The organism is Massilia sp. 9096, assembly GCF_000745265.1.
Lineage (GTDB): Bacteria > Pseudomonadota > Gammaproteobacteria > Burkholderiales > Burkholderiaceae_D > Telluria.
In genome coordinates, this window is record NZ_JQNN01000001.1 from 1,946,662 (window position 1) to 2,004,025 (window position 57,364).

Genomic DNA, 57,364 nt, shown 5'->3' on the forward strand with positions numbered 1-57,364 from the left:
CCGATTTCACCGGCAGGAACACGGCGAAGGCCTGCGAGGTCGCCTCATACCAGTTGGTCGGGGCCTTGCCCGCATCGATACCCGGCACCATCGGCGCGACGAACGGCGTACTACGCAGTTCTTCGATGAAGATCGCATCCGCCTCGCGCAGCAGGTCGGCGTATTCGCGCTTGACTTCGCCAAGGATGCGCACGCCCAGGCCCGGACCCGGGAACGGGTGACGGTACACCATGTCGTGCGGCAGGCCGAGGGCCACGCCGAGCTTGCGCACCTCGTCCTTGAACAGTTCGCGCAGCGGCTCCAGCAGCTTCAGGTTCAGGGTTTCCGGCAGACCGCCCACGTTGTGGTGGCTCTTGATGGTCTGGCCCTTCTTGCCCTTGCCGGCCGATTCGATCACGTCCGGATAGATCGTGCCCTGGGCCAGCCACTTCGCGCTGGTGAGCTTTTGGGACTCGGCCTGGAACACTTCAACGAACTCGCGGCCGATGATCTTGCGCTTCTGCTCCGGGTCGATCACCCCGGCCAGGTGGCCCATGAACTGGTCGGACGCGTCGATGCGCAGCACCTTCACGCCGAGGTTCTTGGAGAACATGTCCATCACCATCTTGCCTTCGTCCTTGCGCAGCAAGCCGTGGTCGACGAACACGCAGGTCAGCTGGTCGCCGATGGCGCGGTGGATCAGCGCGGCAGCCACGCTCGAGTCGACGCCGCCGGACAGGCCGAGGATGACCTCGTCGGTGCCGACCTGGGCGCGGATCTTCTCGACCGCCTCGGAGATGTAATCCGGCATGTTCCAGTCGCTCTTGCAGCCGCAGATCTCGTGCACGAAGCGGCCGATGATGGCTTCCCCCTGAGTCGTGTGCGTGACTTCCGGGTGGAACTGCAGCGCGTAGAAGCGGCGCTCCTCGTCGGCCATCGCGGCGATCGGGCAGGACGGGGTCGAACCCATCAGCTTGAAGCCTTCCGGCATTTCCAGCACCTTGTCGCCGTGGCTCATCCAGACTTTCAGCATGCCGTGGCCTTCGTCGGTGACGAAGTCGTTGACGCCGTTGAGCAGTCTGGTGTGGCCGCGCGCGCGCACCTCGGCGTAGCCGAATTCGCGTACTTTACCGTTCTCGACCTTGCCGCCCAGCTGGGCCGCCATGGTCTGCATGCCGTAGCAGATGCCGAGCACCGGCACGCCGAGCTCGAACACGGCTTGCGGCGCGCGCGGCGAGTCGCCTTCCAGCGTCGAATTGTGGCTGCCGGACAGGATCACGCCGGACGCGCCGTAGTTGCGCACGAACTCGTCGCCGATGTCGTAGGGGAAGACTTCAGAGAACACGCCGGCGTCGCGCACGCGGCGGGCGATCAGTTGGGTGACCTGGGAACCGAAGTCGAGGATGAGGATCTTGGAGTGCATGTAGTCTTCTGATGGCAAATACGAAAACGCGGCCGTCGTTTCCAGTCGGGCCGCGTTTGGGATTTTTACTCGGTGCGGTAGTTCGGCGCTTCTTTGGTGATCTGCACGTCGTGCACGTGCGATTCGCGCATGCCGGCCGACGTGATCTCGACGAATTCGGCTTTCTCACGCAGTTCTTCGATGCTCGCGCAGCCGCAGTAGCCCATCGACTGGCGCACGCCGCCGACCAGCTGATAGATGATCGCCAGCACGCTGCCCTTGTAGGCGACGCGGCCTTCGATACCTTCAGGCACGAACTTCTCGGCCTTCGACTGCGATTCCTGGAAGTAGCGGTCGGCCGAACCTTCGGCCATCGCGCCCAGCGAACCCATGCCGCGGTAGGATTTGTACGAACGGCCCTGGTACAGGATGACTTCGCCCGGCGCTTCTTCGGTGCCGGCGAACATCGAGCCCATCATGACGGTGTGGGCGCCGGCAGCCAGCGCCTTGGAGATGTCGCCCGAGAAGCGGATGCCGCCGTCGGCGATGCACGGCACGCCGGTGCCGGCCAGCGCCTCGGCCACGTTCGAGATCGCGGTGACTTGCGGCACGCCCACGCCGGCCACGATGCGGGTGGTGCAGATCGAACCCGGGCCGATGCCGACCTTGACCGCGTCGGCGCCGGCTTCGACCAGCGCGCGCGCGGCGGCCGCGGTGGCGATGTTGCCGCCGATGACGTCAACTTGCGGATAGGTGTCCTTGATCCATTTCACGCGGTCCAGGATGCCTTGCGAGTGGCCGTGGGCGGTGTCGACCACCAGCACGTCCACGCCGGCCTTGACCAGCAGCTCCACGCGTTCCTTGTCCTTGTCGCCCACGCCGACGGCGGCGCCGACCAGCAGCTTGCCCTGCGCATCCTTGGACGCGTTCGGGTGCTCGTGCGACTTCAAGATGTCCTTGACCGTGATCAGGCCGCGCAGCTCGAACTCGTCGTTGACGACCAGCACACGCTCCAGGCGGTGCTTGTTCATCAGGCGCTTGGCTTCCTCGGTGCCGGCGTCTTCGCTCACGGTCACCAGCTTTTCGCGCGGGGTCATCTTGGCGCGCGCTTCCGCCTCCAGGTCTTCCTCGAAACGCAGGTCGCGGTTGGTGATGATGCCGACCACCTGCTTGCCTTCGACCACCGGGAAGCCGCTGATGCCGTGCTGCTGCGCCAGCGCCAGGACTTCGCGGATCTTCACGTCCGGCCCGATCGTGATCGGGTCCCTCAGCACGCCGGCTTCATAGCGCTTGACGCGCGCCACTTCGCGAGCCTGGTCGGCAGGACGCAGGTTCTTGTGGATGATGCCGATGCCGCCTTCCTGGGCCATCGCGATCGCGAGCTGGGCTTCGGTCACGGTGTCCATCGCGGCCGAGATCACCGGGATGTTCAGCGAGATGTTGCGGGTCAGCTTGGTGCGCAGCGAGGTATTGGCCGGGAGGATGTTGGAATAGGCCGGGACGAGCAGCACGTCATCGAACGTGAGTGCTTTCTGGAGGAGACGCATAGTTTATTTCCTATAGGCGCAAAAGCGAATTATACAGAAAGTCTTGGCAATCGTCCTATCGACCGCCAAAAATGGCCCGGGCATCGCCGGCCCTCGATTGACAGCCGAACCGAATCGTGGCGAAATCAGGACATTATTCTGTGGAAACAATTAAGGAAATCGTGATCACCGCATCCCCCATGAACCGGCGCGCGCTGCGCCTGGCCTGCGCCGGCGCGCTGATGCTGCTGGCGCAGTTCGCGCCGCAGTTCGCCCACGCGCAGTATTCCTGGATCGACGACAAGGGCAGCCGGGTGTTTTCCGACCGCCCGCCGCCTCCGGGCACGCCGGCCAATCGCATCCTGAAGACGCCGCGCCGCCCTGGCGCCGACGACAATGCGCTGGCGCTTGCCGTCGCGTCCCCTGCCCCGCTTGATGCACCCAAGCAACCGGGCCTGGCCGACCGCGAAGCCGACTATCGCAAGCGCCAGAGCCAGCGCCAGGAAGACGAGAAAAAGGCGCAGGCCGAGGCCGCGCACAAGGCCGACCTGCAACAGATGTGCGCCGATACACGCCAGGCGGAAGCACAGCTGGCCTCGGGCGTGCGCATCAGCCAGATGAGCGCCGACGGCGAGCGCAGCTATATGTCGGACGAGGAACGGGCGCGCCGGCTTGCGCGCACGCGCGAGTCGCTGGCGCAGTGCCGATGATGCCGCGGCGCCATCGATGCGGGGCCGGGGCGGCGTCCGCGAGCGGCGCTGCCGGACTTGCTGCGACGCAGCTTGCGTCGACTGGCCGGCCGGACGTCAAGTACGCCCGAGCTTAGCCGCGCGCTTGCGCCGCGAATCCTTCGGATCGGCCACGAGCGGCCGGTAGATTTCGATGCGGTCGCGCTCGCGTAACACCGTATCGAGCGTCTTCTTCTTGCCGTAGATGCCGACCGGCTGCGTCACCAGGTTGATCTCGGGGAAGCTTTGCAGCACGCCGCTGCGCTCGATCGCCTGGCCGATGGTCGTGCCCGGCTCGACGCGCATCGGATGCAGGAATTCGCGTTGCGGCGTCGCGTACAGCACGTAGACCTGCACTTCAGCGCCGAAGTCAGCCACTGAGTCAGCCACTGGCTCAACCATACACCGCCTCGGCGCGCTTGCAAAAGGAATCGACCATCGTGTTGGCGATCATGCCGAACACCGGTCCGACGATCTGCTCGAGAATGATGTTCGAGAATTCGTATTGCATGTCGAAGTCGATCTTGCAGGCGTCGGCGCGCAGCGCCTTGAAACTCCAGACCGCCTCGAGCATCTTGAAAGGACCGTCGACCAGGTGCATCTTCATCTGGGTCGGACGCTGGTTGTGATTCGACGTGGTGAAGCTCTGCTTGACCCCATGAAAGTTGATCTGCAACGCCGCGACGAGTTTGTCGTCGCTCCTTTCGACCAGTTTCACGCCGCTGCACCAGGGCAGGAATTTTGGATAGTCTTCGACTTTTGCGACGAGGTCGAACATTTGCTCGGCGCTGTAGCCCAAGAAAACTGATTTGTGCACTACTGCCATGTGTCAGCCGTTTGTTATGATGTCGGATACCCTATAGTTTAACCGACGCGCGTATTTTCGCTATTTCATGAGCATTATTGATAATAAGAAAGCCTTTTTCGACTATTTCATCGAGGACCGCTATGAGGCCGGCCTGGTGCTGGAGGGCTGGGAAGTCAAGGCAATCCGGGATGGACGGGTCCAGATCAAGGAGGCCTATGTCGTCGTCCGCAATGGCGAACTGTATCTGTTCGGCGCGCACATCAGCCCATTGAGCACGGTCTCGGGATGGAGTCATCCGGAAGCCCTGCGTACCCGCAAGCTGCTGCTGCACAAGGCGGAAATCGACAAGCTGGTCGGCAAGGTCGAGCGCTCCGGCTACACGCTGGTGCCGCTCAACCTGCACTTCAAGGGCGGCCGCGTGAAATGCGAAGTCGGCCTGGCCAAGGGCAAGAAGCAGCACGACAAGCGCGACACTGAACGCGACCGCGACGCCAAGCGCGAGGTCGAGAAGGCGATGAAGCAGATTCGCCGCTGATACGCCCGCGCGCTAGCGCCCGGCGCGCGTCGCCAGCCAGCACAGGACCGATCCTGCGCACACCATCGCCGCGCCCTGCCAGAACGCGCGCGGCAGGCCCGCGTGCAAGACCTGCGACGCCAGCGCCGACGACAGTACCGGGATGAAGTACGACGCCCCGGCCAGCAGCGTGACGTTCCCGCGCAGGATGCCGACGTTCCAGGCCGCGTAGCCGAAACCCATGGCGCCTGCGGCCAGCACCAGGCAGAGCAGCGCATGCAGGTCCACGTGCAGCGTGCTGCCGCCCTGGGCAAGGTACTTGATCCAGAGCGCTGCGGCGGTGAGCATGAAGAACAGCGTGACGCCGTTCTTGCCGCCGGCGATGCGTGGGGTGATGGTGCAATAGCCGGCCCAGATCAGGGCCCCGGCCAGCGCCAGGCCGTAACTGTGAGGGTTGTCGCGCACGTTCGCCGCCATCGCCGCGCCATCGAACCCGTGCTCCCCGCCCAGGACCCGGCACACGCCTGCCAGCGCCAGCGCGACGCCCGGCGCGATCAGCCAACTGGCCTTCTGGCCGTTGAACAGGATCGCGAACAGCATCGTCAGCGCGGGCCACAAATAGTTCACCATGCCGACTTCGATCGCCTGGCGGTTCGTGTGCGCATGGCCGATCGACAGCGACAGGCAGATTTCGTAGCTCACGAACAGCACGCTGCCCCACACCAGATAGGCGCGCGGGAAATCGCGCACCTTGCCCAGGCCGACCGTGGCCAGGAGCAGGAGCGCGGCCAGCGTGTACATCGCCGCTGCGCCCCCGGTCGGTCCGAGCGCCTGGCTCACGCTGCGCAGCAGGCCGACGACCGAACTCCACAGCAGCACGGCCGACAGGCCGGTCAGCGTGGCGCGGGCGCGCAGGCTCACGCCACCGCCCTGCCCCGCGCCAGCGCGTAGCCCAGCCGGCATGCCGCGAAGCTTGCCGCCAGGCCGATCGCCACGCCGCAGGCGATCTTGAAGGCGCTGCCGAACAGCAGCGGCGCGACCAGGCCCGAGACCAGCGCGAACGACATCATCTGGATGAAGGACAGCATCGACGAGGCCAGGCCGCGGTTCTCCGGGAACAGGCCGAGCGCGCCGACCTGGATCGCCGGCATCGCCACCGCCAGGCCGAAGGTGTAGACCATCAGCGGCAGCACCGCCCACGGCACCGTGACGTCGCTGCCCGCCCAGGCGGTATAGCCGACGTTCAGCACGCAGGCCAGCAGCATGGTGCCGAAGCCGATCGCGCGCAAGGTCGCCGCCGGCATCTTCGTGGCGCGCTTGCCGCCCCAGGCCGAGCCGATCACCATGCCCGAGATCAGCGGAATGAACATCCAGGCGAACGCGGTCTCGGGCAGGTGCAGGATGTCCATGATGAAGTTGGCCGCCGAGCCGATGTACAGCGAAAGCCCGCCGAAGGCCAGGCCGACCGACAGCGACAGCAGCAGGAACTGCGGATGGCCGAGCACCTTGACGTAGTTGCGCGCGATCGAGCCGGGGTGGAAGGCGTGGCGCTTGTCTACAGGCAGGCTCTCCGGCAGCAGGCGCAGGCAGGTGACCAGCATCAGCGCGCCGAAGATCGCCAGGAACACGAAGGTCGCGCGCCAGCCGAAGCTGACGAACAGCCAGCCGCCCAGGATCGGCGCCACCGCCGGCGCCAGGCCGAAGACCATCATCACGTGCGACATGATGCGCTGGGCGTCGGCCCCGGTGAAGCGGTCCTGCACAATGGCCTGGCCGATCACCGAGCCGGCGCCGGCCGACATGCCCTGCAGCGCGCGGCACAGCAGCAGCCAGCCGAAGGTCGGCGCGCAGGCCGCGCCGGCGGACGCCGCGGTGTAGACCACGAGCGCGACCAGGATCACCGGGCGGCGCCCGAACGAGTCCGACAGGGTCCCGTAGAACAGCATCATGAACGCGAACATGAACAGGAACACGCTCAAGGTCTGCTGGACCGCGACCGGGCCGACCGCGAACGCGCGCCCGATCGCCGGCATCGAGGGAAGATAAGTGTCGATCGCCAGCGCCCCGACCATACCGAGACAGGCCAGGATCACCGTCAGCAGTCGCTGCATGGAGGTCGCCTTTCAGAATCCGAAAGGCGCGATTGTACGGGATTGTCGGCTTGACAGCGCAGCGGCGCTGCGATCACCCCAGGGGTCCGCCTGCCCGCGCGCGCGTGCCTGACGTGCGCGCGGGTGCGGCGAACGGTCGATGATCGGTCGGGCGCTCAGTCGGCCCGGTAAAGCGACATGCCGAAGCGCTCGGTGCGCGGCATCCAGTTGCCCTGGTAGTCGGCGGAGACCAGCACGCGTTCGGCGCGGCCGATCAGGTTCTTGCGCGGCACCAGGCCGATGTAGCGCGAGTCGGCGCTGTTGTCGCGGTTATCGCCCAGCATCAGGTACTGGCCGGACGGCACCGTGACCGGGCCGAAGTTGCGCGCCGCGTTCACCTCCGGCAGCAGCTGGATGTGGCGCGGGCGGCCGTTGATCGACTCGTCGAGCTGCACCGCGCGCAGCGCCGAGCCGCCGACCGAATCGAGCGACTCCTCGACCACGCGGTAATTGGCGCCGCGGCCGTTGATGTAGAGGCGCTCGTTGCGCATCTCGACGGTGTCGCCGGGCAGCGCGACCAGGCGCTTGATCAGCAGCATGCCGTCCTTCGGCGAGTGGAAGGTGACGATGTCGCCGCGCGCCGGCTCGCCCATGTGGGCCACGACGACGTCGGTCAGCGGCACCTTCAGGTCGAACGCCATGCGGTTGACCAGCACCACGTCGCCCTCGAGCAGGTTGGGATGCATCGAGGCCGAGGGGATCGGGTTCCAGTCCGCGACCGCGGTGCGGAACACGCCGAACATCACGAGGAAGGCCAGGAAGCCTTTGTTGTTGCGCACCCAGTTTTTCACCGCACGACTCCCCGCTTGTTGTTGTGTCAAGCAGAGTTATACGCCGTATTGCAGGTGCAATGCTTAACCGAGAATTAAGTGCCTCCGGCGCATGATGCCGGCGCATGGTGCAGGGCTAGCGGTGCGGCGACGCGGGCGGCTTGAGCACGTGGCGGCAAGCCACCGCCAGCGGCGTCGCCAGCGCCAGGGCGGCGACCCAGTCCCACACGCCATCCCCGAGCAGGCCCGCGCCGAGCCCGAACACACTCAGCACGCCGAGCAGGACCGGCATGCCCCACAGCCTGCGCGAGGCGCTCATCGGCTGCCCTCGGCGCTGCCCTCGCGCACGGGCGCCTGCGCGCGCGCCGGTGCAGGCGCCCTGGCCTGCGCCGCACGCCCGCGCCGGATCCACAGGTACAAGCCGCTGCCCAGCACCACGATGGTGGCGACGTCGAGCAGCGCCCACACCAGCTTGAGCGGCGCGCCGCCGTAGTCGCCGAAGTGCAGCGGCTGCGACAGCAGCAGCACGGTCAGGTACCAGGGCAGCGAGCGCTGGTCGGCCACCTGGCTGGTTCGCGCATCGACCAGCACCGGCTTGACCAGGCGTGCGGTCAGCGCGCGGTCGCCGCGCATGTAGACGCCGTAATGGTGCGGGCTGGCGAAACCGGTGCCCGGGAAGGCGATGAAGGCGACCTGCATCCCCGGCTGGGCCGCGCGCGCATTGGCCACGCTGGCCTCCATCGACGCCATCGGCGCCTTCGGGTCGAGCGGCGGCAAGCCGGCATGCGACTTGACCATCGCCGCCACCTCGGTCGACTGCCAGACCTGCAGCAGCACGTCGGCCAGCGTGTTCATCACGCCGGTGGCGCCGACCACCAGCGCCCACGCCAGCGTGACGATGCCGAGCAGGTTGTGCAGGTCGAGCCACTTCAGGCGCGCGGTGCGGCCATGGCGCACGGTGCCGAAGTCGAGCTTGCGCATGAAGGGCGCGTAGAGCACCACGCCGGAGACGATGGCGGTTAACAGCAGCAGCCCCATCGCGCCCAGGAACAGCTTGCCCCACTGCCCGGCGAACAGGTCGACGTGCAGGTGATACAGGAACTGCAGCACGCCGCCGCCTTCGATCGGCGGCTCGCCGACGAACTTCGCGGTGCGCGCGTCGATGCCGATCGAGACGAAATGCGGGTCGTCGATACGGTCGCCCATGGTCAGGAACCACATGTCGGGGTCTTCGGGCTCCTGCGACATGAACATCATGACCTTGCCCGGATAGCGCGCCTTGCCGGCGGCGATGACCTGGTCGAGGCTGGCATGCGGCGGCTTGCCGGACAGTGCAACGGGCAAGGCCGGCGCTTCGATCTCGGCGCCGCTCAGTTCGGCCAGCTCCTCGTGATAGATCAGCGGCAGGCCGGTCAGGCACAGCAGCAGCATGAAGGCGGTGCAAACCAGGCTGCTCCACTTGTGGATCCAGGACCAGCGGCGAAGATTGGCGGGAGACATCGTCAGAGAATGAGGGGACTGCGTGGGGCCGCGTGGCGGTCGAGGTCAGATGTTAATAGTTCTCATTTACGAATGCAAGCGGGGTCGCTATAATGAGAATTATTCTCATCAATACGAAGAAGAAATCCATGAAGAACATTGTCCATCCCCGCACCGCGCTGACCCCGATCGCCGTCGCCGCCCTGCTGCTGGCGGCCGGCGCGGCCCATGCGCAGACCGGCGCGCAAAGCGCCGCGCAGACCGGCGATGATGCAGGCGCGCAGGCGCCGGTGCCGACCGTCGTGGTCAGCGCGTCGGCCGACGCCTCGGCCCAGGGGCTGCCCTCGGCCTACGCCGGCGGCCAGGTCGCGCGCGGCGGCCGCCTGGGGCTGCTGGGCAACGTCGACATCATGGATTCGCCCTTCAACAGCACCAACTACACGATGTCGCTGATCCAGGCGCAGCAGGCCAAGGGCGTGGCCGACGTGCTGGCCAACGACCCCTCGGTGCGCGTCGCGCGCGGCTTCGGCAACTTCCAGGAACTGTACGTCATCCGCGGCTTCCCGGTGAACTCGGACGACATCGCCTACAACGGCCTGTACGGCCTGCTGCCGCGCCAGTTCGTCGCCTCCGAGCTGCTCGAGCGCGTCGAAGTGCTGCGCGGCGCGAACAGCTTCGTGAACGGCGCCGCGCCGGGCGGCGGCAACATCGGCGGCTCGGTCAACCTGGTCCCGAAGCGCGCGCCCAACGCGCCGCTCAACGAGATCACGGTTGGCGTCGACTCGGGCGGCCAGGGTTACGTGGCCGCCGACGTCGCGCGCCGCCTGGGCGAAGGCGAGCGCCTGGGCGTGCGCATCAACGCCGTGCGGCGCGACGGCGACACCGCGGTCGACCGCGAGAAGCGCCAGCTGACCGTGTTCTCGGTCGGCATGGACTACCGCGGCGACAATTACCGCCTGTCGGCCGACGTCGGCCACCAGGACCACCAGCTGACCGACCCGCGTCCGAGCGTGAGCGCGGGCGCAAACCTGCCGATCCCGGCCGCCCCGGACGCCGACAAGAACTTCGGCCAGCCCTGGACGCGCTCGCAGGAACGCGACACCTTCGGCACCGTGCGCGGCGAAATCGACCTGGCCCCGAACGTGGTCGGCTGGGCCGCGTTCGGCATGCGCAGCGGTCACGAATTCAATTCGCTGGCCTCGCCCACGACGACCGACACGGCCGGCGGCACCGCCGCCTACCGCTTCGACAACGTGCGCGACGACATCGACCGCACCGGCGAGATCGGCGTGCGCGGCGAGCTGCGCACCGGCGCCGTCAAGCACACCATCAGCGCCACCGCGTCGACCTTCGAGGGCCGCTCGAAGAACGCCTACGCGCTGTCGGACTTCAGCGGCTTCGCGTCGAACCTGTACCGCCCGCTGGACGCCGCCGCGCCGCCGGCCACCTTCTACACCGGCGGTGCGATGGACAACCCGCTGCTGACCAACAAGGTAATCCTGGGCAGCTATGCGCTGGCCGACACCCTGGCGATGCTGGACGACTCGGTGCGCCTGACCGTCGGCCTGCGCCACCAGATGCTCAAGAATGTCAGCTACGACTACAACAGCGGTGCTGCACAGACCCGCTACGACCGCAGCGCCAACACGCCGGTGGTCGGGATCGTCTACCGTCCGCTCAAGAGCGTCTCGGTGTACGCCAACTACGCCGAAGCGTTGCAGCAGGGCCCGACGGCGGCCGGCACCGAGATCGTCAACCAGGGCCAGATCTTCGAGCCCTACGTCTCGCGCCAGAAGGAAGTCGGTGTCAAGTACGACGGCGGCAAGCTGGGCGGCAGCGTCGCCTTCTTCACCACATCGCAGCCGCTGGGCAACGTACAGGACCGCGTGTTCGGCGTATTCGGCTCGCAAAAGAACCAGGGTATCGAGCTGTCGGTATTCGGCATGCCGATGCATGGACTGCGCGTGCTGGGCGGCCTGACCCTGCTCGAGACCGAACAGCGCGACACCGGCGTCGCGGCCACCGAAGGCAAGGATGCGATCGGCGTGCCGCGCACGCAGCTGAACCTGGGCGTCGACTGGGACGTCCCGGGCATGCCGGGCATGGCGCTGGACGCGCGTACCCTGTACACCTCGCACCAGTACGCCGACGCCGGCAACACCCAGCAGCTGCCGTCCTGGACACGCCTGGACCTGGGCGCCAGCTACACGACCCGCCTGATGGACCGCGACGTCACGCTGCGCGCGCGCGTCGACAACGTCACCGACCGTGCCTACTGGGCCTCGGCCGGCGGCTATCCGGGCTATGGCTACCTGGTGCTGGGCGCGCCGCGCACCTTCGGGCTGACGGCGACGGTCGGCTTCTGAGGCGCGACGGCGTCTTCGGACCGGTCCGGGGCGCAGCGCTTCACGCGCGCGCACCGAGCCGGCGCCCGGCGCTCATCTCTGCGCTTATTTCTGCGCTTATTTCTGTGCCTTGACGATCTGCAGCGCACTCGCGATCAAGCCGCTCATGTCGCCCAGGTCGGCCGGCACGATGATCGAATTGTTGGTCTTGGCCAGCTTGCCGAAGGCGCCGACGTATTCCTCGGCCACGCGCAGATTGACCGCATCCATCCCGCCCGGCGAGGCGATCGCCGCGCCGACCTGGCGCAGGGCCGTCGCGCTGGCGTCGGCCAGGGCCACGATCGCGGCGGCCTCGCCCTGGGCGCGGTTGATCGCCGCCTGCTTCTCGCCTTCCGAGCGCGCGATCGCCGCTTCGCGCTCGCCGCTGGCGATGTTGATCGCTTCCTGGCGCCGGCCCTCCGAGGCGGCGATCAGCGCGCGCTTTTCGCGCTCGGCGGTGATCTGGCGCTGCATCGAATGCAGGATCTCGGCCGGCGGGGTCAGGTCCTTGATCTCGTAGCGCAGCACCTTCACGCCCCAGTTGGCGGCCGACTCGTCGATCGCGTTGACGATCGTCGTGTTGATGTGGTCGCGCTCCTCGAAGGTCTTGTCCAGCTCCATGCGGCCGATCACGCTGCGCAGCGTGGTCTGCGCCAGCTGGGTGATCGCCTGGATGTAGTTGGAAGCGCCGTAGGACGCGCGCATCGCGTCGGTGACCTGGAAGTACAGGATGCCGTCGACCTGCAGCTGGGTATTGTCCTTGGTGATGCAGACCTGCGGCGGCACGTCGAGCGGGATCTCCTTCAGGCTGTGCTTGTAGGCGATGCGGTCGACGAACGGCACCACGATGTTCAGGCCCGGCGCCAGAGTGGCGTGGTACTTCCCTAGCCGCTCGACCACCCAGGCATGCTGCTGCGGCACCACGTTGATGGTCTTGATGACGAACACGATGGCGACGACGAGGATCACCAGCGCGACGGTTCCGAACGAGAATTCCATGACGTCTCCTTGTTGTTACGGCATGCCGAACATCGGCGTGCCGGCGATGGCGCCGCAGCGGCGGACAGCATATAAAGTACCTGCCCGCGCGCGGTCCTCATGAATTGGCCACCACCAGGCGGCTGCCCTGCACTTCGACGATGCGGAAGTCGCCCGGATGCGCGGTCGCACCCTGCCCCAGCTCGACGTCCCACAGCGCGCCGCGGTACATCACGCGCGCGCGGCCGCCGTCCCAGGCCGGCACGGTCACGCGCTGGCCGATGTCGAGGTTGACGTTGCGGTCACGCGCGGCGTCGTGGCGCGCCGGACGGCCCAGGCGCGACCGGTGCAGCAGCCACACGGTGGACGCGCCCACGGCGGCGCCCGCGATGGCCTGCAGCGCCAGGCCGGCGCCGAGCAAGGCGACGATGCCGCCGACGCCCAGGCCGATCGCGATCATCAGCAAATAGAAGGTGCCGCTGAACAGTTCCAGCACCACCAGTACGCCGGCCGCCACCAGCCAGCCCATCCAGTCAGCCATGGTCTCCTCCTTGCGGTATGCCGACAAAAAACCCCCGGCGCCCGGCCGGGCGACGAGGGTGCTGTCGGATGCATGCGGTGAATCATCGTCCCCGGTCGGATGTCTTGTTCTTAGTGTAACGTGTCTGTGCCGCGAGTCAACGCCAGAGCGCCGCCCTGACAGCTTATTTGACCGACTTGCTCGGCATGTTTGCCAAATAGACATATTACTCTAGGGATTTGGATACTTTTTTGATACTATGGGCAATGATTAATTTGTAACTCGTGCTGTCGCACCGCCGCGTTATCTTCCTGGCTTGCCTTTGATGCTGAGTGCCCTGAGCCTTCTTTTCGTCATGATGTCCTTGTCCATCATGATGCTGTTCGTGCTGCATTCACTGTCGCACAGCGATGCCCGCGGTATCCGCGAGTGGACGATCGCCAATGGACTGGCGGCGCTGGCGCTGCCGCTGGTCGCCGCGCGCGGCATCATCCCCGACTGGCTGTCGATCGAAGTCTCCAATCTCCTGCTGATGGGTACCTCGGCCCTGATGCTGGCCGGCTTTCGCCGCCATGCGGGCCTGGGCACGCCGTGGCCGGCGCTAGGCGCAGGCACGGCGGCCGGCTTCGCGCTGGTCGCCGGCTTTCACCTGGTGGTCGACTCGATGGCGATCCGCGTGGTCGTCACCTCCACCTACCATGCGGTGCTTGCGCTGGCGATGGGCGTGACGCTGCGGCGCACGATGGCGAGCGCGCCGCGCCGCTACCCGGTGCGCTTCACGACCTGGTCGGCATTCGCCGTGGCCGCCGGCATGCTGGCGCGCGCCGTGGTCTATGGATTGCGCGCGAGCGGCGTGCTGCGCCTCGACGATTCGCCTTTGACGATCTTCTTCTTCTCGATCGGCACGCTGGCCCTGCCGATGCTGACCCTGGGCGCGGTGATGATGACCAACGCCGGCATCATCGCGCGCGCCACCTATGCCGCCGACCACGACCACCTCACCGGCGCCTGCTCGCGCCGCGCCTTCTTCGCACTGGCCGAACGCGAACGCGCGCGCGCGCAGCGCAGGCGCGGCGCGCTGTCGCTGCTGCTGTTCGACGTCGACCACTTCAAGCGCATCAACGACAGCTACGGCCACGCGACCGGCGACCGCGTGCTGGCCGAGATCGTCCTGCATACGCGCAGCGTGGTGCGCGCGATCGACGTCTGCGGCCGGCTCGGCGGCGAGGAGTTCGCCGTGCTGCTGCCGGATACCGGCGAAGGCATGGCCATGCAGGCGGCCGAACGCCTGCGCGCGGCGCTGGAGCGTGCTTCGCGTGCGGCACCGGGCAGCGCCGGCGTGCCCTACACGGTCAGCATCGGCGTGGCCACGCTGGCGCCGGGCGAGACCGTCGCCGCCATGCTCTCGCGCGCCGACCAGGCGCTGTACGCGGCCAAGGCGGGCGGACGCAATACGGTGGTGGCGGCGCCCTCGGGCGCGGAAAGGCTGCGCGAGGCGTCGGCGGGCTAGGCGCCACGGCCGCCCGCGGCTCAGTGCCGGCTCGGTGGCCGCTGCATGCTCGATCAGTGCCCGCCGAGTGCGTTCGCGGGCGCAGGCGTGCGCGTGGGCGCTGCCGCGCGTGCGGCGCAGCTTTGCGTGCAGCGCTGGTAAGTGCTGTCGCAGCTGCCCAGGCGCTGCTGCTTGCGGTTCTGGTCACCGACGGCGTCGAGCGCGCGCTGCTCGGGACGCGCCACCTCCTCCTGCGCAGTGCGCGCGAACGGATTACGGTGCGGCGTGTCGTTCAAGGTAAAGAGTTCTTCCTTCGTCTGCAAGCGGGCCTGGGCCCGGCATGCGTTCTGCTCGGAAGCGCACATCGATGTGCAGAAGGCGGGGTCGTCGGCCGGCGGCGCGGCGCGGCAGACGTCGAAGGCGGTGACGGCGAGGCAGGCGAACAGTACGGCGAATCGATTCATCGTGACTTCCTGAAGATGGAACACCTGTGCCGCACGCGGGCGGCGAAGTTCTCAAAATCATAAGCTTTCGTGGGCGATCTGGCTATCGCAACGTCCAAAGCGCCGCCGCCGGCGAAACGCTCGACTTCGCCATAAGGAAACAGCCCCCGCTGCCGCTCGGGCAACGGGGGCTGTTCTCACGACCGGCTGGCTTACATCGACGCCAGCTTCTGCCATGTATCGATCACCGAATCCGGATTGAGCGACATCGACTCGATGCCCTGCTCCATCAGCCAGACCGCGAAGTCCGGGTTGTCGGACGGTCCCTGGCCGCAGATGCCGATGTACTTGCCCTGGGCGCGGCAAGCCTTGATCGCCATCGACAGCATGGCTTTGACGGCCGGGTCGCGCTCGTCGAAGTCCTTGGCCAGCAGCTCCATGCCGGAATCGCGGTCCAGGCCGAGCGTGAGCTGGGTCAGGTCGTTCGAACCGATCGAGAAGCCGTCGAAGTATTCCAGGAACTGCTCGGCCAGGATGGCGTTGGACGGCACCTCGCACATCATGATGACGCGCAGGCCGCCTTCGCCGCGCTTCAGGCCATACTTGGCCAGCAGGGCGATGACCTTCTCGGCCTGGCCCAGCGTGCGCACGAACGGGATCATCAGCTCGACGTTGGTCAGGCCCATCTCTTCGCGCACGCGTTTCATCGCCATGCATTCCATCTCGAACGACTCGGCGAAGTCTTCGGCGAGGTAGCGCGCGGCGCCGCGGAAGCCCAGCATCGGATTCTCTTCGTCCGGCTCGTAGCGCGAACCGCCGATCAGCTTCTTGTACTCGTTCGACTTGAAGTCGGACAGGCGCACGATGACGGGCTTGGGCCAGAAGGCGGCGGCGATGGTCGCCACGCCTTCGGCCAGTTTATCGACGTAGAACGCGCGCGGCGAGGCGTGCCCGCGCGCCACCGATTCCACCGCCTTCTTCAGGTCGGCGTCGATGTTCGGGTACTCGAGGATCGCCTTCGGGTGCACGCCGATGTTGTTGTTGATGATGAATTCCAGGCGCGCCAGGCCGACGCCGCCGTTCGGGATCGACTGGAAGTCGAAGGCCAGCTGCGGGTTACCGACGTTCATCATGATCTTGGTCGGGATCTTCGGCAGCTCGCCGCGCGCCACTTCCGACACTTCGGTTTCCAGGATGCCGTCGTAGATCCGGCCCTCGTCGCCTTCGGCGCACGAGACGGTAACAAACGTGCCGTCCTTGAGCGTCTCGGTGGCGTCGCCGCAGCCGACCACGGCCGGCACGCCCAGCTCGCGCGCGATGATCGCCGCGTGGCAGGTGCGCCCGCCGCGGTTGGTCACGATGGCCGAGGCACGCTTCATCACCGGCTCCCAGTTCGGGTCGGTCATGTCGGCGACCAGGACGTCGCCCGGCTGCACGCGTTCCATCTCGCTCGGGTCGTGGATCACGCGCACCGGACCGGCGCCGATCTTCTGGCCGATCGCGCGGCCCGAAGCCAGCACCGTGCCGCTGCCCTTGAGCTTGAAGCGCTGCTGGGCGTCGGTCGGCTTCTGCTGCGATTTGACCGTCTCCGGACGCGCCTGCAGGATGTACAGCTTGCCGTCGCGGCCGTCCTTGCCCCACTCGATATCCATCGGGCGGCCGTAGTGCTTCTCGATGATGACCGCGTACTTGGCCAGCTCGACGACTTCGTCATCGTTCAGCGAGTAGCGGTTGCGCTGCTCGACCGGCACGTCGACGGTGCGCACCGAGCGCCCCGCTTTCGCTTCGGCCGTGAATTCCATCTTGATGAGTTTGGAGCCGATGTTGCGGCGGATGACCGGCTTCTTGCCCAGCTCGAGCATCGGCTTGTGGACGTAGAACTCGTCCGGGTTGACCGCGCCCTGCACCACCGTCTCGCCCAGGCCGTAGCTGGAGGTGATGAAGACCACGTCCTTGAAGCCCGACTCGGTGTCAATGGTGAACATCACGCCGGCCGCGCCGGTGTCGGAACGCACCATGCGCTGCACACCGGCCGACAGCGCGACCTCGGCGTGGGTGAAGCCCTTGTGCACGCGGTACGAGATCGCGCGGTCGTTGTACAGCGAGGCGAACACGTGCTTCATGGCCTCCAGCACGTTGTCGATGCCGACCACGTTCAGGAAGGTTTCCTGCTGGCCGGCGAACGACGCGTCCGGCAAGTCTTCGGCGGTGGCCGAGGAACGCACCGCGAACGACATCTCGGTGGTCGAGTCGGCGACCAGGCGCTCGTAGAACGCGCGGATTTCCGATTCCAGGCGCGGCGGAAACGGGGTGTGGATGATCCACTGGCGGATTTCGGCGCCGGCGGCGGCCAGCGCGCGCACGTCGTCGATGTCCAGGCTTTCCAGGCGCTGGGCGATGCGTTCGGACAGCGCCGGTCCGCCGTCGGGGCTGTGACGCAGGAAGTCGCGGAAGGCCTCGGCCGTGGTGGCAAAGCCGCCCGGCACGCGCACGCCGGCTTCGGCCAGCTGGCTGATCATCTCGCCCAGCGAGGCGTTCTTGCCGCCGACCGACTCGACGTCGGTCATGCGCAGGTCCTCGAACGAGGCGACGTAGACGCCGGCGGCGACCCCGTTTGGATCGGGTTCCTTCAATGCTGCGTTAGACAGGTTAGTCATGGTAAAACACCTTTTGATGATGGAAATCTTTCGTGGTTGGCGGGACCGCCGGTGGTCTTGTTCTTGTTATTCGTCCAGCGGTGCAGCACAATCCAAACAACTGTTGCCTAATATTCTAACCTGCGCTGCTGCAGCGCACACTGCGTTGCCTGCAACTTTGTCATCAAATTATCAAATTAACATTATGACCCTCGCCGATTCCAGCTCGAGCACGCCCCGCACCGTCTTCTTCGTTTCGGACGGCACCGGCATCACTGCGGAAACCTTCGGCCACGCCGTGCTCAGCCAGTTCGAGATGCGTTTCCGCCAGATCCGCCTGCCCTTCATCGATACCATCGAGAAAGCCTACGAAGCGGCGCGCCGCATCAACGAGGTGGCGTTGAGCGACAACCAGCGCCCGATCGTGTTCTCGACGCTGGTCAAGCACGACCTGTCGAACGTGATCCGCGCCGCGCATGGCATGCACATGGACCTGTTCCAGACCTTCGTCGCGCCGCTCGAGCAGGAATTGCAGGTCAAGTCGACGCACACCATCGGCCGCATCCACAACGTGGTCGACAGCGAAGAGTACAAAAACCGGATTGAAGCGATCAATTACTCGCTGGCGCACGACGACGGCCAGTCGCACAAGAACCTGGCCGAGGCCGACGTGATCCTGGTCGGCGTGTCGCGCTCGGGCAAGACGCCGACCAGCCTGTATCTTGCGATGCAATACGGGATCAAGGCCGCCAACTACCCGCTGATCCCGGACGATTTCGAGCGCGGCAAGCTGCCCTCCGCCCTGCCGCCGTTCAAGCACAAGCTGTTCGGCCTGACGATCACGCCCGAGCGCCTGTCCGAGATCCGCAACGAGCGGCGCGCCGGCAGCAAGTACGCGGCGCTGGAGAATTGCCGCTATGAAGTCAACGAGGCGGAACGGATGATGCGGCGCGAAGGCATCCGCTGGCTGTCCTCGACCACCAAGTCGATCGAGGAGATCTCGACCACGATCCTGCAGGAGATCAAGCCGGACCGGCGCGAGTATTGAATACGAACGCGCTCAGAAGAACAGGCGCCAGTCTTCCAGCCAGCCGGGGAAGGCGTCGGCCGCCATCGGATTGGCGATGTGGTAGCCCTGGGCATAGGTGCAGCCCAGCGACTGCAGGAAGTCCCAGTCCTGGCGCGTCTCGACGCCGACCGCGACCGACATGCGGTCCAGGCTGTGCGCCAGGCCCAGGCAGGATTTCAGCACGGTGCCCAGCGGCCGCTTTTTCGACGCGCCGTCCACGAAACTGCGGTCGATCTTCAGCTCCGAGAACGGGATGCGCGCCAGCAGCTGCAGGTTCGAGCGGCCGGTGCCGTAGTCGTCGATGGCCAGCCCGAAGCCCATCATGCGCAGGCGCACCAGGCGCTCGATGAAGTCGACGTCGAAGTCGAGGATCGAGGATTCCGTCATCTCGAAAGTCAGGTAGTCCGGCAGCACGCCGTGGCGCTTCATCGTCGATTGCACTTGCCGGATGAAGTTCGGGTGCGCCAGCGTGGCCGGGGCCAGGTTCAGCGAGATCGAGATCGGCATCCCGGCGTCGTGCAGGCGCCGGCAGCGCTCGACCGACATCTCGAGCATGGTCCAGTCGAGGAAGTCGACCCGCTTGTGCTGGGCCAGCGCGTCGATGAAGGCGCCGGGACCGAGCACGCCGTGCTCCGGGTGGCGCCAGCGCGCGAACACTTCCAGGCCCTTGACCTGGCCGGTGGCCAGCTCGATCTTGGGCTGGAAGAAGGGTTCGAACTGGCGCTTCTGCAGGCCGACGCCGACGTCGGCGAAGCTGAAGCTCGGACCGGGTTCCGGCGCACGCGCGGGCGCGGGCGGCTGGTAGTTGTCGAGCAGGGTCTTGAGCTTGCCGGCGTTGACCGGCTTGGCGACGGTGCCGAGCAGGTCGACGTCGTGCGCCTGGATCAGCGTCTCGACCGAGAACAGTACGCCGGCCGGCTGGTCGCCGGTGACGATCAGGCGCACCGCCGAATGCAAGCCGGACACGGCGCGCAGGAATTCCATCGCATCCATGCCGCCCAGCGCCAGGTCGAGCACCGCGACGTCGACCTTCGGGCTGAAACCGGCCTGCAGCGTGCGCAGCGCCATCGGGGCGTCCGGCACCTCGGTCACGCGGGTCGCGCCGAGCTGTGCCAGCGCCTCGACCAGCATGCGGCGCTGGCGTGGGTCGGCTTCCGCCACCAGAAAATGCAAATGCGCGATGTCCATCAATACTCCACTCGAATCGAATCGGAAGAGTAACCGAGGAAACCGGCTGCGTCTATGTTAAATGTTGCTGTGAGGCTACGTTAGCGACACAATCGTCGAGACATGGACGGCAAGCTTCACGCAGCCCGTTGCTGGCGCGCCTGTTCAAAAAAGCAGACCGCGGCGCAGGCCGCGACGTTCAGCGATTCGACCGCGCCGAGGTGTGGAATCGCGACCCGGTGCGTGGCCAGCTCGAGCAGCTCGGCCGAGACACCCTGCCCTTCGTGGCCGAGCACCCAGGCGCGCGCGCCGCGCAGGTCGACGCGCCACAGCGGCTCGGCCGCGTAGCCGCTGGTCGCGAGCACGGGCACGCGCGCGTCGCGCACCAGTTCGGGCAGGTCGGCGTTTTCGAAGATCTCGAGCACGAAGTGGGCGCCCATCGCCGCGCGCAGCACCTTGGGCGACCAGCAGAACGCCGTGCCCGGGCTGCAGAACACCTGCTTGATGCCGGCGGCGCCGGCACTGCGCAGGATCGAGCCGACATTGCCCGGGTCCTGCACGCCGTCCAGCAGCACCGCCGATTCGGCCAGCCTGGACGGCATGCGTGGCGCCGGGGTCTCGATCAGGAACAGAAGATTGACGCCGTGCTCGACCTGGCTGAGCGCCCCGAACAGCGCGTCCGGCAGCACGGTCACCTGGCCGCGGCCGGCTTGCACGCCGGCGACGATGGCGGCCACTTCCGGGTTGCCCAGCGCTTCGTCGGACACCAGGCAATGGACCGGCAAGCCCTTCAGCTCGAGCCAGGACTGGCACAGGTGCACGCCGTCCAGCAGCGAGCGCCCGGCCTTGCGCCGCGCCTGCGAGCTGGTGGCCAGCTGCTTCAGTTCCTTGTAAAACGCGTTGTCGCGCGAGCTGATCGTCTTCATGCGCCGGCCAGGTCGAGCAGGCCGGTCTGCAAAAGATCGGCTTGCAACAAGACTCGCACCGGCGCAAAACTGCGGCGGTGCACCGGGCACGGCCCGTGCAGGCGCAGGCGCTCCAGGTGCAGCGCGGTCGAGTAGCCCTTGTGCTGATCAAAACAGTACTGCGGATAGGCCTCGTGCAGCGCGACCAGCGCGGCATCGCGCGCGGTCTTGGCCAGGATCGACGCGGCCGAAATCGCGTGCACCTTGTCGTCGCCCTCGACCACGGCATGGGCGCGGATGTGCGCGGCCAGCGGCGGGCAGCGGTTGCCGTCGATCAGGGCGATGGTCGGCACGTGCGCCAGCTGCTCGACCGCGCGGCGCATCGCCAGCATGGTCGCCTGCAGGATGTTGAGCGTGTCGATCTCTTCGTGCGAACACTCGGCGATGGCCCAGGCCAGCGCCTGTTCCTTGATCAGCGGGGCCAGCTCGTCGCGCCGCGCTTCGGTCAGCTTTTTCGAATCGCGCAGTCCCTCGATCGGGCGCGCCGGGTCGAGGATCACGGCAGCGGCGTACACCGGGCCGGCCAGCGGGCCGCGCCCGGCCTCGTCGACGCCGCAGACGATGTCCTCGAGCGTGAACGGGCGGTCCTTGGGTTTGAGGCCCGGGTAGAAGTCGATTTTCTTCTTTCTCATTTGCTTAGCTTGTTGACTTGCCGATCACTTGCAGCACCGCGTCGGCGCTGAGCCGCGCGCTGTCGCGCAGCAGGCTGTGGTGGATCTCGGCAAAGCGCTGCGCCAGGCGCGCGCGGTTGTTCTCGTCCGTCAGCTGGAACCACGTGGCCTCGGCCAGCGCCTCGGGCGTGGCCGCGTGCTGCAGGAATTCCGGCACCACGAAGTCGCGCGACAGGATGTTCGGCAGCCCGATCCAGGGCAGGTAGCCCATGTGGCGGATCAGCATCCATTCCGCCGGCATGACCTTGTAGGCGATCACCATCGGCTTCTTGAACAGCGCCACCTCGAGCGTTGCCGTGCCCGACGCCGCCAGCACGGCATCGGCCGCGGCGATGCAGGCGTGCGACTGGCCGTCGACCAGCCGCAGCGTACCGCTCTCGAGCACCTCGGACAGCCCGGCTTTCGTCACCAGCTCCCTGAAATACGCCGTCTGGCGCGCGCCCGCCATCGGCGCGATGAACCGCACGGTCCGGTCGCGCGCGGCGATCCGCGCCACCGCGCCGGTGAACGGCACGGAGAGGTGCTTGATCTCCGCCATGCGGCTGCCCGGCATCACGGTCACGACTTTCGCATCGGGCGCAATGCCGAGCTGGCGCCTGGCCCCTGCCACGTCGGGCGTCGTCGGGATCTGCTCGGCCAGCGGATGGCCGATATAGGTCGCCGGCACGCGGGCCTCCCGGTAGAGCGCTTCCTCGAACGGGAAGATCAGAAGCATGTGCGACACCGCGCGCTGGATCTTCTTGATGCGCCCGCCGCGCCAGGCCCAGATTTGCGGCCCGACGAAGTGCAGGGTCGGGATGCCGGCGGCGCGCAGCTGCTCCTCCAGGCCCAGGTTGAAGCCGGGGTAGTCGGCGCCGATGAAGGCGGCCGGCCGCTCGGCCAGCAGGCGGTCGCGCAGGCGCGTCTGGTAGCCCTTGAGTTCGCGGTAACGCAACAGCACCGGCAGCAGGCCGCGCACCGCCAGCGTATCGAGCGGCACATCGGAAACCAGGCCCTGCTCGGCCATGCGCGGGCCGCCGATGCCGGAAAAGCGCACGTCGGCCAGGCGCGGCTTGATGCCGGCCATCAGGCGCGCGGCCAGCATGTCGCCGGAGACCTCGCCGGCGACGACGGCCAGGGTGGTGGCCGTCGCCGGGGCCGGCACGGCCTGGTCAGCGGACGATGCCACGGCTGGCCGTGTCGAGGAACGCGCGCATCGCGCGCACGTCGGCGGCTGCGTCGCCGGCCGCCGCTTCGTCTTCCTGCAGCCTGGCTTTCGCCTCTTCCAGCGTCAGGCCGGAGCGGTAGATGGTCTTGTAGGCGGCGCGGATGGCGTTGATCTGCTCGCGCGTGAAGCCGCGCCGCTTGATGCCCTCGATGTTGACGCCGTGCGCCTCGGCCGGATTGCCCGAGACCAGCACGAACGGCGGCACGTCCTGGGTCAGGCTGGTGTACATGCCGATGAAGGCATGCGCGCCGATCTTGCAGAACTGGTGCACGCCGCAGTAGCCCGACAGGATCGCCCAGTCGCCCACGTGGACGTGGCCGGCCAGCTGGGCGTTGTTCGAAAAGATCGTATTGCTGCCCACCTGGCAGTCGTGCGCCAGGTGCACGTAGGCCGAGATCCAGTTGTCGTTGCCCAGGCGCGTCACGCCCTCGTCCTGCACGGTGCCGGTGTTGAAGGTGACGAACTCGCGGATGGTGTTGCGGTCGCCGACTTCCAGGCGGGTCGGCTCGCCGGCCCATTTCTTGTCCTGCGGCGCCGCGCCCAGCGAGGCGAACTGGAAAATCCGGTTGTCCTGGCCGATCGTCGTGTGGCCTTCGATGACCACGTGCGGGCCGACCACGGTGCCGGCGCCGATGCGCACGTGCGGACCGACGATCGAGTACGGGCCCACCTCGACCGAACTGTCCAGTTCGGCCTTCGGATCGACGATCGCGCTCGGATGAATCTTGCTCATTACTGCCCCGCTGCCGCTGCGGGTGCGGCGGCCGTCTCGTTGGCGCGGATCGTGCACATCAGTTCCGCTTCGACCGCGGTCTTGCCGTCGACGCTGGCGGTGGCCTTGTACTTCCAGATGCCGCGCGAGGTGCGCAGGATCTCGACGTCCATGCGCAGCTGGTCGCCCGGCTCGACCGGACGCTTGAAGCGCACGTTGTCGATACCGACGAAATACACGACCGAGCTCTCGTCCGGCTTGACGCCCATGGTCATGAACGACAGGATCGCGGCGGTCTGCGCCATCGCCTCGACCATCAGCACGCCCGGCATCACCGGCTTGTGCGGGAAGTGACCGTTGAAGAACTCTTCGTTGACGGTGACGTTCTTGATCGCGGTGATGGTCTTGCCCAATTCATAATCGACCACGCGGTCCACCAGGAGCAGCGGATAACGGTGCGGCAGGTATTCCTTGATCTGGTTGATGTTCAGGGTCTTGGCAGCGGTCGAGGTGTCGTTCTGGTCTTGGGTCGTCATTTTTGTTCTGCTTGTTCCGTCAGTGATTTGATCTGTTTTTCCAGCGTGCGGATCTTGTCCCGCATCGAGGACAGGTTGCGCACGATGGCGGCGCTCTTTTCCCATTCGGCGTTCTTGGCCAGCGGGTAGAAACCGGTGTACTGGCCCGGCTCGAGCACCGAGCGCGACACCATCGTGCCCGAGGAGATGTGGACGTTGTCCGCGATTTCCAGGTGGCCGAGCACCATCGCGGCGCCGCCGAAGGTGCAATTCTTGCCGATTTTCGCGCTGCCGGCCACCCCCACGCAACCGGCCATCGCGGTATTCGCGCCGATGCGGCAGTTGTGGCCGATCTGGATCTGGTTGTCGAGCTTGACGCCGTCCTCGATCACGGTGTCGTCGAGCGCGCCGCGGTCGATGGTCGTGTTGGCGCCGACGTCGACGTCGTCGCCCATCAGCACGCGCCCGGTCTGCGGGATCTTGAGGTAGACGCCGTTCTCGCGCGCGAAGCCGAAGCCGTCGGTGCCGATCACGGCGCCGGAGTGCAGGATGCCGCGCTTGCCGATGCTGCAACGCGCGTGGAAGGTCACGTTGGCGAACAGGTGGGTGTCTTCGCCGATCTCGGCGCCGTGGCCGACGAAGCAGCCGTGGTCGATCACCACGCCCGCCGCGATGACGGCGTCGGCCTCGATCGTCACGTGCGGTCCGACGTGCGCGCTGGGGTCGATGCGCGCGCTGGCGTGGACGGTCGCGCTCGGGTGCACGCCCGGACTCGGGGGCGTCTCGTCGAGCGCGGCGAAGTACTGCGCCACGCGTGCGAAGTAGGCGTAAGGGTTGGTGCTGACGATGCGCGCGCCTTCGTAGGTCGCGCCGACGATGGTGTCGTCCATCGGCGCGAGGATCAGCGCCGCGGCCCTGCTCTGCGCGGCCAGCGCGCGAAATTTGCTGTTGCTGAGAAAGCTGATGTGCGAATCGCCGGCGCTGTCCAGCGGTGCGATGGCCGAAACCTCGAGGTTCGGGTCACCCACCAGCTGCCCACCAAAGCGTTCGACCAAATCACCGAGTCGAGTGCTCATCGTGGTCGTTCCGTAGGTTGAGTCGATACTGTCGGCCGGATCGCGGCCGCCGGTATAAAAAAGAAAACCGAAGCGGCTGCGCGCGTGGCGCGGCCGCTTCGGCTCGACGGATATTACTTGTCCAGTTGCTTGAGGATCTTGTCCGTGATGTCGATGCGCGGGCTGGCCCACACCGCGCCCTCGAGCACGATGTCGAGATGATCCTGCTCGGCGATCTGCTCGATCAGCTTGTAAGCCTTTTGCGAGATCGCGGCGCGCTCTTCGTTCTTGCGCTGGAACAGGTCTTCGTTGTACTCGCGCTGCATCCGCTGCAAGTCCTTTTCCATGTCGAGCAGCTCGCGTGTGCGCCTGGTGCGCTCGAGGTCCGCCAGCTTGGGCGCATCCTCGTCGAACTTCTCGCGTGCGCTCTTGAAGCGCGCGACCGCATCGTCCAGCGACTTCTGGCGCTTGGAGAACTCGCCCTGGATGCGCGAGTCGGCCGCCTTGGCCAGTTTCGACTCGGTCATCAGCCGTTCGGTGAAGACGTAGCCGATGCGGCTCGGCGCGGCCTGCACCGCCGCGGCCTGCGCCTGGGCGTGCGCCGCGGGCAGCGCGCCCGCCCACAGCGCAGCCAGGACCAGGCAGCGCGGCAGCGAGGCGATCGTTTTGTTCAACATGGTTCCGACTATCCTTCTCGTGGCGTGGGCCGTCAGAAGCCGGTGCCCATCTGGAACTGGAAGCGTTCCAGGCGATCGCCCGGCTTGGCGTTCAAGGGCTTAGCATAACTCAACTTGAGCGGACCCACAGGAGAAATCCACGACAGGCCGATACCCGCCGAGTAGCGGAACTGGTCGGCGCGGATCTTCTCGTTCTCCTGGAACACCTGGCCGGTGTCGGCGAAAGTGAACCAGCGCAGCGAGCGATCCTGGCCGCTGCCCGGGAACGGGAACTGCAGCTCGGCGTTGCCGATGACGCGCTTGGAGCCGCCCAGGGCGTCGTAGGTGAACGGGTCGACGATACCCAGCGACGAGCTTTCGTAGCCGCGCACCGAGCCGATGCCGCCGCCGTAGAAGTTCTTGAAGACCGGGTAGGCGTGGCCGCCGATGCCGTGGCCGTAATCGAGCTCGCCCTTGAGCGCCAGCGTCATCCAGCTGGTCACCGGACGGTACCACTCGTGATCGTAGATCATGCGGTAGTACTTGGCGTCGCCGATGAAGTCGACTTCCAGGTTGGCGCGCTGGTAGCGGCCGCGCGTCGGCGTGGTCGCGCTGTCGCGGGTGTCGCGGCCCCAGGCGATCGTGAACGGCACCGCGTTGGTCTTGGCGTCGCCGATACCGCTGGCCGGGCCGCCGTTCTGCGCCACGAAGTTCTTGTACAGGGTCGGCGAGCTCTCGTCGGTCTCGAGCGCGGTGCGTTCCAGGCCGGCGCCGAAGTAGACCATGTCGCTGTCCGAGAACGGCACGCCGAAGGTCTCGTTGGCGCCGGTCTGGCGCACCGTGTACGAACCGATGTTCACCGCCGGCGGACGCGAGGTGCGCAGGTACAGCTGGAACGCGCGCGACACGCCGTCGTCGGTGAAGTACGGGTTGGTCTGGGAGAACGAGACCGTGCGGTTGTACTTGCTGGTGTTGAGCTCGATGCCGACCGTGTTGCCGCTGCCGGCGAAGTTGGCCTGCGTGATCGCCGCCGTGAAGGTGAACTTCTCGGCCTGCGAGAACGCGCCGCCGATCTGGAAGTTGCCGGTCGGGCGTTCGGTGACGGCGATGTTGACGTCGACCTGGTCGTTGGTGCCCTGCGATTCCGGCGTCTCGACGGTGACGTCCTTGAAGTAGCCGAGGCGGTCGACGCGGTCGCGCGAGATCTTCACGCGGTTCGGGTCGTACCACGAGCTTTCGAACTGGCGGAATTCACGCCGGATCACTTCGTCGCGCGTGACCGTGTTGCCGGAGATGGTCATGTGGCGCACGTAGGCGCGCTTACCCGGATCGATGAAGAAGGTGAAGGCCACCTCGTGCTTGTCGCGGTTGATTTCCGGGTTGGCGTTGACGTTGGCAAAAGCGTAGCCGAAGCTCGCCAGGCGGTCGGCGATGCGCTTGTTGGACGCTTCCTGCAGCTCGCCCGAATAGACCTGGCCCGGTTTCAGCAGGATCAGGTTCTTGAGTTCCTGTTCGCGCCCGAAGGTCTCGCCATCCACCTTCACGCCGGTGACGGTGTACTTCTCGCCCTCGGTGATGTTGATGGTCAGGTAGATGTCCTTCTTGTCCGGCGTGATCGCGACCTGGGTCGATTCGACGTTCACTTCCAGGTAGCCGTGGTTCAGGTACCAGGACTTGATGGTTTCCAGGTCGCCGGTCAGCTTCTGCTTCGAGTACTGGTCGGCCTTCGAATACCAGGTGAACCAGCCGGAGGTATTGAGCTGCAGGAGCTTGCGCAATTCCTTGTCCGAGAAGACCTTGTTGCCGACGATGTTGATCTGCTTGATCTTGGCGATGTCGCCCTCGTCCACGTTGAACATGACGTTCACGCGGTTGCGCTCGATCGGGGTGATGGTCGTGGTGATCTTCACGCCGTACAGGCCGTGCGACAGGTACTGGCGCTTGAGCTCCTGCTCGGCGCGGTCGACCGAGGCCTTGTCGAAGATCTTGGTCTCGCCGACGCCGATTTCACGCAGCGCCTTGACCAGCATGTCCTTTTCGAATTCCTTGGTGCCGGTGAAGTCCACCGAGGCGATCGCGGGGCGCTCCTCGACCAGCACCACCAGCACGCCGTTGTCTTCTTCCAGGCGCACGTCCTTGAAGAAGCCGGTGGCGTACAGGGCCTTGATCGCCGCGGTGCCCTTGTCGTCGTCGAAGGTCTCGCCCACGCGCACCGGCAGGTAGCTGAACACGGTGCCCGCCTCGGTACGCTGGATGCCTTCGACCCGGATGTCCTTGACGACGAAAGGCGCGACTGCGTAGGCATGGCCGGCGCACACGGCCAGCACCGCGCCGCCGATCAGGCTGCGGCGAAAGTGTGGCGAGGCGATACGCGACAGGGCAAAACGATCTTGATGTAATTTCATTGCTTGGATCAATCGGTCAGTCATTGGACAACATACGTATTCTTCGCCCGCGCTTGTGCCGCTCCGGGTCCTTGTCGGGACACCATCAGAGCAGCCGCACCAGGTCGTTGAAGACGGCAAGCGCCATCAGCATGAACAGCAGGCCGACCCCGGCGCGCTGCGCGATCTCGCCGATGCGCGCGGACACGGGTCGCCCGGTCAAAACTTCCAGCGAATAATACAGCAAATGGCCACCGTCCAGAACGGGAATTGGTAACAGATTCATTACACCCAGGCTGACGGAGACGAAGGCGATGAACTCGAGAAAGGTCTCCAATCCGGAGCGCGCGGTCTGGCGCGCGGCGTCGGCAATCGTCAGCGGACCGCTCACGTTCTTCAGCGAGACCTGGCCCACGACCATCTTGCCGATCATCTTGAGCGTCATGGTGCTGGTCTCCCAGGTGCGCTGCGCGCCCTTGGCCACGGCCTGGATCGGACCTTCCTGCACCCGCACCATCTCGGGCGTCTGCGCCACCAGCAGGCGCACCACCGCGCCACCGCTCCTGGGATCGCGCTCCGGCGTCACCGGCAGCACCAGCTCGCGCCCTTTGCGCAGCACGGTCAGCTGCAGCGTGCGGCCGGCGGCGGGCTGCACGGCGCCGGTGAAGTCTTCGAAATCGGCCACCGCCTTGCCGTCGATGGAGACGATCACGTCGCCCGCCTGCACGCCTGCGCGCGCGGCCGGGCCGCCCGGCAGCACCTCGTCGACGCGCGGACGCGGACGCCACATCTGCATGCCGAGCGCGCCCATGACGTCGCCGTCGACGTTCAGCCCGGCCACCTTCTGGGCCGGGATCACGGCGCGGTAGGTCGCGCCCTCGGCGCCGCGTACGTCGAGTTCGGCGGCGCGCCGGTCGATCGCGGCGCGCACGATTTCCCAGCGCATCTCGGCCCACGACTGGACCGCGCGGCCGTTCACGCCGACGATGCTGTCGCCGCCGCGCACGCCGGCCTGGTACACCGCGGTCGCGGGCGCCATCGCGCGCAGGCGCGTGCCCGGCTCCTGCTTGCCGTGCATGAACAGCAGCGCCATCACGACGATGGCGAGCACGAAGTTGGCTAGCGGGCCGGCGGCCACGATGGCGATGCGCTTCCACACGCTCTGGCGGGTGAATTCGCGCGCCTCGTCGGCCGCGGCGACCGGACCGGTGCTCGGATCGCGCGCGTCGAGCATCTTGACGTAGCCGCCGATCGGCAAGGCGGAGATCGCCCACTCGGTCTGGTCGGGACCGAAGCGGCGCGACCAGACGATGCGGCCCATGCCGATCGAGAAGCGCAGCACCTTCACGCCGCACAGGCGCGCGACCCAGTAGTGCCCGAGTTCGTGGAAGATGACCAGGGGGCCGATCGCCACCAGGAAGGCCAGTGCGGCCTGCAGGATAATCATCGCGCCACCCCGCCCGTCAACCCGCCACCTGCGCGGCGGCCCGCGTCGGCGCAGGTGCGCCCTGCAGTCCGGCCACCAGGCGCTGCGCCGCTTCGCGCGCGCGCGCGTCCTGCGCCATCACCGCCTCGATGCTGGCGGCGGCGCCGTGCGCGACGTCGTCCATCACGCCGCGCACCACGCGGTCGATGTCGCGGAAACCGATGCGGCGCTCGAGGAACGCCTGCACCGCCACTTCATTGGCGGCATTCAGCAGTGCCGGCGCGGTGCCGCCGGCGCGCAAGGCGTCGAAGGCCAGCGCCAGGCACGGGAAGCGGCCGAAATCGGGCCTGTGGAATTGCAGGCTCGCGGTCTGGGTCAGGTCGAGCTGGGCGACGCCGGATTCGATGCGCTCCGGGTAGGCCAGCGCATGCGCGATCGGGGTGCGCATGTCGGGGTTGCCGAGCTGGGCCAGCACCGAGCCGTCGACGTACGAGACCATCGAGTGGATCACGCTTTGCGGATGGATCACCACTTCGATCTGCTCGGCCGGAGCGCCGAACAGCCAGTGCGCCTCGATCACTTCCAGGCCCTTGTTCATCATCGTGGCCGAGTCGACCGAGATCTTGCGGCCCATCGACCAGTTCGGATGCTTGCAGGCCTCGTCCGGCGTCACGTTGGAGAGCGTCTCGACCGCGCGGTTCAGGAACGGGCCGCCGGATGCGGTCAGGAGGATCTTCGCCACGCCGGCGGCCTGCGGGCCACGCGCGTAGTGCGCGGGCAGCGACTGGAAGATCGCGTTGTGCTCGCTGTCGATCGGCAGCAGGGTCGCCTCGTGCTCGCGCACGGCGTCCATGAACAGCTGGCCGGACATGACCAGCGCTTCCTTGTTGGCCAGCAGAACTTTCTTGCCGGCGCGCGCGGCCGCGAGCGTGGGCGCGAGGCCGGCGGCGCCGACGATGGCGGCCATCACCGTGTCGGTGTCATCGCTCGAGGCGATCTCGCACAAGGCTCGCTCGCCGTAAGCGACGTCGATGCCCAGGCCGTCGACCAGCGCGGCCAGGCGTTGCGCCGCCTCGGCGCTGCCGACCACGGCGCGCTGCGGACGGAACACGCGGCACTGCTCGGCCAGCTCGTCGACACGGCCGTGGGCGCTGAGCGCGTGCACGCGGTATTTGTCGGGATGACGCGCCAGCACGTCGAGGGTCGAGACGCCGATCGAGCCGGTGGCGCCCAGGATGGTTATGCGTTGCATGATTGCTCCTCAGGTCCGTTCACGATGCGGGGACCCTGGCGGGTTTGACCGTCGGCGGGCTTGTTCCGGTTCCCGGGGAAGCCCGCCGATGTGAGCGCGACCAATATGTTCAAAGGCGGGCGCCGATCAGGGCCGCCAGCGGCAGTACCGGGATCAGGGCGTCGATCCGGTCGAGCACGCCGCCGTGGCCGGGCAGCAGGTTGCTGCTGTCCTTCATGCCGGCGCGGCGCTTGAGTTGCGATTCGAACAGGTCGCCGATGACGCTGAAGGCGGCGATGACGACCAGGACGGCCAGCATCGGCACCCAGCCCCAGGCGCGCTGGACGTGCGCGGCGAAGGTGTCGGCGAACATCGGGCCGCCGAAGGCGACCGAGAGCGAGGCCAGCACCAGCACGGCGACGCCGCCGCCGATCGCGCCTTCCCACGATTTGCCCGGCGAGATACTGGGCGCGAGCTTGCGCTTGCCGAAGGCCTTGCCGGCAAAATAGGCGCCGATGTCGGCCACCCAGACGATCGCCATCACCGACAGCAGGTACAGCGGCGAGTGCGAGAACAGGTCGACGATGGCGGCGAAGCAGCCGACGATGGCGCAGCCGTAGACCACGCTGAGCAGCGTATTCGCGGGCGTGCCCAGCGGCGGCAGGCCGGTCTTGAGCGAGGGCGCGAAGCGCGCGATCCACAACGCCATGCTCAGCGCCGCCCAGACCGCCGGCTCGATGCGGCCGTTCCATACCGACACCGCGAACACCGCGGCCCACAACAAGGCGATGATGTGCGCGTTCTGGGTGCCCGGGTTGAACAGTCGGAAGCATTCCCAGATGGCGGCGCCGAAGCACACCGTCGCCACCACGGCGAACGCCATGAAGTTGTTGAAATAAAGGATGGGCAGCAGGACTGCCAGCAGTACGACGGCGGTAATGACGCGGGTCTTGAGCATCAGCTTTTCTTGGCCTTGTTGGCGACTTGTTCGCCGGTCCGCCCGAAACGGCGTTCGCGGCTCTGGTAGGACGCGATCGCGGTGTCGAGCGAATCGGTGGAGAAGTCCGGCCAGAAACTGTCGGTGAAGTACAGCTCCGAATAGGCGAGCTGCCACAGCAGGAAATTCGAGATGCGCTCTTCCCCGCCGGTGCGGATGAACAGGTCGGGCTCGGGCGCGTAGGCCATCGCCAGGTGCGGGCTGAGCATCTCTTCGGTGTATTCGGTGACGCCCGGGTTGGCGGCCACCATCTTGGCTGTAGCCTGCATGATGTCCCAGCGGCCGCCGTAGTTGGCGCACACGCTGACGGTCAGGCGGCTGTTGTTGGCGGTGCGGCGTTCGGCGTTGGCGATCATGTCCTGCAGCTTGGCGTCGAAGCGGCTGAGGTCACCGACCACCTTGAGGCGGATATTATTGGCGTGCATCTTCGCCACTTCGCGCTCGAGCGCGCTGACGAACAGGCCCATCAGATAGGACACTTCGTCGGCCGGGCGGCGCCAGTTTTCCGACGAAAACGCGAACAGCGTCAGGTACTCGACGCCGCGCTCGACGCAGGCCTCGACGATCTTGCGCACCGCATCCACGCCCTTGACGTGACCGGCCACGCGCGGGAGCAGGCGCTTGGTGGCCCAGCGACCATTGCCATCCATGATGATGGCGATATGGCGCGGCACCGGCGGCGCGTCGGGAACTGCGGTGGTCGAACTTTTGAAAATCATAAATCGGGCCAGATGATCCGGCAAAACGGCATTGAACAAGGGGCAACGGACCGGCGGGGCTGCTAGCCCGGCCGGCCCAGGGGGTGTTACCCGAAGCGGGTGCACCCGCCCCCGGCTGACATCGGGCGGCGCGGGCCGCCAGGTGACAGCTTACACCGTCATGACTTCTTTTTCTTTCTCGGCAACCAATTTATCGATGTCGACCACCGCCTTGTCGGTCAGCTTCTGGATGTCGTCCGAAGCGCGGCGCTCGTCGTCTTCCGAGATCGACTTGTCCTTGACCAGCTTTTTCAGCTGTTCGTTGGCGTCGCGGCGCACGTTGCGCACGGCAATCTTGGCGTCCTCGGCTTCCGACTTGCACAGCTTGACCATTTCCTTGCGGCGCTCTTCGGTCAGGGCCGGGGTCGGCACGCGGATCATTTCGCCGAACGACGACGGGTTCAGGCCCAGGTCCGACTCGCGGATCGCCTTTTCCACCGTGTTCAGCATTTTCTTCTCGTACGGCTGCACGCCGAGGGTGCGGGCGTCGATCAGGGTCACGTTGGCGACCTGCGACAACTGGGTCGGGGCGCCATAGTACTCGACCATGACCGAGTCCAGCAGGCCGGGGTGGGCGCGGCCGGTACGGACCTTGGCCAGGTTGGCGCGCAGGGTCTCGATGGATTTCGCCATCTTGTCCTGGGCATTTTTCTTAACGTCAGCTACAGACATGCTGCTCTCCTGTATTTATTCTAAAACGGAACTCAAACGCTTATTTTTATTTCAAACGTGGACCAGTGTACCTTCGTCTTCACCCATGATGACACGCTTGAGCGCACCCGGCTTGACGATCGAGAACACCTTGATCGGCAGTTTCTGGTCGCGGCACAGGGCGAACGCGGTGGCGTCCATCACCTGCAGGTGCTTGGCGATCGCCTCGTCGAAGGAAATCGACTCGTAGCGGGTGGCGTTCGGGTCCTTCTTCGGATCGGCAGTATATACGCCATCGACCTTGGTTGCCTTCAGCACGATCTCGGCGGAGATCTCGGAACCGCGCAGCGCGGCCGCGGTGTCGGTGGTGAAGAACGGGTTGCCGGTACCGGCGGCGAACACCACCACCTTGCCCTCTTCCAGGTATTGCAGCGCCTTCGGACGCACGTAAGGCTCGACCACCTGCTCGATGCCGATCGCCGACATCACGCGCGCCGTGATGCCCTGCTGGCGCATCGCGTCGGCCAGCGCCAGCGCATTCATGACGGTGGCCAGCATGCCCATGTAGTCGGCGGTCGCGCGGTCCATGCCTTGCGCGCCCGGCGCCACGCCGCGGAAGATGTTGCCGCCACCGATCACCACCGCCAGCTCCACGCCCAGCTTCTGCACCTCTGCGACATCGGCCACCATGCGTTCGATGGTGGCGCGGTTGATGCCGAACTGGTCGTCGCCCATCAGCGCTTCGCCAGACAGTTTGAGGAGGACTCGTTGGTAGGCTGGTTTTGTCATGAATGGGGCTCCTAGATTAGATGATTCGAATTCGGTACGGCGCTGCAGGCGCGTACAGTGTACCCGCCTGCAAAAACGGGCCTTGCGGCCCGTTTCATTTTGTTACTGCTTGGCAGCAGCCATCTGGGCTGCCACTTCTGCTGCGAAGTCGTCGACTTTCTTCTCGATGCCTTCGCCGACCACGTACATCGTGAAGCTCTTCACGCTGGCGCCGGCGGCCTTCAGCATCTGCTCGATGCTCTGCTTGTCGTTCTTGACGAACGCCTGGTTCAGCAGCGAGACTTCCTTGAGGTACTTGGCAACGCCGCCTTCGATACGCTTGGCGACGATCTCGTCCGACTGCGGCTGCTTGCCTTCGGCGACGGCCTTGTCGGCGTCTTCCTTGGCTTTCAGCTGGGCGACCGAACGCTCTTTCTCGATCAGGTCGGCCGGCACTTGCTCCGACGACAGGGCGACCGGCTTCATCGCGGCGATGTGCATCGCGACGTCCTTGCCGACTTGCTCGTCGGCGCCGCTGTACTCGACGATCACGCCGATGCGGGCGCCGTGCAGGTACGAAGCCAGCTTGTCGGTGGTCTCGAAGCGCTGGAAGCGGCGCACGGTCATGTTCTCGCCGATTTTACCGATCAGGGCGGTACGCACGTCGTCGAAGGTCTTGCCGTCGACCGGCAGGGCGGCCAGGGCGGCGACGTCGGCCGGGTTCTGCTCGGCGACCAGCTTGGCGGCCAGGTTGACCATGGCCAGGAAGTCGTCGTTCTTGGCGACGAAGTCGGTTTCGCTGTTGACTTCCACCAGCGCGCCGATGTTGCCGGCGACGTAAGCGGCCACCACGCCTTCGGCGGTCACGCGCGACGCGGCTTTCGAAGCCTTGCCGCCCAGCTTGACGCGCAGGATCTCTTCGGCACGGCCCATGTCGCCTTCGGCTTCGGTCAGTGCCTTCTTGCATTCCATCATCGGGGCATCGGTCTTGGCGCGCAGTTCGCCGACCATCGCTGCAGTAATCGCTGCCATGTTATTTCTCCTAATACTTGAGTTCTTCGATTTTGGGGTTTTGCTGAATTCTGCTTGCAAAAAAGGGGCGCTCGACCTCAGGCTCGGCGCCCCTTTCTGACTTGCGGCGGACGCGAGGTCCGCTTGCGAATTACGCCTGCTCAGGCACTTCGACGAAGTCGTCGGCCGACTTGACCATCTCGGCGACTTCGTTGGTCGCGTTGGCGCGGCCTTCCAGGATCGCATCGGCGACGCCGCGTGCGTACAGGGTAATCGCCTTCGACGAGTCGTCGTTACCCGGGATCACGTAGGTCACGCCTTCCGGCGAGTGGTTGGTGTCGACCACGCCGATGACCGGGATGCCCAGCTTTTCGGCTTCGGTGATGGCGCCCTTGTGGTAGCCGACGTCGACGATGAAGATCGCGTCCGGGACACCGCCCAGGTCCTTGATGCCGCCGATCGACTTCTGCAGCTTTTCCATTTCGCGCGAGAACATCAGCGCTTCTTTCTTGCTCATCTTCTCGACTTCGCCCGACTCGACGGCGGCTTCCATGTCCTTCAGGCGCTTGATCGAGGTCTTGATGGTCTTGAAGTTGGTCAGCATGCCGCCCAGCCAGCGCTGGTCGACGTACGGCACGCCCGCGCGCTGGGCTTCAGCGGCGATGATGTCGCGCGCCTGGCGCTTGGTGCCGACCATCAGGATGGTGCCGCGGTTCGAAGCGATCTGCTTGATGGCCTTCATCGCATCCTGGTACATCGCCATGGTCTTTTCCAGGTTGATGATGTGGATCTTGTTGCGATGACCGAAGATGAACGGTGCCATTTTCGGGTTCCAGAAACGGGTCTGGTGGCCAAAGTGAATGCCGGCTTCCAGCATGTCGCGCATAGTAACTGCCATGATAATTCTCCAGGGTTGGGTCTTGAATACCGGCCGGTACACCCGTTTGCGGGCACCCTTGTCGGCCGTATTCGCGATTTAAAAAGTCCGAGATAAAACTCGCTTGCAACGTTGCTCGTATCGCATCTCGCGATACAAATGCGAGCAACCCGAGATTCTAGCGGTATTCCGCCGGGATTTCAAGCTTGCACACATTCGGGACGCCGGATCACATATAATCGCGGGATCATAGAACGCATCCGCACACATCTTCCCATGTCCATCACCATCAATACCCTTGACGACATCGAGGGCATGCGCATCGCCGGCCGCCTCGGCTCCGAAGTGCTCGACTACATCACGCCGTTCGTCAAGCCCGGCGTCACTACCGGCGAACTCGACCGCCTTTGCCATGAATACATGGTCAACGTGCAAGGCACGGTCCCGGCTCCGCTCGACTATGCCCCGCCCGGCTACACCCCGTTCCCGAAATCGGTCTGCACCTCGGTCAACGACGTGATCTGCCACGGCATCCCGGGCGACAAGGTGCTCAAGAGCGGTGACGTGGTCAACATCGACGTCACCGTCATCACCAAGGATGGCTACCACGGCGACAACAGCCGCATGTTTTTTGTGGGCCAGCCGTCGATCCTGGCCAAGCGCCTGTCCGACATCACGTATGAATGCATGTGGCTGGGCATCGCCAAGGTCAAGCCGGGCGCGCGCCTGGGCGACATCGGCCACGCGATCCAGCAGCACGCGGAAAAAGCCGGCTTCTCGGTGGTGCGCGAATTCTGCGGCCACGGGATCGGCAAGGTGTTCCACTCGGAACCGCAAGTGCTGCACTACGGCCGTCCGGGCACCGGCGAGGAACTGGTCCCCGGCATGATCTTCACGATCGAGCCGATGATCAACGCCGGCCGGCGCGAAATCCGCGAGATGCCGGACGGCTGGACCATCAAGACCAAGGACCGCAGCCTGTCGGCCCAGTGGGAGCACATGATCCTGGTCACCGAAACCGGCTACGAAGTGCTGACCGTCTCCGAGGGCACCCCGGCCCCGGCCGCCATCGCAGTGGCCGACGCCGTGCCGGCCTGATCATTTTCTCCGCCATGTCCAGCACGACCATCGACCCGCCCCAGCAGCAACTGCGCCAGCGCCTGAAGGCCGAGCGCCAGATCGTCATCGCCGAGTTCCGCGAGAACGGCAAGCCGGAAAAGCTGCTGCGCGGACTGCGCCACAGCGTCGACGGCGTGCTGGCCGACGCCTGGCGCGCCGCCGGCCTGCCGGCGGACACGGCGCTGGTGGGTGTCGGCGGCTACGGCCGCGGCGAGCTGTTCCCGCATTCCGACGTCGACCTGCTGGTCCTGCTGGGCAAGCCGGCCGACGCCATCACCGCCGCGCGCCTGGAAAACTTCGTCCAGCTGCTGTGGGACCTCGGCCTGGAAATCGGCCACAGCATCCGCACCGTCGACGAGTGCATGACGGAGTCCGCGGCCGACATCACCGTGCAGACCAGCCTGCTCGAAGCGCGCCTGGTGGTCGGCAGCGAGCCGCTGTTCGCCCAACTGCAAAAGCGCTACGACGCGGCGATGGATGCGCAGGCGTTTTTCCACGCCAAGACCGCCGAGATGCGGCTGCGCCACGCCAAGTACGAGTTCACGCCGTTCTCGCTCGAACCGAACGTCAAGGAAAGCCCGGGTGCGCTGCGCGACCTGCAGGTGATCCTGTGGGTGGCCAAGGCGGCCGGCCTGGGCAACAACTGGGGCCAGCTGGCGATCCGCGGCCTGATCACGCGCGAGGAAGCGCGCCAGCTGATGGAAAAGGAGAGCGCGTTCAAGGACATCCGCATCCGCCTGCACCTGCAGACCAGGCGGCGCGAAGACCGCCTGGTATTCGACGTCCAGACCGCGATCGCGGAGACCTTCGGCCTGACCTCCACCGGCGAGGGCCTGGAAGCACGGCGCGCCAGCGAATACCTGATGCAGCGCTACTACTGGGCGGCCAAGGCGGTCACGCAACTGAACACCATCCTGCTGCAGAACATCGAGGCGCAGCTGTTCCCGACGCCGACCCAGCCGGTGCCGATCAACCCTCGCTTCAACGAAGTCGGCGGCTTCATCGACATCGCCGCGGACGATACCTTCGAAGCCGATCCGTCCGCGGTGCTCGAGATCTTCGTGCTGATGACCGAGCGGCCGGACATCAAGGGCATGACCGCGCGCACCATGCGCGCGCTGTGGCACGCGCGCACGCTGATCGACGAGGCATTCCGCGCCCGACCCGCGCACCGCGCGCTGTTCCTGCGCATCCTGCAAGCCCCGGTCGGCCTGGTGCACGCGCTGCGCCGCATGAACGACATGGGCATCCTGGGCCGCTACCTGCCGAACTTCCGCCGCATCGTCGGCCAGATGCAGCACGACCTGTTTCACGTCTACACCGTCGACCAGCACATCATGATGGTGGTGCGTAACATGCGCCGCTTCACGATGACCGAGCACGCGCACGAATACCCGTTCTGCAGCCAGCTGATCGCCAATTTCCGCGACCGCTGGCTGCTGTACGTGGCGGCGCTGTTCCACGACATCGCCAAGGGGCGCGGCGGCGATCACTCGGAGCTGGGCAAGCAGGACGTGCTCGACTTCTGCCGCGACCACGCGATCAACGAGGAAGACACCGAGCTGGTGGTGTTCCTGGTCGAGCAGCACCTGACCATGTCGCAGGTCGCGCAAAAGCAGGACATGTCGGACCCGGACGTGATCGCGGCGTTCGCCAGGCTGGTGCGCGACGAGCGCCACCTGACCGCGCTGTACCTGCTGACGGTGGCCGACATCCGCGGCACCAGCCCCAAGGTGTGGAACGCCTGGAAGGCCAAGCTGCTCGAAGACCTGTACAAGACCACGCTGCGCGTACTGGGCGGCGAGCCGCCCTCGGCCGACCGCGAACTGCGCGCGCGCCAGCAGGAAGCGCTGGCCACGCTGCGCCTGTTCGGCCTGGGTCCGCACGACCACGAGGCGCTGTGGAAGCAGCTCGACGTCGCCTACTTCCTGCGCCACGACGCCTCCGACATCGCCTGGCAGACGCGCTCGCTGTACGACAAGCTCGGACACGGCAAGCCGGTGGTGAAGTCGCGCCTGGCGCCGATCGGCGAAGGCTTGCAGGTGACCGTGTACGTGCAGGACCAGCCCGACCTGTTCGCGCGCATCTGCAGCTACTTCGACCGCAAGAACTTTTCCATCCTGGACGCCAAGATCCACACCACCAAGGATGGCTACGCGCTCGACACCTTCATGATCGCCGACGAACATTTCGCCGGCAGCTACCGCGACATCATCAACCTGATCGAGCACGAGCTGTGCGAGGTGCTGATGCGCCAGGAACCCTTGTCGCCGCCGCTGCGCGGGCGCCTGTCGCGCATGTCGCGCACCTTCCCGATCACGCCGACGGTCGATCTGCGCCCGGACGAGCGCGGCCAGTTCTGGCTGCTCTCGATCGCCGCCAACGACCGCAACGGCCTGCTGTTCGCGATCGCCAGCGTGCTGGCGCGCTACCGCATCAACCTGCACACCGCGAAGATCATGACGCTCGGCGAGCGCGTCGAGGACGTGTTCCTGATCGACGGACCGGCGTTGAACAACCAGCGCGTGCAGGTGCAGCTCGAGACCGAGCTGTTCGATGCGCTGAAAATCTGAACCCTCTTATTGTCCTTTTACCGTCTTTTGTAGAACCGCCCATGACTGAACCCGTACGTCTCTCCAAACGCATGTCCGAACTCGGCCTCTCCTCGCGGCGCGAAGCCGACGAGTGGATCGCCAAAGGCTGGGTGCGGGTCGACGGCAAGGTGGTCAGCGAATTGGGCAGCAAGGTGCTGCCGCACCAGAAGATCACGGTCGAACGCCAGGCCGCGGCCGAACAAAGCAAGCGCGTGACGGTCCTGATCAACAAGCCGGTCGGCTTCGTTTCCGGCCAGGCCGAGGACGGCTACAAGCCGGCGGTGGTGCTGGTCAAGCCGGAAAACCGCTGGAAGGACGACCCGTCGCCGGAGCAGTTCCACCCGACCCAGCTGCGTTCGCTGGTGCCGGCCGGGCGCCTGGACATCGACTCGGTCGGCTTGCTGGTGCTGACCCAGGACGGGCGCATCGCGCGCCACCTGATCGGCGAAGATACGTCGATCGAAAAGGAATACCTGGTGCGCGTGCAGTACACCAAACCGGGCACGCTGCCCGACGCCGATCTGCGCAAGCTGAACCACGGCCTCTGGATGGACGGCAAACCGCTGCTGCCCGCCAAGGTGCGCTGGCAGAACGAGGACCAGCTCAGTTTCACTTTGAAAGAAGGTCGCAAGCGCCAGATCCGCCGTATGTGCGACATGGTCGGCCTGAAGGTCATCGGCCTCAAGCGCGTGCGCATCGGCCGGGTCAAGCTGGGCGAGCTGCCTCAAGGGCAGTGGCGCTACCTGGCGCCGGACGAGACGTTCTGAAGGGACCGTGATGAACCTGCTGCGCGTTGCGTTTGCGGTCTGCGATGCTTTGCGGCCGCCCGCTGCGGTTTCTCACGGTCCGGAAGAATCACGGAAAACGCATCAGTGAATCACGGGCCGCGCCTGCATCTGCGTCCACGGGTCCAGCACGTGCAGCTCGTGCAGCACCTCGCGCGGGCCGGCGACGCTGCCGCCGCTGTCCTGGTCCCATTCCAGCCTGAGCTTGAAGCGGCCCTTGCGCAGCTCGACCCGCGCGTAATCGACCCAGGCGTCCTCCCTGTCGTATTCGAAGGTCTTGATCCAGCCGCTGCGCAGCAGCGCGTCGATCGCCTTGCGCAATGCGAACGGCGGCAAGCCTTCGATCGTCCCCGGTGTCAGCTGTGGATCGCCGAGCACCCCCATGTACCTCACCATCCTCGATAGCCACGTCATCATCGCCTCCCAACAGTCGTTGAGGTGATTTCAGTCTAACAGTGGCGTTTATGCGTTGACGTTAATTGACGCACAGAGAATGCGTCCTGCATGACAGCGAGGGGGTTATTTTGTATCAAAGTATTGCGTTGACCGGGACGATGGCGGGTCAGCCCTGCTGCGCGGATGCGATATCCGCGATCGCCTGTTCCAGCTCCTCCAGCCGCACCGGCTTCTTGAGGTGGCGCGCGAAGCCGGCCGCGAGCGCCTGGCGCACGTCGTCCAGCTGGCCGTAGCCGGTCACGGCGACTAGGCGGATGCCCGCCAGCCGCGGGTCGGTCAACAGCGCGCGCGCCACCTCGTGGCCGGAGATGTCGGGCAGGTCGATGTCGACGAAGCCGATCTCGGGCCGCGCCTGCGGCGCCAGCGCAAGCGCGCTCCTGCCGTCGGCCGCACCGAACACCGTGCAGCCGCGCGACTGCAGCATCGCGCACATCATCTCGCGCAGGTCGGCATTGTCCTCGACCACCAGCACGCGCCGTCCGGCCAGGCCCGGCGCCGGCGCCGCATTGGTCTCGGGCGCGGCCGCCGCGCCAGGTTCCATCAGCGGCAGGAGCACCGTGAAGGTGCTGCCGCGCTGCGGCCCCGGGCTGTCGACCGCGACCGTCCCGCCCTGCTGCTCGACCAGCGATTTCACCACCGCCAGGCCGATCCCCAGCCCGCCCTGGGCGCGGCTGAGCACCTTGCCCTGTACGAACACCTCCCAGATGCGCGGCAGCAGTTCGGCGTCGATGCCCTTGCCGTCGTCGATGACCGCCAGTTCGCCCATTCCCGGTGCCCCTTCCGGTGCACGCACCCGAATGCGGATGTGGCCGCCGGCCTGGGTGTACTTGGCGGCGTTTTCCACCAGATTGCCGATGATCTGCTGCAGGCGGTGCGGATCGGCGCCGACCCAGGTCGGCTCGGTGTCGGGCCCCAGATCGAGTTCGACCGCGTGCTGGCTGGTCACGCCCTGGGTCTGCAGCGTCAGCGCCACCTCGCGCGCCGCCGCGCCCAGGTCGACCGCCACCCCGGACAGCTGCACGCGGCCGCTCAGCACCCGGTTGGCATCGAGCAGCTCGTCGACCAGGTGCGCCAGATGCCTGGCCTGGCGGCCGATGATCTGCTGCGCGCGTTCGGCCGCCGGCGCAGGCGCGCCCATCTGGATCAGCGCGATCGCGGAACTGATCGCGCCGAGCGGATTGCGCAGCTCGTGCCCGAGCATGGCAAGGAATTCGTCCTTGGCGCGGTTTTGCGCCTCGGCCAGGCGGCGCGCCTCCTCGGCTTCGGCCAGGTGGTGCCGGCGCGCCTCGTCCAGGCGGATCAGGCGCGTCGATACCGCGTGCAGCACCTTCTGCAGCGCGTTCAGTTCCGTGATGCGCAGGTCGGCGGGCGGCGGCAGCCGGCCCTCGGCCATGCCTTCGGCGGCCGCACCCAGGTATTCGGTGGCGCGCAGCAGGCGGCGCGCGAACAGCAGCGCCCCCAGCACCGCCAGCGCGACCGCGCACAGCAGCGTCACCGCGGTCAGCGCCACGGCGCGCGCGGCGCTGGCCTCGAATTCGGCGCTCGGCACCGCCACCGAGGCGCTCCAGCCGGTCAGCGGCGAGCGCGCCAGCGCCACTTGCACGGCCACGCCGTCGCGCGTTTCGCCGACCGTACTGGCGCGGCCGCTGCGCAGCGCCTCCAGCAGCGCCCGGTTCGGCTGCTTGCCGACGAATTCCTGCCAGCGCTGGCCACGCGCGATCGTGCCGCCTTCGCGGTCGAACACCGACACCAGCCAGCTTGCCGGCGTGTCCCTGGGCAGCAGGCGGTTCATGTCGGCCGCGTAGATCCAGTGGTTGAGCAGCATGCGCCGGCCGTCGGCCAGCCACACTGGCTGCGAGACCGCCAGCACATAGGTCCGCGCCGCGCTGCCGACGAACAGGTTGGAAATGGTGGGTCGCTCGCGCATCATGGCGGCGCGCATGCGCGCGGCGACCGCTTCGGCCGGGAGCGGAATCGGTGCGCCGTATGGCAGCAAGGTGGTGAACACCTGGCGCGCGTCGGCCCGCAGCAGGGCGGTGTGACGCTTGCTGCCGGCGTCGGCCGCGCGCGCCTGCGCGTAGAACCCTTCGAAGTCGCCATGCGCCAGCAGGGCCGAAGTCGACAGCGCCTGGGCGCTGGCCAGGGCCGCGGTGATTTCCTGGTCCATCGTCAGTACCGTGGCGCGCGCCATTTCCTGCATGCTGCGCAGGACCGCCCGGCGCTCGGCATCGAGCAGCAGCTTGATGGCGAGCGCCGATCCCAGGATCACCGGTAGGAAGACGGCCGCAGCAAGCAAGCTCAGGTGGGTACGCACGCGCATGACAGGAATCCGGTTCGGGCTCGACCACGCATTCTATCTGCAAACTGCCAAGAAACCCTGTGTTTACAGGCGCTTTGGCGTGCCGGCGGCATTGCACGAAGCATTTTACTCAAGTAGCATCCAGGCCTTGCCGTGCTCACGAGGAAACGGCCAAGACCCCATGGGAACCTGATGAAAAACGAAATTCCACCCCTACCCTACACCCAAACCCGTTCCTTCCTGACCGTATCCCTGGTCGAACTGTGGGAACGCTTCGGCTACTACGGCATGCAGGCGCTGATCGTGTACTACATGGTCGAACGGCTCGGCTTCGAAGACAGCCGCGCCAACCTGGTCTGGAGCGCGGCCGCCGCGCTGATCTACGTCGCCCCCGCGATCGGCGGCTGGGTCGGCGACAAGGTGCTGGGCACCAAGCGCTCGATGGCGATCGGCGCGATGATCCTGACCATCGGCTACGCGCTGATGGCGGCGCCGACCGAGAACACCTGGTTCCTGTTCAGCGCCCTCGGCGTGGTGGTGGTCGGCAACGGCCTGTTCAAGCCGAATGCGGCGACCCTGGTCCGCAAGATCTACGAAGGCGATGACTCCAAGATCGACAGCGCCTTCACGCTGTACTACATGGCCGTCAACGTCGGCTCGACCGTGTCGATGCTGGCCACGCCCTGGATCAAGGACGCCGTCAACGCCTCGACCGGCAGCCAGCTCGGCTGGCATGCCGCCTTCGGCGTGTGCAGCGTCGGCCTGGTGGTCGGCCTGTTCAGCGTGCTGCTGATGCGCGCCACCATCGCCCACGTCGGCAGCCTGCCGGACGAGCGTCCGCTCGAGGTCGGCAAACTGGCCGCGGTGCTGGGCGGCGGCGCGCTGATGGTCGTTGCCTCGGCCTTCATCCTGGAATACCAGGCGCTGGCGCGCGCCTTCGTCTATGCGGCCGGCCTGGTCGTGCTGGGCATCTTCATCCACCTGATCCGCAAGAGCCAGCCGAGCGAGCGCGCCGGCCTGTCGGCGGCGCTGGTGCTGACGCTGCAGACGGTGTTCTTCTTCATCTTCTACCAGCAGATGTCGACATCCCTGTCGCTGTTCGCGCTGCGTAACGTCGACCTCGACTTCAGCGTCTTCGGCGCCCACCTGTGGACCTGGTCGCCGGCCCAGTTCCAGGCGCTCAACGCGATCTGGATCATGGTGCTCTCGCCGGTGCTGGCCTGGGTCTACACCGCCGCCGGCCGCTCGGGCCGCGACCTGTCGATCGCCGCCAAGTTCGCACTCGGCTTCTTCTCGGTGGCGCTCGGTTTCTTCGCCTACGGCGTGGCCGGCCGCTTCGCCGTCAACGGCCTGACCTCGTCCTGGATCATGATCATCGGCTACGGCCTGTATTCGCTGGGCGAGCTGCTGGTCTCGGGCCTGGGCCTGGCGATGGTGGCGCGCTACGTGCCCTCGCGCATGAGCGGCTTCATGGTCGGCGCCTACTACGTCGCGGTCGGCATCTCGCAGTACCTGGGCGGCCTGGTGGCCAACCTGGCCAGCGTGCCGAAGGACGTGGTCGACCCGGTCCAGACCCTGCCGATCTACGCCAGCCTGTTCAACAAGCTGGGCCTGGGCGCCGTGGCCTGCACCGCGATCGCGCTGGCCGTGCTGCCGCTGGTGCGGCGTCTGACCGCGACGCATAATGCACATCACTGACCTGTAGGCGGCGCCGGCCGGCGCCGGACAGGTCGTCATGCGGCGCGCCGGCGGTCCCCCGCCCGCGCGCCGCTTTCGTTGATCTTCGTTCGATCGGAGAGCCCATGACCATCCTGAGCAGCGCGCGCCTGCGCTTCGAGCCTTTCGCCGACCACCATTTCGACGGCCTGCAGGCCATGAACCGCGACCCCGCTCGGTGCGCCCAGCGTGCACGCGCTGCGCCATCCGGACAACCAAGCCTCGCAGCGTGTGATGGAACGCCTCGGCATGCGCGCGCTCGGGCAGCAGACCTGGAACGGCCACCTGGTCGAGGTGCACGAACTGACGCGCCCCGACTGGGACCGCGCGCGGCGCTGAACGCTCAGCCGGCCAGCGCTTCCCGCCCCGGCATCGGGACTGACACCGGGCCTGGCGCGCGGCGCGCCGCCAGCTGCGCCAGCAGCGCCGCCAGCGCCTGGGCCGCGGGCGGCTTGACCAGGTGCGCGGCAAAGCCCGCGGCCTCGGAGCGCGCGCGGTCTTCCGGCTGGCCATAGCCGCTCAGCGCGACGAACTCGGTGTGCGCGAACCCGGGGCGGCGGCGCAGCTCGGCCATCAGCTCGTAGCCGGACAAGCCCGGCAGGCCGATGTCGAGCAGCGCCACGTCCGGCGCGTAACGCTCGGGCAGCGCCAGCGCGGCTTGCGGATCGGGCAGCGCGGTCACCTCGTGGCCGGCGAGCGCCAGCAGGGTGCGCAGCGCGTCGAGCACGTCCGGGTTGTCGTCCACCAGCAGCACGCGGCACGGCGCAAGGCCGCTCTCGCCGGCGCCCGGCTCGACGCCGGTGCGCACCACCGCCTCGGTCGCGGCCAGCGGCAGGCGCACCTCGAACAGGCTGCCGTGGCCCTCCCCGCGGCTGCGCACCGCCACCGCGCCGCCGTGCAGCTGGACGATCTCGCGCACGATCGCCAGGCCCAGCCCGAGGCCGCCGCGCGAACGGTCCAGCGCCTGGCGCTCCTGCACGAACTTGTCGAACAGGCGCGGCAGCATTTCGGCCGAGATGCCGATGCCGTTGTCCTCGACTTCCAGCACCGCATGGCCGTCCTCGAGGCGCGCACGCACGTGCACGCGGCCGCCGTTGTTGGTGTACTTGGCGGCGTTGGTCAACAGGTTGCCGATCACCTGCACCAGGCGGATCGGGTCGACCATCACCGCCATGCCGCCGGACGGCACGTCGATGTGCAGCTGGTGGCTGCGCTCGTTCATCAGCGGCGCGGTCGATTCCACCGCCTGCGCCACCATGCGCGCCAGCTCGGTGCGCTCGGGCTTGAGTTCGATCTTGCCGCGCGCGATGCGGGCCACGTCGAGCAGGTCGTCGACCAGGCGCACCAGGTGCTGGGCCTGGCGCTCGATGATGGCCAGCTCGCGTTCGGCGCCCTTCGGCTGGCGCATGCGGATCAGCTCGAGCGCGATCAGGATCGGCGCCAGCGGATTGCGCAGCTCGTGGCCGAGCATCGCCAGGAATTCGTCCTTGGCGTCGTTGGCGACCTCGGCGTCGCGCCGCGCGCGCGCCAGTTCGGTGACTTCGAACACCACCACCGCGATGCTGTCGATGCCGCCGCCGGTTTCGACGATCGGCTGGCAGACGAAGTCGAACCAGCCTTCCTCGCTGGCGCCGCCGGCGCCGCGCGCAAGTTCGAAGCGATGCGAACGGCCGACATAGGCCTTGCCGCTGGCGCGCACGCCTTCCAGCAGCCCGATGATGCCCTGTTGCGCGAGGTCCGGCAGCGCGTCGGCCATCGCCAGGCCGACCAGGGCGCGCCCGCCGACCAGTTGCTGGTAATGGTCGTTGACCAGCTCGAACGAGAATTCCGGCCCGCGCACGATCGCGATCCCGGCCGGCACCTGGCGGAAGATCGAGGCCAGCCGTCCCGCGTGCGCGCGCTCGACCGCGCGGATGCGCGCGCGCATGAGCTGCGAGTCGATCCGGGTCAGCAGCTCGCGCGCCGCGAACGGTTTCACCAGGTAGTCGTCGGCGCCCTTTTCCATGCCCTCGATGCGCGCTTCCTCGCCGGCGCGCGCCGACAGCAGCAGCACCGGCAGCTCGGCCAGTTCCGGGTCGGCGCGCAGCGCCGCGATCAGGCCGAAGCCGTCCAGGCGCGGCATCATCACGTCCGACACCACCACATCCGGCCGCTCGCGCCGCGCCAGTTCGAGCGCCTGCACGCCATCGGCCGCCGGCAGCACCTGCCAGTGCTGGCCGAGCAGCCGCGCCAGGTACTCGCGCATGTCGGCATTGTCGTCGGCGACCAGGATGCGCGCCGCGGCCGGCAGCGGCAGCGGCATCTGCCCGCCCGGATCCACGGCGGCGCCGGCCTGGACCTCGGCCGGCGCCTGGCCCAGCCAGCGGCTCGCCTCGCCGGCGAAGGCCGCCACGGTGCGCGCATTCGGCGCCACCGCCGGCAGCGCGGCCGCTGCCTCGACGGCGCTGGACGCGCCCGCATCGGCCTGCGCCGCCAGCGGCAGCGTCACCGTGAACGTACTGCCGCGGCCCGGCGTGCTGGCCGCCTCGATCCGGCCGCCCTGCAGCTCGACCAGGTCGCGCACCAGCGCCAGGCCGATTCCCGAACCCTCGTACGAGCGCGAACGCGCGCCTTCGACGCGCTGGAAGCGCTCGAACACCTTGGCCAGATGCGCCGGTTCGATGCCGATGCCGCTGTCCTGCACCGTCAGCACGGCTTCCAACCCATGCTGCTCGAGCGTCACCACGATCCCGCCCTCGAAGGTGAACTTGAACGCGTTCGACAGCAGGTTGAGCACGATCTTTTCCCACATCGCGACGTCGACCCGGGCCGCCAGCGAGAACGGCGCGCAGCGCACTTCGAAGGCCAGGCCGGCGCTTTCGACCACCGAGCGAAAGCCGCTGGCCAGGTCGGCGGTGAGGGCCGGCAGGTCGGCCTGCACGAAGCTGGCCTGGGCGCGCCCGGCCTGCACGCGCGAAAAGTCGAGCAGGGTGTTGACCAGCTTTTCCAGGCGCAGCGCGTTACGCCGGATCAGGTCGACCCGTTCGCGCTGGACCGGCGCGAGCGGCTGCACGCCATCCATCAGCGCGTCCTCGATCGGCGCGAGCATCAGCGTCAGCGGGGTACGGAACTCGTGGCTGACGTTGCTGAAGAAATCGGTCTTGGCGCGGTCCAGTTCGGCCAGCATGTCGGCGCGGCGGCGCTGCTCTTCGCTGGCGCTCGCGTTCTGGATCGCGGCCGCGACCTGGCCGGCGACCAGGTCGAAGAAGGTGCGGTATTCGGGATCGAGCCGGCGCACCGGGCTCACCCCCAGCACCAGCACGCCGACCGGGCGCGCCTGCCCCGGCGTGGCCAGCGGCAGCGCCAGCGCCTGGGCCACCTTCTGGCCGGCCAGGCCATGCGGGATACCGGCCACGCCGTCCAGAGGCGCCAGCTCGGCGGCGGCAAGCGTCCACGCGCGCGCGACCGCCTGCTCGAGGGCGCCGGGCGCGGCGTCGGCGACTTCCTCGTCCGCCCGCTCGCCGGCCGCGATGGCTGCGTCCAGCGCCAGCACGGGCGGCGCCACACCCTCTGCCAGGCCGGCCGACTGCACCAGGCGCGCCGCGGCCCCGTCCCCGTCCGCCAGGTAGAGCAGCGCGAACGGCAGATCGGCCGGGTTGTCGGCCAGGATGCCGGCCGCGGTGGCGCAGGCGGCCTGCACGGTCTGCTCGCGCAGCGCGTCGGCCGACAGGCGCGACAGGGTCGCCAGGCGCCGTTCGTTGAGCAGGCTGGCGCTGATCTCGAGCGAGGGGCAGAACAGGCCGCCCACGCGCCCGCCCTCGTCCAGGATCGGGCTGTAGGAGAAGGAATACCAGGTCTCTTCCAGGAAGTCGCCGCGCCGCATGAACAGCTGGACACCGTCGACGAAGGTCGCCTCGGCGCGCTCGAACACCTTGTCGGCCATCGGGCCGCACACGTCCCAGATCTCGCTCCACACTTGCGCCGCCGGGCGGCCCAGCGCCCACGGGTGCTTGGCGGCGCCGAGCACGTCGACGTAGGCGTCGTTGTACAGGAAGGTGGCGTGCTCGCCCCAGCCGATCCACATCGGGTGGCGCGTGTTGAGGATCAGGCTGACCGAGGTGCGCAGGCTCTGCGGCCAGGACGCCAGCGGTCCGAGCGGGGTCGCGGACCAATCGAAGGTGCGGATCAAGCCGCCCAGTTCGCCCGGCGCCGCCAGGAAACCAAGCGCCGCGTCCGGCAAAGCCCTGTCTGGAATGTCCATCATGGTTCCCTAACGATGACGCCTCGCCATGGCGTTCGATTATCGACAGCGCCGAAGCGTAACATGGCTTGGAAGCACACAGTGAAATCCTGTGACATATCCGGGCGCGAGCGCGGTGTAGCCAAATCGTCACATTCGTCAAAAATAGGCTGAAAGACAGAGATGTTGCGGATAGGAAATATGCTATAGTCGGCCCATGTCCAGACTCCTCCAAGCCGGCCTTGCCAGCCTCGTGTTCGGCACGGCGCTCGCCGCTTCGCCGCCCGCCGAGGCCGCCGAGCCGCCGACCTACAACTTTTCGCCGGTCAACCAGTACAACCTGCAGGTGTCGGCCGGTTTCTGGAACCCGATCATCCGCTACGTCTCGAGCAAGAGCGGGGTGCGCCTGAACCTGAAGCTGGGCCGCACCTCGGCCGACACCACCAGCTACGTGCTGGCGCGCGAAGTCGACTTCGCGTTCAGCAACCACTTGTTCAGCCCCGAACGCCAGAAGATGGGCTGGACCGTGTTCGGCCGCCGCGCCGGCGCCCCGGTGCGCGGCCAGATCGTGGTACCGGCCGACTCCCCGGTCAGGACGCTGGAGCAGCTCGGCAACGCCCAGGTCGCCTTCCCGGGTCCGGAGGCGCTGATCGCCTACAAGGTCACCTATGCCGAGCTGATGCACAAGAACGTGCCGGTCAACGTGGTCTTCACGGGCAACCACGACGCCGCGTTCAGCCAGCTGTTTTCCGGCAAGGTCAAGGCCGTGGGCGCCAATTCGCAGCTGGTGCAGAATTACAGCGGGCGCGAAAACAAGGCCTTCCGCGTGCTGTGGAGCTCGGCGCCGTTCAACGACCTCGCGCTGATGGCCTCGCCGCGCGTGCCGACCGACCAGGTGCGCGCCGTGGCGCACGCCTTCCTGACCATGCACCAGGACCCGGAGGGACGCAGGATCCTGGCCGCCGCCGCCGAGCTGGTGCATGCGCCGGAGCCGGTCTCCTTCGTCGTCGCCGGCCAGGCCGACTACGCCAGCTACCGCGCCTTCTACGAAGACGCGCCGATCACCCTGCGCTGATCCACCCGTGCCCATGCGACGCCCGTTTTCCATGCTGCCGCCCTTGCCGCAATCGCTGCTGCCACGCTCGCTGGCCGGGCGCATCTACGCCGTCTTCAGCCTGGCCATGCTGATCTTCATGGGCACCGGCCTGGGCCTGTTCTACCAATACCAGTTCCTGCAGCACATCGAGGAGACCCAGGACACCGCCATGACCCTGGTCGAGGTGGCGACCCAGACCATCGAGGACAGCGTCGTGATCGGCGACTACGACACCGTCCAGCGCACGCTCAACAAGATGCTGTTCCAGTCGCCGTTCAAGCGCGCCGAATTCCTCGACGTGAGCGGCGGCGTGATCCGGGTGCAGGCGCCCGCGGTCACGCGCGCGCCCGCGCCCGACTGGCTGGTGGGGATGATCGCCGCGCAGCTGTATGACGTCAACCGGGTCGCCAACGTCGGCGGCAAGGACTACGGCGTGGTGCGCCTGTCGTTCGACGAGCGCAAGCTGGCCGCGCAGATCTGGACGCTGATCGTGGAAACCGCCAGCCTGGCGGCGGTCGTGTCCATCGTCGCGCTGGCCCTGATGCGCGTGCTGCTCAAGCGCTGGCTGGCCAACCTCGGCCGCCTGCGCTCGTTCGAAGACGACGTCGCCGCCGGCCGCATCCACGCCGAGGCCGACCTGCACCTGGACGCCCCCACCGAGATCCAGGAAGCGATCCGCGCGGTCAATCGCAGCGCCGCCAGCCTGCGCGTGCAGTACGGCCAGCGCATCGACTCGCTGATGAACTCCCTCGTGCAGCACAAGAGCGCGCTCGACCAGGCCGCGATCGTGTGCGAGCTCGACGCGGATGGACGCATCGTCGCCGTCAACGACCTGTTCGTCGACAACAGCGGCTTCGAGCGCGCCCAGCTGCTCGGCCTGGCCTTGAGCGAGATCTGCATGCCGGCCACCGGCATCGCACCCTGGGTCCCGGGCGCCGAGGTGTGGAACGGCGAGATCGCGATCGCCGGCCGGGGCGGGCTGCGCCAGTGGTACCGCACCATCGTGCCGATCTTCGACGCCGGCGGCGCCGTCGAGCGCTACATCTGCATCGACATCGACATCAGCGAACGCAAGGAATTCGAGCGCGCGATCGTCGAGAACGCCCGGCGCCAGACCCTGATCGCCGACCTCGGACGCAAGGCGCTGGCCGCCAACGATCTCGACGAACTGCTGCAGGACGCCGTGCATACCGCCGCGCGCGGGCTGGGCACGACGTGCGCGGCGTTGTTCGAAGTGCGCGGCCACCAGCTGCTGCTGCGGGCCGGCGCCGGCCGCCTGGCCCAGGCCCGGGGCCTGCAACTGGTCTGCCCGGCGCAACCGCTGGACGGCGACGGCGCCCCCTTGCGCGCATGGTTCCGGCCGCTGGGCGCGCTGCACGGCCTGGACGCCGGGCTGGACACCGGCATCGTCTGCGAAGATCGTGTGTTCGGCGTGATCGGCGTGTATGCCGACGGCGCGCGCGCGTTCGGCGAGGACGACGTCAACTTCCTGACCAGGATCGCGCACATCCTGGCCACCGCGGTCGAGCGCCAGGACGCCAGGGACCGCCTGACCTGGCTGGCCCAGTACGACTCGCTGACCAACCTGCCGAACCGGCGCAGGCTGTCCACCAGCCTGGAAGAGGCCATCGGGCGCGCGGCGCAAAGCGGCCAGCGCACGGCGGTGATGTTCGTCGACCTGGACCGCTTCAAGAACGTCAACGACATGCTCGGCCACGGCGTCGGCGACCAGCTGCTGGTGCAGGCCGCCAAGCGCCTCGAGGCCTGCGCCGGACCCGCCGACGTGGTGGCGCGCCTGGGCGGCGACGAGTTCGCGCTGGTGCTGCCGTCCGTGGTCGGGAACGCGGATGCGGCCAGCGTCGCCGAACGCGTGGTCGAGGCGCTGGCCCAGCCCTTCTACCTCGAAGGCCAGCCGCTGTTCGTCTCGGCCAGCGTCGGCATCGCCACCTATCCGGAAGACGGGGGCGACGCCGAAACCCTGCTCAAGAACGCCGACACCGCGATGTACGGCGCCAAGAACAACGGCCGCAACAACTACCAGTTCTACGCCGCGGCGATGCACGAGAGCACCGCCCAGCGCCTGCAGCTCGAATCGCAGCTGCGCCAGGCGCTCGAGCGCGGCGAATTCCTGCTGCACTACCAGCCCAAGCTCGACCTGGCCGCTGGCAGCATCAGCGGTTTCGAGGCGCTGCTGCGCTGGAACCACCCGCAGCGCGGGCTGGTGCCGCCGCTCGAGTTCATCCCGATCCTGGAAGAGACCGGCCTGATCATCCAGGTCGGCGAATGGGTGATCGAAGAGGTGTGCCGCCAGTTGCGCGAGTGGGAAGCGCAAGGCATGGCGCTGGCGCCGATGGCGATCAACCTGTCGGCGCGCCAGCTGCAGCAGGACGACCTGGTCGGCGCGGTCGAACGCATCGTGCGCGCCGCCGGCATCGACCCGACGCTGCTCGAGTTCGAGCTGACCGAGTCGATGCTGATGACGAACCCGGAAGCCGCGGTCGAGACGCTGTCGCGCATCAAGGCGCTCGGCATGCGCTTGTCGGTCGACGACTTCGGCACCGGCTACTCCAGCCTGGCCTACCTGAAGCGCTTCCCGCTGGACGCCTTGAAGATCGATCGCACCTTCGTGCGCGACCTGCCGGGCGACAGCGACGACGCGGCGATCACCAAGGCCGTGATCCTCCTGGCGCACAGCCTGAACCTGAAAGTGGTGGCCGAAGGCGTCGAGAACGTCGAGCAGATCCGCGAGCTGGAAAAATACGACTGCGACGAGATCCAGGGCTACTACATCGGCCGCCCGGTTCCCGGCGCCGACTGCGCCCGGCTGCTGGCGCGCGAGCAGGTGCAGCCGGCGTGAGCCGGGTCCGGTAAAATAAGCGTCTCCCTGCCCTTACCGTCACCGAACATGCAAGCCATCCACCCAAACCCGGCCCAGGCCGCGCGCGCCCTCCAGGCGGCGCAGCGCGTCGACGCCATCGAACCGTTCCGCGTCATGGAAATGGTGAAGGCCGCCGCCGCCATGCGCGCCGACGGCATCGACGTGATCAGCATGAGCGTCGGCGAACCCGACTTCACCGCCCCCGACATGGTCGCCCAGGCCGCGATGGACGCGATCAAGAGCGGCGCGACCCAGTACACCGAGTCGCTCGGCTTGAGCGCCCTGCGCGAGGCGATCGCGGGCCACTACCGCGCCTGCGGCCTGGACATCGATCCGCGCCGCATCATCGTCACCGCCGGTGCCTCGGCCGGGCTGCTGCTGGCCTGCGCCGCGCTGGTCTCGGAAGGCGACCAGGTCCTGATGCCGGATCCATGCTACCCGTGCAACCGCCATTTCGTGACGGCCTTCGGCGGCAAGCCGATCCTGCTGCCCTCGGGCGCCGACGAACGCTACCAGCTGACCGCAGCGATGGCGGACGCGGCCTGGGGCGAGCGCACGCGCGGCGTGCTGGTGGCGTCGCCGTCGAACCCGACCGGCACCTCGATGACGCCGCAGCAGACCCGGGATCTGCTCGCGGCCGTGCGCGCGCGCGGCGGTTTCGCCATCGTCGACGAGATCTACCAGGGCCTGTCGTATGACGAAAAACCGGTCAGCGCCTTGTCGTTCGGCGACGACGTCATCACCGTCAACAGTTTTTCCAAGTACTTCAACATGACCGGCTGGCGCCTGGGCTGGCTGGTGGTGCCGGACAGCCTGGTGCCGACCTTCGAGAAGCTGGCGCAGAACCTGTTCATCTGCGCGCCGACCATCGCCCAATACGCGGCGCTGGCCTGCTTCAAGCCGGAAGCGATCGCGATCTTCGAGGCGCGCCGCCTGGAGTTCCAGCGCCGCCGCGACTTCCTGGTGCCGGCGCTGCGCGAACTGGGCTTTTCGATTCCGGTGACGCCGGACGGCGCCTTTTACGTGTACGCAGACATCGCCGGGCTGAACCACCCGCTGGCATCGGACAGCAGCGCCTTCGGCATGGCGGTCCTGAAGGACGCGCACGTGGCGATCGTGCCCGGCGACGACTTCGGCTTCGCCGCGCCGGAGCGCCATGTGCGCTTTTCCTACGCTACCCAGTACGAGCGCATCGAGCAGGCGGTCGAGCGCCTGGGCCGTATCCTCCGATAGGGACGCGCGCTCACACCCGCGCCGCGGCCCCGACCACGTTCAGCAGCGCCTCGGCGCTGACCGGCTTGACCAGGTAATGGTCGAAGCCGGCCTCGAGGCCGCGCGCGCGGTCCTCGGGCTGGCCATAGCCGCTGACGGCGATTGCCAGCGGGCTGCTGCCGTCGTTGGCGGCGCGCAGCGTGCGGATCAGGCCCAGGCCATCCAGGCCCGGCAGGCCGATGTCGCACACCAGCACCTCGCAGGGCCGCTCGAGCGCGGCGGCCAGGCCGCTGCGCCCGTCGGCCGCGGTCGTGACCTCGTGGCCGGCCGATTCGAGGCAGGCGGCGAGCATGGCGCGCGTGTCCGGATTGTCTTCCACCACCAGCACGCGGCGCGGACCGCCGCAGCGCATGGCCGCGTCCGGTGCCCGCCCGCCCGGCACGCCGGCGCTGCGCGGCAGGCGCACCGTGAAGCGGCTGCCGCGGCCCGGACCGGCGCTGGAGGCTTCGACGCTGCCGCCATGCATCGTGACCAGGTTGCGCACCACGTTCAGGCCCACGCCCAGCCCGCCCTCCGAGCGCGCCAGCGAGCGCGGCCCCTGCGTGAACAGGTCGAACAGATAGGGGATGATTTCCGGCGCGATGCCGTTGCCGTTGTCCTCGACCAGCACCACGGCGGCATCGCCGTCCGCATAGGCGCGCAGGCGCAGCTGGCCGCCGTCGCCGGTGTACTTGGAGGCGTTGCCGAGCAGGTTGCTGAACACCTGGGCCAGCCGCACCGGATCGCCGTCGACCACCAGCGCCTCGTCGGGAAGTTCGACCTGCACGGCCTGGCCACGACCCTGGATGCCCGGCTGGACCGTGTCGAGCGCGTGCTGCAGCACTTCGCCCAGCGCCAGCGGCTCGCGCGCCAGCTTGATCTTGCCGCTGCTGATGCGCGCGGCATCCAGCAGGTCGTCCAGCAGCTTGGCCATGTGCTCGACCTGGCGCCCGATCACCTTCGACAGGCGCGACAGCTGGGCCGGATTGGCGCCGCTGCGCTCGAGCAGCGAGGCCGCCATGCTGATCGGCGAGAGCGGGTTGCGCAGCTCGTGCGCCAGCATCGCCAGGAATTCGTTCTGGCGGCGGTTGGCGGCCTCGGCCTCTTCGCGCAGCTGCTCGGCGGTGACGGTGGCGAGCACCAGATGCTGGTTGGCTTCGCGCATCTGCTCGCAGGCCTCTTCGATGCGGCGCTTTTCCTGCTCGGCCCGCTCCAGCGCCTCGCTCTTTTGCCCTAGCCGGGCTTCGAGCGCGTGGATACGGTTGAGCAAAAAGTCCTGCGGCAGGCCGCGCTGCTGAGGAGCGCCCGGATCATCGTCGTATGGCTGTTCCATGGCTCCTCGTCTATGCTCAGCTGGCGCGCGGTCGCGGCCAGCCGGTCAGGATGCCCTCGTAGGGCGCGGCGTGCGGCTCGATGTCGATACCGCGGTCGGTGATATGGAATTCGCGCACGTCGTTGCTGTGGTCGCACCCACGCACCTTCACGACGGTCAGGAACTTGCGCAGCGACCCGCCGACCTCGGCGAAGCGCATCGCGACCACGGCGTCGGTCAGGAAGCACAGCTCGTCGGGACTCAGGCGCATCAGGCCGCGCATCTCGTCGATCCCGACCACGACCACGGTGCTGACGCCGCGCTTGGCCAGCGCGCTGAGCGTGCGGAACACGGCCAGGCGCAGGTCGGCGCGCGCCTCGGGCGCGAGGTACAGTTCGATCTCGGACAGCGAGTCGAGCACCACGCGGGTGGCGCCCAGCCGGTCGATGGCTTCCATCAGGTCGTCCAGCAGCTCTTCGATGCTGAGCGACAGCGAGCGCGTCTCGACCACGGCGACCTGGCCGGCCTGGACCATGTCGGCCAGCTCGGCGTTGCGCAAGCGCGAGGTGCCTTTTTCGAAGTACACGGCCACGCCCTTTTCACCCTGCGCGGCGCCGGCCATCAGGAAGCGCGTCGCCAGGATGGTCTTGCCGATGCCGGTCGGGCCGGAGGCCAGCAGCGTATGGCCCTGCGGCAGCCCGCCCAACAGCATCTCGTCCAGTTCCGGCACGCCGGTCGGAATCCGGCGCGGCTCACGGTCGATCGGGGTGCCGGAGCGGCGGTCTTCGGCCAGCGGCGGCAGCACGCGCGGGTAGACGCGGATGCCGTCGTCGGTGATGCGCATCGTGTGCGCGCCGGCCATGTGGGCCTGGCCGCGCATCTTGTTGACGCGAATCTTGCGCAGCGTGGAATTGTCGTCGTTCGACTGCGCCAGCGTGATCATGCCGTCGGCCACGGTGATGATCGGATGGGCTTCGACGTCGCCCTGGGCATACTCGCCGATCAGGAAGGTGGTGGCCTGCCAGGTCGCCATGCGCGAGCCGAGCTCCTGGATGAATTCCTGCAGATGGGTCACGCCGACGTTGTCGTCGCGCGCGCTCTGCACGACCGAGCGGAACGAGTCGACGAATACCAGGCCGGGCTGGAAGTCCTCGACCTCGCGCATGATACGCTCCAGCACGCCGCTGAAGTGGCCGGCGCGCAGGTCGTCGGCCAGGTTGACGTAGCGGACCGCGGAGCCGACCTTGTCCATGTCGAAGAAAGCGAACTGCTGCTGGTAGCGCAGCATCTTCAGCGGCGGCTCGCCCAGCACGGTGAAGAACAGGGCGCGCCGCTCCTGGCTGGCAAGCGAGAACATGATGTGGTGCGCGAGCGTGGTCTTGCCGCTGCCGGGCGCGCCTGCGATCAGCGTGAAGGCGAACTCGGTCAGGCCGCCGCCCAGCAGGACGTCGAGCCCCGGCACTCCAGTGCTCAAGCGCCCCAAGCGTACTTTATCGGTCATTTATTCTGCTCCTGTGCATCTTCCGGTCGCGATGGACTCTCCTTGGCCGTCGCCAGCAACCGTGCCGTCAACGCGTCTCCCACCAGGGCGGTCAGCTGCCTGGTGAAGGTCGCCAGCAATTCTGCGTTTGCAATCCGGGCTTCCGCCGGGTCGACCGCCGCTACGGCCGCTTCCAGCGCGGCTAGCAGCGCGGCGGCCGACTTGCCTGAGGC

The 57,364-nt window shown here is 67.2% G+C and carries 49 protein-coding genes (2 of these 49 running past the window's edge); 13 read left to right on the forward strand and 36 right to left on the reverse strand.

The window, feature by feature from the left end; all coding sequences use genetic code 11:
- Together guaA and guaB are read right to left on the reverse strand one after the other, a co-directional pair.
- On the reverse strand, positions 1-1,402 hold the 5' portion of the coding sequence (gene guaA / locus FA90_RS08290; RefSeq protein WP_036167838.1) for a glutamine-hydrolyzing GMP synthase. It extends 209 nt beyond the left edge of the window; 1,402 of the gene's 1,611 nt are visible here — the first part of the coding sequence; it begins with the start codon at positions 1,400-1,402; its stop codon lies beyond the left edge, outside the window.
- Positions 1,403-1,467: 65 nt separating this feature from the next.
- Positions 1,468-2,928 (reverse strand): IMP dehydrogenase, encoded by a 1,461-nt coding sequence (guaB, locus tag FA90_RS08295; RefSeq protein WP_036167841.1) that lies wholly within the window; start codon positions 2,926-2,928, stop codon positions 1,468-1,470.
- A gap of 140 nt (positions 2,929-3,068) precedes the next feature.
- Between guaB and FA90_RS08300 the strand changes: the two genes are divergently transcribed.
- Positions 3,069-3,617: a DUF4124 domain-containing protein gene (locus FA90_RS08300; protein ID WP_239700593.1), complete on the forward strand. Its 549-nt coding sequence runs from the start codon at positions 3,069-3,071 to the stop codon at positions 3,615-3,617.
- A gap of 96 nt (positions 3,618-3,713) precedes the next feature.
- Here FA90_RS08300 and FA90_RS08305 read toward each other — a convergent pair whose 3' ends face one another.
- On the reverse strand, positions 3,714-4,037 hold the full coding sequence (locus FA90_RS08305; protein ID WP_051971580.1) for an RnfH family protein: 324 nt from the start codon (positions 4,035-4,037) through the stop codon (positions 3,714-3,716).
- A complete protein-coding gene (locus FA90_RS08310) occupies positions 4,030-4,461 on the reverse strand; it encodes a type II toxin-antitoxin system RatA family toxin (protein WP_036167849.1) in 432 nt (143 codons plus the stop codon). Before FA90_RS08310 ends, FA90_RS08305 begins: the two co-directional genes overlap by 8 nt.
- A gap of 67 nt (positions 4,462-4,528) precedes the next feature.
- Between FA90_RS08310 and smpB the strand changes: the two genes are divergently transcribed.
- Entirely contained in the window at positions 4,529-4,978 is a 450-nt protein-coding gene (gene smpB, locus FA90_RS08315; RefSeq protein ID WP_036167851.1) for an SsrA-binding protein SmpB, read from the forward strand.
- A gap of 12 nt (positions 4,979-4,990) precedes the next feature.
- Here the strand turns inward: smpB and yddG are convergent, their stop codons facing one another.
- From yddG to FA90_RS08340, 5 genes are all read right to left on the reverse strand, one after another.
- On the reverse strand, positions 4,991-5,878 hold the full coding sequence (gene yddG, locus FA90_RS08320; protein ID WP_036174815.1) for an aromatic amino acid DMT transporter YddG: 888 nt from the start codon (positions 5,876-5,878) through the stop codon (positions 4,991-4,993).
- Positions 5,875-7,068 carry a multidrug effflux MFS transporter gene (locus FA90_RS08325; protein WP_051971582.1) on the reverse strand — a complete coding sequence of 398 codons (1,194 nt, stop codon included), beginning with the start codon at positions 7,066-7,068 and terminating at the stop codon, positions 5,875-5,877. Before FA90_RS08325 ends, yddG begins: the two co-directional genes overlap by 4 nt.
- A 155-nt stretch (positions 7,069-7,223) precedes the next feature.
- A complete protein-coding gene (gene lepB / locus FA90_RS08330; protein ID WP_036167853.1) occupies positions 7,224-7,898 on the reverse strand; it encodes a signal peptidase I in 675 nt (224 codons plus the stop codon).
- Positions 7,899-8,013: 115 nt separating this feature from the next.
- On the reverse strand, positions 8,014-8,196 hold the full coding sequence (locus FA90_RS26270; RefSeq protein WP_036167857.1) for a hypothetical protein: 183 nt from the start codon (positions 8,194-8,196) through the stop codon (positions 8,014-8,016).
- Entirely contained in the window at positions 8,193-9,377 is a 1,185-nt protein-coding gene (locus tag FA90_RS08340) for a PepSY domain-containing protein (RefSeq protein ID WP_051971583.1), read from the reverse strand. Before FA90_RS08340 ends, FA90_RS26270 begins: the two co-directional genes overlap by 4 nt.
- 128 nt (positions 9,378-9,505) lie before the next feature.
- Here FA90_RS08340 and FA90_RS08345 point away from each other — a divergent pair, with 128 nt between their 5' ends.
- Complete coding sequence (locus FA90_RS08345; RefSeq protein WP_036167862.1) at positions 9,506-11,722, forward strand: TonB-dependent siderophore receptor; 2,217 nt, start codon at positions 9,506-9,508, stop codon at positions 11,720-11,722.
- A 96-nt stretch (positions 11,723-11,818) separates the two neighbouring features.
- Here FA90_RS08345 and FA90_RS08350 read toward each other — a convergent pair whose 3' ends face one another.
- The gene (locus FA90_RS08350) at positions 11,819-12,739 is read right to left on the reverse strand and encodes an SPFH domain-containing protein (protein WP_036167866.1); all 921 of its coding nucleotides are present in this window, start codon (positions 12,737-12,739) and stop codon (positions 11,819-11,821) included.
- A 97-nt stretch (positions 12,740-12,836) separates the two neighbouring features.
- Positions 12,837-13,259: an NfeD family protein gene (locus FA90_RS08355; protein WP_036167869.1), complete on the reverse strand. Its 423-nt coding sequence runs from the start codon at positions 13,257-13,259 to the stop codon at positions 12,837-12,839.
- A gap of 334 nt (positions 13,260-13,593) precedes the next feature.
- On the opposite strand from FA90_RS08355, the gene FA90_RS08360 reads away from it, so the two are divergent.
- The gene (locus FA90_RS08360) at positions 13,594-14,748 is read left to right on the forward strand and encodes a diguanylate cyclase (protein WP_051971584.1); all 1,155 of its coding nucleotides are present in this window, start codon (positions 13,594-13,596) and stop codon (positions 14,746-14,748) included.
- A 53-nt stretch (positions 14,749-14,801) separates the two neighbouring features.
- Here the strand turns inward: FA90_RS08360 and FA90_RS08365 are convergent, their stop codons facing one another.
- On the reverse strand, positions 14,802-15,191 hold the full coding sequence (locus FA90_RS08365; protein ID WP_036167872.1) for a hypothetical protein: 390 nt from the start codon (positions 15,189-15,191) through the stop codon (positions 14,802-14,804).
- Positions 15,192-15,382: 191 nt separating this feature from the next.
- On the reverse strand, positions 15,383-17,827 hold the full coding sequence (ppsA, locus tag FA90_RS08370; protein WP_081933739.1) for a phosphoenolpyruvate synthase: 2,445 nt from the start codon (positions 17,825-17,827) through the stop codon (positions 15,383-15,385).
- A 184-nt stretch (positions 17,828-18,011) separates the two neighbouring features.
- Here ppsA and FA90_RS08375 point away from each other — a divergent pair, with 184 nt between their 5' ends.
- Positions 18,012-18,854, forward strand: a complete 843-nt coding sequence (locus FA90_RS08375; protein WP_051971585.1) for a pyruvate, water dikinase regulatory protein — start codon at positions 18,012-18,014, stop codon at positions 18,852-18,854.
- Between the two features lie 12 nt (positions 18,855-18,866).
- On the opposite strand, the gene FA90_RS08380 is transcribed toward FA90_RS08375, so the two are convergent.
- The 17 genes from FA90_RS08380 to rpsB form a co-directional block, all read right to left on the reverse strand.
- Positions 18,867-20,063, reverse strand: coding sequence for an EAL domain-containing protein (locus FA90_RS08380; protein WP_036167875.1), 1,197 nt, complete (start codon positions 20,061-20,063; stop codon positions 18,867-18,869).
- Positions 20,064-20,179: 116 nt separating this feature from the next.
- Complete coding sequence (locus tag FA90_RS08385; RefSeq protein WP_036167879.1) at positions 20,180-20,968, reverse strand: RNA methyltransferase; 789 nt, start codon at positions 20,966-20,968, stop codon at positions 20,180-20,182.
- On the reverse strand, positions 20,965-21,639 hold the full coding sequence (gene rnhB, locus FA90_RS08390; protein ID WP_036167882.1) for a ribonuclease HII: 675 nt from the start codon (positions 21,637-21,639) through the stop codon (positions 20,965-20,967). The genes FA90_RS08385 and rnhB overlap by 4 nt, the downstream gene beginning before the upstream one ends.
- Before the next feature lie 4 nt (positions 21,640-21,643).
- Positions 21,644-22,846 (reverse strand): lipid-A-disaccharide synthase, encoded by a 1,203-nt coding sequence (gene lpxB, locus FA90_RS08395; RefSeq protein ID WP_036167886.1) that lies wholly within the window; start codon positions 22,844-22,846, stop codon positions 21,644-21,646.
- Complete coding sequence (lpxA, locus tag FA90_RS08400; RefSeq protein WP_036167889.1) at positions 22,830-23,618, reverse strand: acyl-ACP--UDP-N-acetylglucosamine O-acyltransferase; 789 nt, start codon at positions 23,616-23,618, stop codon at positions 22,830-22,832. Before lpxA ends, lpxB begins: the two co-directional genes overlap by 17 nt.
- On the reverse strand, positions 23,618-24,133 hold the full coding sequence (fabZ, locus tag FA90_RS08405; protein ID WP_036167891.1) for a 3-hydroxyacyl-ACP dehydratase FabZ: 516 nt from the start codon (positions 24,131-24,133) through the stop codon (positions 23,618-23,620). Before fabZ ends, lpxA begins: the two co-directional genes overlap by 1 nt.
- A complete protein-coding gene (lpxD, locus tag FA90_RS08410) occupies positions 24,130-25,188 on the reverse strand; it encodes a UDP-3-O-(3-hydroxymyristoyl)glucosamine N-acyltransferase (RefSeq protein WP_036167894.1) in 1,059 nt (352 codons plus the stop codon). Before lpxD ends, fabZ begins: the two co-directional genes overlap by 4 nt.
- A gap of 113 nt (positions 25,189-25,301) precedes the next feature.
- Complete coding sequence (locus FA90_RS08415) at positions 25,302-25,844, reverse strand: OmpH family outer membrane protein (protein ID WP_036167897.1); 543 nt, start codon at positions 25,842-25,844, stop codon at positions 25,302-25,304.
- Positions 25,845-25,876: 32 nt separating this feature from the next.
- Positions 25,877-28,228 carry an outer membrane protein assembly factor BamA gene (bamA, locus tag FA90_RS08420; protein ID WP_036167901.1) on the reverse strand — a complete coding sequence of 784 codons (2,352 nt, stop codon included), beginning with the start codon at positions 28,226-28,228 and terminating at the stop codon, positions 25,877-25,879.
- Between the two features lie 85 nt (positions 28,229-28,313).
- On the reverse strand, positions 28,314-29,654 hold the full coding sequence (gene rseP / locus FA90_RS08425) for an RIP metalloprotease RseP (RefSeq protein WP_036167904.1): 1,341 nt from the start codon (positions 29,652-29,654) through the stop codon (positions 28,314-28,316).
- 16 nt (positions 29,655-29,670) lie between these two features.
- Positions 29,671-30,888: a 1-deoxy-D-xylulose-5-phosphate reductoisomerase gene (ispC, locus tag FA90_RS08430; protein ID WP_197065365.1), complete on the reverse strand. Its 1,218-nt coding sequence runs from the start codon at positions 30,886-30,888 to the stop codon at positions 29,671-29,673.
- A gap of 106 nt (positions 30,889-30,994) precedes the next feature.
- Positions 30,995-31,822, reverse strand: coding sequence for a phosphatidate cytidylyltransferase (locus tag FA90_RS08435; RefSeq protein WP_036167907.1), 828 nt, complete (start codon positions 31,820-31,822; stop codon positions 30,995-30,997).
- Positions 31,822-32,580 (reverse strand): polyprenyl diphosphate synthase, encoded by a 759-nt coding sequence (uppS, locus tag FA90_RS08440; RefSeq protein WP_036167910.1) that lies wholly within the window; start codon positions 32,578-32,580, stop codon positions 31,822-31,824. Before uppS ends, FA90_RS08435 begins: the two co-directional genes overlap by 1 nt.
- Positions 32,581-32,730: 150 nt before the next feature.
- Complete coding sequence (frr, locus tag FA90_RS08445; protein WP_036167913.1) at positions 32,731-33,291, reverse strand: ribosome recycling factor; 561 nt, start codon at positions 33,289-33,291, stop codon at positions 32,731-32,733.
- Between the two features lie 51 nt (positions 33,292-33,342).
- Positions 33,343-34,059 (reverse strand): UMP kinase, encoded by a 717-nt coding sequence (gene pyrH / locus FA90_RS08450; protein ID WP_036167916.1) that lies wholly within the window; start codon positions 34,057-34,059, stop codon positions 33,343-33,345.
- 102 nt (positions 34,060-34,161) lie between these two features.
- Entirely contained in the window at positions 34,162-35,070 is a 909-nt protein-coding gene (gene tsf / locus FA90_RS08455) for a translation elongation factor Ts (RefSeq protein ID WP_036167919.1), read from the reverse strand.
- Between the two features lie 130 nt (positions 35,071-35,200).
- Positions 35,201-35,947: a 30S ribosomal protein S2 gene (gene rpsB / locus FA90_RS08460; RefSeq protein ID WP_036167920.1), complete on the reverse strand. Its 747-nt coding sequence runs from the start codon at positions 35,945-35,947 to the stop codon at positions 35,201-35,203.
- 255 nt (positions 35,948-36,202) lie between these two features.
- Here rpsB and map point away from each other — a divergent pair, with 255 nt between their 5' ends.
- From map to FA90_RS08475, 3 genes are read left to right on the forward strand one after another with little or no spacing between them, the layout of a single operon-like run.
- Positions 36,203-37,024, forward strand: coding sequence for a type I methionyl aminopeptidase (map, locus tag FA90_RS08465; protein WP_036167922.1), 822 nt, complete (start codon positions 36,203-36,205; stop codon positions 37,022-37,024).
- Between the two features lie 14 nt (positions 37,025-37,038).
- A complete protein-coding gene (locus tag FA90_RS08470) occupies positions 37,039-39,618 on the forward strand; it encodes a [protein-PII] uridylyltransferase (RefSeq protein WP_036167924.1) in 2,580 nt (859 codons plus the stop codon).
- Between the two features lie 41 nt (positions 39,619-39,659).
- A complete protein-coding gene (locus FA90_RS08475) occupies positions 39,660-40,406 on the forward strand; it encodes a pseudouridine synthase (RefSeq protein ID WP_036167926.1) in 747 nt (248 codons plus the stop codon).
- 102 nt (positions 40,407-40,508) lie between these two features.
- Here the strand turns inward: FA90_RS08475 and FA90_RS08480 are convergent, their stop codons facing one another.
- The gene (locus tag FA90_RS08480) at positions 40,509-40,820 is read right to left on the reverse strand and encodes a hypothetical protein (protein ID WP_239700595.1); all 312 of its coding nucleotides are present in this window, start codon (positions 40,818-40,820) and stop codon (positions 40,509-40,511) included.
- Positions 40,821-40,986: 166 nt separating this feature from the next.
- Entirely contained in the window at positions 40,987-43,200 is a 2,214-nt protein-coding gene (locus FA90_RS24905; protein WP_051971587.1) for an ATP-binding protein, read from the reverse strand.
- A gap of 171 nt (positions 43,201-43,371) precedes the next feature.
- On the opposite strand from FA90_RS24905, the gene FA90_RS08490 reads away from it, so the two are divergent.
- Together FA90_RS08490 and FA90_RS27225 are read left to right on the forward strand one after the other, a co-directional pair.
- Positions 43,372-44,877: a peptide MFS transporter gene (locus FA90_RS08490; protein WP_036167932.1), complete on the forward strand. Its 1,506-nt coding sequence runs from the start codon at positions 43,372-43,374 to the stop codon at positions 44,875-44,877.
- A 207-nt stretch (positions 44,878-45,084) separates the two neighbouring features.
- Positions 45,085-45,234 (forward strand): hypothetical protein, encoded by a 150-nt coding sequence (locus tag FA90_RS27225; protein ID WP_239700597.1) that lies wholly within the window; start codon positions 45,085-45,087, stop codon positions 45,232-45,234.
- Between the two features lie 4 nt (positions 45,235-45,238).
- On the opposite strand, the gene FA90_RS08495 is transcribed toward FA90_RS27225, so the two are convergent.
- Complete coding sequence (locus tag FA90_RS08495; RefSeq protein WP_081933740.1) at positions 45,239-49,138, reverse strand: ATP-binding protein; 3,900 nt, start codon at positions 49,136-49,138, stop codon at positions 45,239-45,241.
- A gap of 193 nt (positions 49,139-49,331) precedes the next feature.
- Between FA90_RS08495 and FA90_RS08500 the strand changes: the two genes are divergently transcribed.
- From FA90_RS08500 to FA90_RS08510, 3 genes are read left to right on the forward strand one after another with little or no spacing between them, the layout of a single operon-like run.
- Positions 49,332-50,189 carry a phosphate/phosphite/phosphonate ABC transporter substrate-binding protein gene (locus FA90_RS08500; protein ID WP_036167935.1) on the forward strand — a complete coding sequence of 286 codons (858 nt, stop codon included), beginning with the start codon at positions 49,332-49,334 and terminating at the stop codon, positions 50,187-50,189.
- Positions 50,190-50,202: 13 nt separating this feature from the next.
- Positions 50,203-53,067: a bifunctional diguanylate cyclase/phosphodiesterase gene (locus tag FA90_RS08505; RefSeq protein ID WP_239701001.1), complete on the forward strand. Its 2,865-nt coding sequence runs from the start codon at positions 50,203-50,205 to the stop codon at positions 53,065-53,067.
- Positions 53,068-53,115: 48 nt separating this feature from the next.
- Positions 53,116-54,321 carry a pyridoxal phosphate-dependent aminotransferase gene (locus FA90_RS08510; protein ID WP_051971589.1) on the forward strand — a complete coding sequence of 402 codons (1,206 nt, stop codon included), beginning with the start codon at positions 53,116-53,118 and terminating at the stop codon, positions 54,319-54,321.
- Between the two features lie 10 nt (positions 54,322-54,331).
- Here FA90_RS08510 and FA90_RS08515 read toward each other — a convergent pair whose 3' ends face one another.
- The 3 genes in view from FA90_RS08515 to FA90_RS08525 are tightly spaced (at most 16 nt apart) and all read right to left on the reverse strand, a layout consistent with a single transcriptional unit that may run on beyond the window.
- The gene (locus FA90_RS08515) at positions 54,332-55,672 is read right to left on the reverse strand and encodes a hybrid sensor histidine kinase/response regulator (protein WP_051971590.1); all 1,341 of its coding nucleotides are present in this window, start codon (positions 55,670-55,672) and stop codon (positions 54,332-54,334) included.
- Between the two features lie 16 nt (positions 55,673-55,688).
- Entirely contained in the window at positions 55,689-57,152 is a 1,464-nt protein-coding gene (locus FA90_RS08520; protein WP_036167940.1) for an ATPase domain-containing protein, read from the reverse strand.
- A protein-coding gene (locus FA90_RS08525) for a hypothetical protein (protein WP_239700600.1) crosses the window boundary here: on the reverse strand, positions 57,149-57,364 show its 3' portion. It continues 123 nt past the right edge of the window; the window shows 216 of its 339 coding nt (coding positions 124-339); its start codon lies beyond the right edge, outside the window — the gene reads right to left on this strand; its stop codon occupies positions 57,149-57,151. The genes FA90_RS08520 and FA90_RS08525 overlap by 4 nt, the downstream gene beginning before the upstream one ends.

Excerpts from the sequence above, each read along its gene's own strand:
- guaB (WP_036167841.1), bottom strand. The coding sequence starts at position 2,928 with ATGCGTCTCCTCCAGAAAGCACTCACGTTCGATGACGTGCTGCTCGTC.
- FA90_RS08305 (WP_051971580.1), bottom strand. The coding sequence starts at position 4,037 with ATGGTTGAGCCAGTGGCTGACTCAGTGGCTGACTTCGGCGCTGAAGTG.
- FA90_RS08310 (WP_036167849.1), bottom strand. The coding sequence starts at position 4,461 with ATGGCAGTAGTGCACAAATCAGTTTTCTTGGGCTACAGCGCCGAGCAA.
- smpB (WP_036167851.1), top strand. The coding sequence starts at position 4,529 with ATGAGCATTATTGATAATAAGAAAGCCTTTTTCGACTATTTCATCGAG.
- FA90_RS08325 (WP_051971582.1), bottom strand. The coding sequence starts at position 7,068 with ATGCAGCGACTGCTGACGGTGATCCTGGCCTGTCTCGGTATGGTCGGG.
- FA90_RS26270 (WP_036167857.1), bottom strand. The coding sequence starts at position 8,196 with ATGAGCGCCTCGCGCAGGCTGTGGGGCATGCCGGTCCTGCTCGGCGTG.
- FA90_RS08340 (WP_051971583.1), bottom strand. The coding sequence starts at position 9,377 with ATGTCTCCCGCCAATCTTCGCCGCTGGTCCTGGATCCACAAGTGGAGC.
- FA90_RS08345 (WP_036167862.1), top strand. The coding sequence starts at position 9,506 with ATGAAGAACATTGTCCATCCCCGCACCGCGCTGACCCCGATCGCCGTC.
- FA90_RS08350 (WP_036167866.1), bottom strand. The coding sequence starts at position 12,739 with ATGGAATTCTCGTTCGGAACCGTCGCGCTGGTGATCCTCGTCGTCGCC.
- FA90_RS08355 (WP_036167869.1), bottom strand. The coding sequence starts at position 13,259 with ATGGCTGACTGGATGGGCTGGCTGGTGGCGGCCGGCGTACTGGTGGTG.
- FA90_RS08360 (WP_051971584.1), top strand. The coding sequence starts at position 13,594 with ATGATGTCCTTGTCCATCATGATGCTGTTCGTGCTGCATTCACTGTCG.
- FA90_RS08365 (WP_036167872.1), bottom strand. The coding sequence starts at position 15,191 with ATGAATCGATTCGCCGTACTGTTCGCCTGCCTCGCCGTCACCGCCTTC.
- ppsA (WP_081933739.1), bottom strand. The coding sequence starts at position 17,827 with ATGACTAACCTGTCTAACGCAGCATTGAAGGAACCCGATCCAAACGGG.
- FA90_RS08375 (WP_051971585.1), top strand. The coding sequence starts at position 18,012 with ATGACCCTCGCCGATTCCAGCTCGAGCACGCCCCGCACCGTCTTCTTC.
- FA90_RS08380 (WP_036167875.1), bottom strand. The coding sequence starts at position 20,063 with ATGGACATCGCGCATTTGCATTTTCTGGTGGCGGAAGCCGACCCACGC.
- FA90_RS08385 (WP_036167879.1), bottom strand. The coding sequence starts at position 20,968 with ATGAAGACGATCAGCTCGCGCGACAACGCGTTTTACAAGGAACTGAAG.
- rnhB (WP_036167882.1), bottom strand. The coding sequence starts at position 21,639 with ATGAGAAAGAAGAAAATCGACTTCTACCCGGGCCTCAAACCCAAGGAC.
- lpxA (WP_036167889.1), bottom strand. The coding sequence starts at position 23,618 with ATGAGCAAGATTCATCCGAGCGCGATCGTCGATCCGAAGGCCGAACTG.
- fabZ (WP_036167891.1), bottom strand. The coding sequence starts at position 24,133 with ATGACGACCCAAGACCAGAACGACACCTCGACCGCTGCCAAGACCCTG.
- lpxD (WP_036167894.1), bottom strand. The coding sequence starts at position 25,188 with ATGAGCACTCGACTCGGTGATTTGGTCGAACGCTTTGGTGGGCAGCTG.
- FA90_RS08415 (WP_036167897.1), bottom strand. The coding sequence starts at position 25,844 with ATGTTGAACAAAACGATCGCCTCGCTGCCGCGCTGCCTGGTCCTGGCT.
- bamA (WP_036167901.1), bottom strand. The coding sequence starts at position 28,228 with ATGAAATTACATCAAGATCGTTTTGCCCTGTCGCGTATCGCCTCGCCA.
- rseP (WP_036167904.1), bottom strand. The coding sequence starts at position 29,654 with ATGATTATCCTGCAGGCCGCACTGGCCTTCCTGGTGGCGATCGGCCCC.
- FA90_RS08435 (WP_036167907.1), bottom strand. The coding sequence starts at position 31,822 with ATGCTCAAGACCCGCGTCATTACCGCCGTCGTACTGCTGGCAGTCCTG.
- uppS (WP_036167910.1), bottom strand. The coding sequence starts at position 32,580 with ATGATTTTCAAAAGTTCGACCACCGCAGTTCCCGACGCGCCGCCGGTG.
- frr (WP_036167913.1), bottom strand. The coding sequence starts at position 33,291 with ATGTCTGTAGCTGACGTTAAGAAAAATGCCCAGGACAAGATGGCGAAA.
- pyrH (WP_036167916.1), bottom strand. The coding sequence starts at position 34,059 with ATGACAAAACCAGCCTACCAACGAGTCCTCCTCAAACTGTCTGGCGAA.
- tsf (WP_036167919.1), bottom strand. The coding sequence starts at position 35,070 with ATGGCAGCGATTACTGCAGCGATGGTCGGCGAACTGCGCGCCAAGACC.
- rpsB (WP_036167920.1), bottom strand. The coding sequence starts at position 35,947 with ATGGCAGTTACTATGCGCGACATGCTGGAAGCCGGCATTCACTTTGGC.
- map (WP_036167922.1), top strand. The coding sequence starts at position 36,203 with ATGTCCATCACCATCAATACCCTTGACGACATCGAGGGCATGCGCATC.
- FA90_RS08470 (WP_036167924.1), top strand. The coding sequence starts at position 37,039 with ATGTCCAGCACGACCATCGACCCGCCCCAGCAGCAACTGCGCCAGCGC.
- FA90_RS08475 (WP_036167926.1), top strand. The coding sequence starts at position 39,660 with ATGACTGAACCCGTACGTCTCTCCAAACGCATGTCCGAACTCGGCCTC.
- FA90_RS08480 (WP_239700595.1), bottom strand. The coding sequence starts at position 40,820 with ATGGTGAGGTACATGGGGGTGCTCGGCGATCCACAGCTGACACCGGGG.
- FA90_RS24905 (WP_051971587.1), bottom strand. The coding sequence starts at position 43,200 with ATGCGCGTGCGTACCCACCTGAGCTTGCTTGCTGCGGCCGTCTTCCTA.
- FA90_RS08490 (WP_036167932.1), top strand. The coding sequence starts at position 43,372 with ATGAAAAACGAAATTCCACCCCTACCCTACACCCAAACCCGTTCCTTC.
- FA90_RS08495 (WP_081933740.1), bottom strand. The coding sequence starts at position 49,138 with ATGATGGACATTCCAGACAGGGCTTTGCCGGACGCGGCGCTTGGTTTC.
- FA90_RS08500 (WP_036167935.1), top strand. The coding sequence starts at position 49,332 with ATGTCCAGACTCCTCCAAGCCGGCCTTGCCAGCCTCGTGTTCGGCACG.
- FA90_RS08505 (WP_239701001.1), top strand. The coding sequence starts at position 50,203 with ATGCGACGCCCGTTTTCCATGCTGCCGCCCTTGCCGCAATCGCTGCTG.
- FA90_RS08510 (WP_051971589.1), top strand. The coding sequence starts at position 53,116 with ATGCAAGCCATCCACCCAAACCCGGCCCAGGCCGCGCGCGCCCTCCAG.
- FA90_RS08515 (WP_051971590.1), bottom strand. The coding sequence starts at position 55,672 with ATGGAACAGCCATACGACGATGATCCGGGCGCTCCTCAGCAGCGCGGC.
- FA90_RS08520 (WP_036167940.1), bottom strand. The coding sequence starts at position 57,152 with ATGACCGATAAAGTACGCTTGGGGCGCTTGAGCACTGGAGTGCCGGGG.